We start from the raw sequence: 57,671 nt of genomic DNA on the forward strand, positions 1-57,671 counted from the left end.
GAGCAGGTCAACCGCCTCAATTCCCTCAAGGACGGCGACGGTTGGGAGAGCGAGTCGGGTACCAAGTTCCGCGACTCGGCCGGTGATCTCGCTGGCGCCATCGAGAAGGCGAAGGGGCGCTACACCCAGCTCGCCGCGGCGCTAGACGACTGGGCGAACGGGCTCGAGGGCATCCAGCAGGAAGCCGATGCTGCCCTCGCCCGTGCGCAAGAGGCTCAGGACGCGCACCGAGCCGCCGCCGGCCAGACCCTGACCGCCGCGCCGGACACGCCGGAGCACCAGGACCAGGTCGACGCGCAGGACCGCGCGCTGAGTGCGGCGCAGGGCGACATCGACGCGGCGAAGGCGATCATCCACCGGATCGCTGGCCCGTCCGGGCTGGCAGGCGAGTACGGGGACCTCTCCGACCGTGTTGCGAGCCGTATCCGGGACGGTGCGGACGACGGGATGAAGGACGGCTGGTTCGACCACGTGAAGCAGGCGATCCACGATGCCAAGGGGGTGCTCGAGGCGATCAAGAGCATCCTGAACGTGGTCGCCCTCGTCCTCGTGGTGGCCGCGGTCATCGTCGCCTTCGCGATCCCGGGCGTCAACCTCATCGCGTTCGCCGTCGCTGGTCTCGTCGTGGCGAGTCTGACGTTCGGTATCACTGCAGCGCAGGCCGCCGCCGGAGACGCCACAGCATCGGATGTGGCGTGGGCGGCCGTCGGCGTCGCGGCGTCCGCTGTAGGCCTCGGAGCCGCGAAGACTGCTGCGTCCGCGCTACCGGCCTTGACACGGTCGACCCTGCAGTCCGGCGCACGCGGAGCTGCGAACAGCGCGCGAGCGGCCGGCATCCCGGAGGGACCCGTCTTCTCTGCCAAGTACACCGAACTGCGAGCGAGCGCGGCAGCGGTCGGCGACAAGGCCTGGGTCAAGTTCTTCGACAACACGCTGACCAACGGTGCGATCGCGCCGGTGCTCATCAGCCGGCTTGCGAGCGGAGGGCCGATCGCTCAGGAGATGCTGCCGAAGATCCTGCTCCCAGCCGTGACCGCCTCGGTACTCGGGGCGAAGGGCATCTACGACGGCGTCGTCGACGCTGCTGACGACCTCGGCGACCTCCTCTCCGGCAACTACTGGAAGAACGCGACGTCGGTGCAGGTCGGCTCTCTGTGACCGGCTACCGCCTGCAACTCCCGGAAGGGTGGATCCGGACCCGTCTCTCCGGCGACCTCGACCACGTCGTCGACCAGATGGTTGAGCGGACGATCCCGCGCGGGCGCTTCGGAGACTCGGACGGTGCCATCGCCAGACGTCGGCTCAGAGACGACCTTCGCCAGTCCTTCGGCGCCGCCGCCGACGCAGGAGCGGTCGACATGTACTCCTTCGAGGGCGAGGTCAGCGGTGTCCGGCTGCCGATGAGCTTCTCGGTCTCCGTGGCGCACTTCGGCGCGACCGTCGGCGCCCTGCCGCTCGAGGTCTTCGCAGAGGCGCTCAGCGACTCGGGTGACGCGCGGGTCGTCGACTTCCCCGCGGGCAAGATGATCCGTGCTCGGAAGGAAGTCAGCGAGACTGCCGGAGCAGCACTCCGCGCCGCAGGGCCCCCTGCCACCGGGATCGGTCTCCTCTCCGCGCCGTCCCAGCGCTCGCTGGAGGCGTTGAACCGATTCGTCGCAGACAACGCCGACGTCGAGGTGTCAACGACAACGGTCGATTACCTCGCTCCCATCCCGGGTGAGCAGGGGACCTTCGTCCTCGTTTCGCTGACGGCTCCCGGCCCTACGGACGTCGAAGCACGTGTCGGGCACTTCGACGTGCTCATGGCAGGGTTCGGGTGGACACGATGACGACGCAGCTGGAGGTCCCTGTCACCACCGTGATGGCCCCGCTCGGGATCGTGTCGAACCGCGTCCAGACCAGCGAGGGCTTCGCCACGACGGATCGCGAGGACCTTTCCGAGCTCGGCCAGCTGCTGGCTGCGCGGGGAGCAGATGCCGCATGGGCTCTCCTCGACGAAGTCGACGATTCGATCGCGTCCTGGATCGCGCTCACGCTCCGACCCCTCGGAGGTGCTGCGCCGGGTGTCGTCCGTCGAGCCGCGCGCTACGACGATCCGATCGAGAGCGACGAGGCGATGCGCGACACGACGCTCGGCCGAGCGCTTCGACTTCGACAACGAGCCGCCATCACAGCGCCGAGCCGCGACGAACCGAATGCCACCATCGTGAGCGAGAGTCTCAATTGGTCGTGGGTCCTCCCCGCGGACATGATGTTGTGCGTGCACTCGAACACAACACAACTGGTCTATGCCGATTGGGTCGCCCGTCACGTCGATCTGGTGGCGAACGGCATCGACGTTGTCCACTGATCTCCCTGAACTCGTCGTCCGCAGCGCGGTCGTCAGTGATCGGGCAGCGGCGCGTGACCAGTTCATCGGTCTGACCGTCGTCGATGGCACGGTCTTCTCGGTCCGATCGGACGGCCGCATCGAGACGCTCTGCTCCGGCATCCGCCGCGCGGCATGGGCTCCCGCCACGGCATTGCCACGGGAGATCGGCGTCGTCACCGCCGTCGGGGCGGTTGTCCTGATCAGCGACGACAGCACCAACGTGTTCCCACTGGACGTGTGGTGGATCGAGCCTGCCGCTCCGGCGACGCCTCGCCAAGCAGTGTCATCAAGCGGGTTCGACGACCTCGCCGACCGACTCGGTCTCGAGATCGCGTTCGATCCGGACGCGATGACGGGCTTCCAGACAGCGAGCGCCGTCGTCCACGTCCCGCTTCCGGACACCGCAGCACGCCGCGCCCGACGGCGCACCTTCGTGGTCGCGCTCCTGCAGGCGATCGCGCTCGTTCCCGTCCCCATCGCGTTCGCGCTGCTCGGCCGAGGGTGGGGCGGCAGCGTCGCGGTGCTGGGTTGGCTGAGTGCGGCCGTCTCAGCAGCCGCTCTGGTGAACGTCGTGCTCAGTGTCCGAGGACGACGTCGAACGCGACTGCGGATCGGGACCACGGTGGTTCGTCCGAGATCCGGGCCCGGGTGGTTCCGAGAGCGAGCCGGCATCTCAGTCGCGAGCGGAATGGTCGTCATCGACGACGGACGCGGCCGATCCGTCCTGCTGTCCACACCGCAAGCGACCTCATCCGCGTCGGCTGTCGTTCGTGCGCGCACGGTCCGCGGGAAGCAGGCTCGCGCGGTACTGATCGACGGGACGGACGTCGTCCGCGCCGAGCTGCCGTTCGCGTTCTGGCCCGAGTCCGACATCGACGAACTGCTCCGAGAGCTCTCGGTGATCCGAGATGCAGGCAGCGACCGACGCAGTTCTGCGGACGTGCGCTTCGACCCGCACCGCGGTGCCGCCGTTCCTGGCACATCACTCATCGTGTGGACCTCGCTCGGGGTCGTCCCGCTCATCGCCGTGGGCGGTGCGACGATCCTGCAACTGATGGTCTCGGTCTTCGCGAAGATCGGAGGGCCGCTGACATGGGGGATCGCCCTCTCGTTCGGTTCCGCGTCCGTCGTGATCCTGCTCGCGGTCATCGGCACCGAGCTCGGCGGACGACTGCCCCCTGTCGAACCGCCACCTCGAGGTTTCCGGCCTTCTCGGACCTTCGGGTCTGTTGTCGGCTGGTTCGTCCTCCTCTCCGCCGTGGCAGTCGGTCTTCTCGCGGTCGGAGACCCGGGGACCGCCTGCTACGCGGAAGCGCTCGCCTTCGCGAGTGTGGCGTTGCACTGGTCGCTGTACCGTCGCCGTGCCATCCAGTCCCGTCGTGGAGTGACGAGCATCGGGCGCTGGCTCGCAACGGGGTGCAGGAATTGACCGGACAGCCGAGAAGGGAGACCTCCTGATGGGACTCGAATTCGATTACTTCAACGCCTGGACGAGGTTCATCGAGGGCGACCCGGCCACCGCCGGGCGCGCCGCAACAGCGAACGTGATCAGCCACATCCACCGGCCTGTGCCGAAGCGTGTCGCAGGATCGCTCGAGTCGGCGATGACCGAACTGGCACGATTGCGGAACGACGTCGATGCCCACGACTTCTTCGTCCTGACGACCGACGCCCCGACCATCGAGATACTCGCCTACACGGTCATCCAGTACTTCCCAGGACTCGATGCTGCAGCCCAGGCGGTCGACGACGCACTCCTCCCGCTCGCCGAACGGACAGCCGATGCCGATGTGTCCACCGTCACGACGGCACTCGGTCCCGCCACGAGGATCCTCGACCGGACGGAGACACCGGCTCGCTCACTCCTGCGCCGCGCGGTTCCGTCGACGACGATCCGATGGGTGCAGCCCATCGGACAGCTGCCCGATCCGCTGACCGCCGTCCTGACCACGTTCATCCCGAAGCGGGCTGACGAGTCGTTCGCTGCGCCCTTGGTCGACCAGTTCGCCCTCGGGCTGGTGCTCACTCCAGATGCCGAGTGAGAACGACCACGACAACTACCACGACCACGACCACGACCCGCGAAGGAAGCGATGACACGACGACTCCCCCGCACACCCGGACGCCGCTGGGCCGCATTCGCCCGCGACACGGTGATCGTGCTGGCCATCGGTGTCGGCGTCTCCCTCCTCCCAGGCGGCAAGTACGACACGGGTCCCTGGGACGGACCGACCGCGTGGCTCATCCGGTACGTCGTGTGGGCATTCGCGTTGGTCGTCGGCGTCGTCATCGGGAGTCGTCACCTGAAGGCATCCCGTCCATCGAGGGGCGGACGATGACGACGCCCGCTGGCGGCGGCGCACCGCCCGCGCACGTGCAGCGCATGACCTGGCCGTTCGTGTCCGACGCATTTACGGCGCGACGTGACCGATGGGGGCTGCACTGAGCCCGCGTCGAGGTGAACCGACCCGCTCCCCCACACCGCACCTCCAGGCCGAGCGCCCATCCACAAGCCGGACGCAACACGACCTGCCGGACCGGGGAACCTGCGAGAATCAGGCCATGAGCGGCAGCACGACGCTGCGGGGGGCCTCGTCCGACCACCGCGTTGCGACCACGACGACCACGAACTCCGGTGCGGGGCGCCTCCCGTGCGCCTGACGTTCACCGCGAGCCACCTTCCGTCGAGCGCCTCCGCCGACTTCGTGGTGGAGTGCGACGAGGACACCCTGCTCGGCGAGATCGTCGAGGTCGTCGCCAAGCGGCTCGGGCAAGGGGCTGCGTCGATCGTCGACGTCTCGGTCGACTCCGTCCCGACCACCCCGCACGCACGCATCGGTGACGGTGTGCTGCTCGAGGGCGCTCGGCTGACGTTCGGGGCACCGGCACCGGTGCTGCCCCTGCCGGGCGACCTGCCGAGCGTGCGGATCGTCGGCGGACCGGGTGCCGGCACCGTGGTGGTGCTCGATGCGGGCATCGCCCACGTCGGTTCGGCGCCCGACGCGACGGTGCCCCTGCCGGACCGGAGTGCACCGGAGTACGCCGCGATCCTGCGGCTCGACCTCAACCGTCGGTTCACGATCACGCCGACCGAAGGCTCCACGGTGCTGGTGGACCGCACCGAGGTCGACGACGAGACCCCGGTCGAGCCGGGCAGCATCGTCACGATCGGCGACACCCTGCTGTCGGTCGCCGTGCCGGACGCCGACCGAGCGGCGATCACCCTGACCGCCGGTGGCGGCTCGCTCGACTACACCCGGCCGCCGCGGCTCCTGCCCGAGGACCACCCGTCCGTGTTCAAGCTGCCGGCCGTGCCGGCGCAGCAGTCACGTCGGTCCATCCCGATCATCGCGGCGCTCGCGCCGCTCGGCATGGCCGCCGTGATGATCTCGATCTTCCACAACGTCGCGTACCTCGCGTTCGGTCTGATGTCACCGATCATCATGTTCGGCAACGCCTGGTGGGACCGCCGGAACGGCAAGAAGACCCACAAGCAGCGCGTTGCCGAGTACGAAGAGACCAGGAAGGCGGTCGAGGCGGACGCCCTGGAGGCGGTGGTCCGGTACCAGCGCGAGCTGCGGACGAGCGCACCAGACCCCGCAACCGTGCTCGACGTCGCGTTGCGGCGTCGCGCTCGCCTGTGGGAGCGCCGCCGGACCGATCCTGACTACCTGACGCTCCGCGTCGGGACCGCTGACGTCCCGTCCGGCGTCGTGCTCGAGGACCCGTCGGCGCTCGAGCACCGTCGCGCGGTCGACAAGCTGGCCGAGGACGTGCCGGTGATCGTCGACCTCGGCGTGCAGGGCGTCGTGGGCGTCGCGGGCCGAGACGAGCACACGCGGCACCTGACGTCGTGGTTCGTGGCGCAGCTCGCGGTGCTCCAGAGTCCGCGTGACACGCAGTTCGTCGTGCTGACGGACGCCCGGTCGGCCGATGAGTGGGCGTGGTTGCGGTGGATCCCGCAGGCCCGGCCGGGCTTCGGGCAGGACGCCGTGATCGCGATCGGCAACGACGCCGAGACGCTCGGTGCCCGGGTGGCCGAGGTCGGTCAGCTGATCGATGCGCGACAGCGGGCCATGCGTGAGTCCAACATGCGCGGGATCCCCGGTCCGGACATCGTCGTCGTGCTCGACGGTGCCCGGCGGCTCCGAGCACTGCCCGGTCTGATCCGCATCCTCAAGGAAGGGCCGGCGGTCGGCGTCCGGGCGATCTGCATCGAGGAAGAGGCACGGCTGCTGCCCGAGGAGTGCTCCGTCGTCGTCACCGTCGGGCCGGAACGCATCCGGGTCGCCGCGCAGCGCCAGGCGACGGTCACCGACGTGCGGCCCGACCGGATCCCGGACGGCTGGTTCGAGACGGTCGCCCGAGCGGTGGCGCCGATGGTCGACGCCGACGACGAGAGCGACGCCGGCGGACTGCCCACGTCGTCGCGGTTGCTGGACGTCATGCTGCTCGAACCGCCGACGGCCCGTGCGATCACCGGGAAGTGGTCGGTGCGGCCCCGCACGACCGAGGTCGTCGTGGGCGAGAGCCTGGACGGTCCGTTCGCGTTCGACCTGCGGAAGGACGGCCCCCACGGCCTGGTCGCCGGCACGACGGGTTCGGGCAAGTCCGAGCTCCTGCAGACGATCGTCGCGTCGCTCGCGGCGACCAACACTCCAGAGGGCATGAACTTCGTCCTCATCGACTACAAGGGTGGGGCTGCATTCCGCGACTTCGCGCCGCTGCCGCACACCGTCGGCATGGTGACCGACCTCGACACGCACCTGGTGGAGCGAGCGCTCGAGTCCCTGGGTGCCGAACTCCGTCGTCGCGAGCACCTGTTGGCCGATGCGGCAGCGAAGGACATCGAGGACTACCTCGACCGCCTCGGTCGTGGTGAACCGCTGCCGCCGATGCCACGGCTGCTCATCGTCATCGACGAGTTCGCGAGCCTGGTGCGGGAGCTGCCCGACTTCGTCACCGGCCTGGTGAACATCGCCCAGCGCGGTCGATCCCTCGGCATCCACCTGATCCTCGCCACGCAGCGTCCGACCGGTGTCGTCTCGAACGACATCCGCGCGAACACGAACCTGCGGATCGCGCTCCGGGTCACCGACTCGAGCGAGAGCACCGACGTGATCGACGCCGGCGATGCGGCCCAGATCCAGAAGAGCACCCCCGGCCGCGGTTACATCCGTCTGGGTGCCGGGGCCCTGCTGCCGTTCCAGTCGGGCCGCGTCGGTGGCCGTCGCCCCGGACAGTCGACCCAGCGCAAGCAGGTCTGGGCCGCTGCCGTCTCGTGGTCGGCGCTCGGCACTGCACCGCCCGCACCGCCGAAGTCCGAGGTGCAGCACACCGACGAGCGAACCGACCTGCAGGAGCTCGTCGGTGCTGTCACCGAGGCCGCAGCGGAACTCGACGGTCCGGCTCCCTACCGCCCCTGGCTCGATGCCCTGCCGGAGACGCTGCTCTTCACCGACCTGAACGACCGCGCGTGGGAACTCGACGACAGCACCGCCACGGATGCCCGGGTGGGGCCGCTGCCGTTCGCGCTCCAGGACTTCCCCGGCGAGCAGGCGCAGCGGGTACGCAGCCTCGACCTCGATTCCGACGGGCACCTCTACGTCGTCGGAGCCCCGCGGAGCGGCCGGTCCCAGGTGCTCCGGACCCTCGCGGCAGCCATCGCCCGGAACACCTCGGCGGCCGACGTCCACGTGTACGCGCTCGACTGCGGCAACGGCGCGCTGCTGCCGATCCAGGCGCTCCCGCACGCCGGTGCCGTCGTCCAGCGCGTCCAGACCGAACGAGCCCAGCGGCTGCTGACCAAGCTGACCCAGGAACTCGCCCGGCGCCAGCAGGTGCTGGCTGACGGCGGTTTCGCCAGCATCGTCGAGCAGCGAGCCGCGGCCGTCGTGCCGGCGGAACGTCTGCCGCACATCGTCTTCATGCTCGACCGCTGGGAGGGCTTCGTCGGCTCACTCGGCGAGCTCGACCACGGCGCTCCGACCGACCAGGTGATGACACTGCTGCGCGAAGGTGCCAGCGTCGGGATCCACCTGGTCGTCACCGGAGACCGACAGCTGCTCTCGAGTCGGATGGCCACCCTGGTGGAGGACAAGCTCGTCCTCCGGCTGTCGGACCGGGGCGACTACGGGCTGGCGTCACTCAACCCGCGGAAGCTCCCGGAGCAGGTCCCCGACGGACGCGCGTTCGCCTCCGAGTCCGCGACGGAGACACAGATCGCGCTGCTCGCCGCAGCCGGCACCGGGCAGTCGCAGGCCGCCGCCATCACGGCCCTCGCTACCTTCGCGACGGAACGCGACCGGGCCGTCGAACGCAGCCGACGTCCCTTCCGCGTCGACCAGCTGTCCGGCCCGGTGCCGTTCGAGCGTGCATGGGAGATGCGCGATGACGACGCCGGCCTGTTCGGTCTGGTCGGCATCGGCGGTGACGACCTCACCGCGATTGGGCCTGACCTGGCCGCGGCCGGTTCGTTCGTCGTCGGTGGACCCGCGAAGTCCGGACGCAGCGCCGTCCTGCTCTCGATGACCCGTTCGGTCCTGCGCGAGGGTGGCGAGGTCGTGCTCGTGACCCCGCGGCAGTCCCCGCTCCGTGCGCTGGCCGCGGAACCGGGCGTCCTGGCGGTGCACGAGGGTGTCGATCTGACCGAGGACGACCTCGCATCCCTGTTCGACGGGCAGCCCGGTCGACGCGTCCTGGTGATCGACGACGCCGAGCTCGTCAAGGACGCCCCGGCGAAGAGCTGGCTGCAGGGGTTCGTCAAGCGTGCGGCCGACAACGGTCAGGCGATCGTCGCAGCCGGATTGACCGCCGAGTTCGGTGTGGGGTTCACCGGCTGGCAGGTCGACATGAAGCGCAACCGCTCGGGAGCGCTGTTGAGCCCCCAGGCGATCACCGAGGGTGACCTGCTCGGCATGCGCCTGCCGCGGAGCAGCATCGTCGAGCGCGTGCAGGTCGGTTCCGCGATCGTGCACCTCGGAAACGGTGAGCTCGTGTCGGTGCAGGTCCCGACACCGTGACACGTGGTCACGGGACGCGCTCATGACGACGTACGACCGGATCGCGTACCGGAACGGCACCAGCACCCCGGCGAGCGTGACGGTGGAGATGGACCTGACGAGCCCCGACCATCAGGTGCGCTACACCGTGACCGTGTTGCTGCTGGGCACAGAGCACACGGCCACGGCGTACGACGCCTTCGAGGCGCTGAGCCTGGTGCGCACGGCACTCGACCGCGAGGGGTGGCTCCTGGGTGTGCAGGGGGCCCGCATCGATGTCTGGGCGAGCAATATGGCGCGACAGCAGGGTGGTGGCATGCGTGCGTATCGACTCCGCCGCGGTCGTCGTCCCCGGTTCAAGGACCTCGTCGATGTGTTCGCCCCGGCCGACGAATGCCTCAGCACCGTGCAGGCGCAACGCGCGTTCGTCAAAGCGAAGTTCCCTGACGCCTGACCGGGTGCCGGCGACGACCGTCCTTGACTCCCTGAACACCGAGCCCCCGCGCACGGTTGGGTGGGTACATGTCCTCTGCCCCGCTCTCCGGTGACGACTCCCTCCACCTGCCCGAGTTCGACAACCCGCCAGCGTCTCCGCTCGACCTCGCTCGCGAGTGGCTGTCCGCGGCGAAGGACCGGGAGGTCTCCGAGCCGTTGTCGATGACCCTCGCCACGGCCGGCACCGACGGCCGCGTGTCCGCTCGCACCGTCGACGTGAAGCGCATCGAGGCGCGCGGACTGGTCTTCGGCACGTCGGAGGACAGCCCGAAGGGCCGGCAGCTCGCCGAGAACCCGCACGCAGCCCTGCAGTCCTACTGGCGCGAGACGATGCAGCAGCTCCGGTTCGAAGGCCACGTCGTGCGACTGTCGGACGCCGAGTCCGACGCCCTGTTCGCGGACCGCTCCCCCAAGTCACGCGCCGCGACGGCAATCGCCGATCAGTCCGCTGTGCTCGAACCCCGCACCCTGCAGGACCTGATCGACGACGCGAACGACCTGCTCGACGACTCCGGCGACGACGTCCCCCGACCTGCTCGGTGGGTTGCCTGGCGTCTCGAGCCCGACATCGTGGAGTTCTGGCACGGCAGCCGTGACCGGATGCACCGACGACTGCAGTACGCACTCGCCGAAGGCGCCTGGACGGCCACACGCCTCCAGCCCTGAGCCCGACGGTCCGCGTTCAGTCCCTGGACCATCACACCGGCGGAGCGGGTTCGACTCGGACCGTGAACGATCGAGCATCGTCCGATCGTTTCGCGATGACGAAGCGGCTCTCCGCTGGGTCGACGGTTCCGATCCGCCACACCGGCCACGAGTGCGGCCCGAGTTCGGGATCGAACCACGGTGCGGGCCCGTTGTCGTCCTCGCGCAACGCGCGCCGGACGCTCTTCGGATCGAGCTCGGGGAACACTTCGGCGCGCGCCGCCGCGATCATGCGCTCTGCGGCGGCATCGACGGTGGCGGACCGTTCCGCCCGTGGGTTCCGGGTGATCCAGTAGGCAGCGAGGTACCCGATCACCACGAGGCCGATCGCCGCAACGGTCACGACCCACAGTCCAGCATCGGGATCGACCGTGGGGATGCGATCGATGCCGGAGACCCCGACGACGAACGCCGGCGCCCGCACCGAGCGCCCACGCCCCTACCGCCCGATCGGGTTCGCCATCGCCCCCGCCCAGATGAGCGACGCCGACTGGTCCGCCAGGTCCACCATCGACAGGGTGTTCCGCAGCTGCAACCGGTTCAGGCACGAGTGCTCGAACGTCGGCACCCGCAGGTCCAGCGGACGACGGCGGCCCGGGTGCGCGGCGGCGTGGGCGTCGATGCACTCCCCCACGACCTGCCAGAAGCGGACCTCTGGCAGCACCCCGTCGTCGTCGAGGATCGCGGCGACGAACCGCAGCACCCCGTCGAACACGTCGGTGAACACGGCGAGCGCGGCTTCGTCGTCGGACACCGGGTGCACGATCCGGTCGATGTCAGCGGGCACCGGGCGGTCGTCGTGCCGACCGAGCACCGCGGCCTCCTCGCCGATGTCCTTCATCACCGCACGGACCACGACGCCGTCGCGCACGACGAGCACCAGGTTCTCGCCGTGCGGCATGAACACCAGGTCGTGCACGGTCAGGCAGTGCACGACGGGCAGCAGGTACGCGTCGAGCCAGCGCCGCACCCACTCGTCGGCGGGGAGTCCGGACGCCTCGATCAGCGCCGAGACGACGGCGTTCCCCGAGGCGTCCCGGTGCAGCAGCGCCGCCATCGTCAGCAGTCGCTCGCCGTCCGCCACCCGCGGCAGCGGGCTCTCCCGCCACAGGGCCGCGAGCATCTTGCGCTGCGGCGACGACACGTCGACCCGGTGGTAGGCGTCCCCGGTGTAGCCGATCGCGGCGTGCTCCCGGAGCACCGAGAACCCGGCAGCGGCGAGCGTGGGGTCGGCGGCGACGATCGACTCGACCCAGTCGTTCACGGCCGGGGTGTTCCGCATGTAGGCGGGCGACATCCCCCGCAGGAACCCCATGTTCTGCACGGCGAGCGCCGTCTTCACGTACGAGCGTGCCGGCTCGGTCCGGTTGAACGCGGTGCGGATGGACTGCTGCGGCTGGTACTCGTCGGGCCCCTCGCCCAGGTCGACCAGGTCCTGCCGGCCCAGGTCGGGTGCGAAGGTCACGGCGATCCGGTGCTGCCACTGCCAGGGGTGCACGGGCAGCCACACGTAGTCGTCGGGGTCGAGTCCGCGACGCTCCAGGGTGGCGCGGAACCCGGCCACGACCGCCGCCGACAGCTCCGACTCCCAGTGCGCCTGCTCGGTCCGGTCCGCGGCGAGCGCCAGGTGCGTGTGCTCGCGTCGCGCGGCGAGCCACCGGTACCGGAACCGGCCGCCGGACTCGGGCGCGAACGCCCGGTACTCGTCGAGCCCGAACCCGATCCGTCCGTTGGCGGCGACGAACGCCGGGTGCCCCTCGGTCATCGCGGACTCGACGTCCTGGAACGATGCGACGGCAGCCCCGACGGAATCCCCCGCTCGCCCCCGCGCCAGCTGCGCCGCCGACGGCCCACCCCGCCGGTGCTTCGCCGCCGCACTCGCCAGCGTCGACGCGATCTCCTCCAGGTACGTGCCGAGCAACTCGTCGGGGATCCCGAGCACCGCGCGCAGCTCGAGCACGAGTTCCTGCGCGCTGAGCGGCGCCGACACCCCCGCACGGGTCCGCGTCAGCGAGGCCTCGTCCATCGACCAGTGCTCGAGCACGTGCTGCCGCGCCCGGAACCGGTAGGTCGACTCCCCCGCCTCGAGCCGCCACCCGTCCCCGTCGGGCACGGGTGCGATCAGCCGTTCGTGGGTGAACTCCGCGATCGCCTTCGCGACGAGGTGCCGTTCGGCGGGCTCCAGGTGCTCGGGCCGCAGGTGCGCGGCCGGCCCGTCGTCATCGGGGACGCCGATGCGATCGGTGTCGAGCACCGACAACAGGGCCCGCTTGCCGTCGACGTCCACCTGTCGCAGGGCGCGGAACCCGACCTCGGCGTTCTTCGCCTGCACGGCGGTGTTCCGCACGTCCGGTTCGACGACGACCCGGCGCGCGCCGAGGGCGTCCCGGCAGTGCTCGACGACGGCACGCATCACCGCGCTGGTCAGGCCGTGCACACGACGGTCCGCGGGCACCGGCGCGACGAGCAGGTGCATGCCGACGTCGCCGGGTTCGGCCGCCCACACGTCGGCGAGCAGGACGGCGGAGGGGTCGTAGGTCTCCGCCAGGAAGCACGGTTCACCGTTCCGGCGGCCGAGCCACGCTGCCTGCGCGGGGTCCGCCTGCACGCCGGCCAGGTAGGCACGCACGGCGTCCACGTCGAGGTCGCCCATCTCCCACCACGACGACGCCGGGTGGGCGAGCCACGACTGCACGACGGCGGCGTCGCGTTCCGGGTCCACGGGTTCGACGGTCAGGAGGCCCGGCTCGGCTCCCCCAGGCGCGGTCGCGTCCGGCGCCGTGGTGGTCACGGTCGTGCTCATGCGGAGACCTCCGCGGGCTCGGTCGCGGGGCGGGCCGGCGCGCGCTCCGCGGCGCCGGGGCGGGCGGTGGACGGCGCTGCTGCTGACTGCTCCGAGGCGGGCAGGCCGAACTCCTGGAAGGCGATCCGGGCCTCCAGGCCGTACACGGGGCGACCCGTGACGGACCGGATGATCGACGCGTTCCGCCACGCACCCATGCCGAGGTCGGGCGCGGTCAGGCCGTGCGTGTGCTCCTCGGCGTTCTGCACCCAGATGCGTCCGCCCAGGGTGTCGACGTGGTGGTCGCGCGCGACCGCCAGGCGACCGCGGGAGTCGCGGGCGACGAGGTGCTCGACCGGGTCGAGGAACCGCGGGACCCTCGGGGTGTACCCGGTGGCCAGCACCAGCTGCTCGACCTCGTGCTCGTACGTCTGGTCGAGCTGCTCGTGCCGGAGCGTCAGCCGGTACGTGCCGCGGTCGGCGAGCCAGGCGGCGTCGACGACGCTCGTCTCGGTCCGGAGCGTCGTCGGGACCGGACCGCGCGCACTGATCCGGTAGAGCTGGTCGTACAGGTCGTCGACCAGGTCGGCGCTGATGCCCTTGTACAGGCCGCGCTGTTCCCGCCCCAGGCGGTCGCGGACGGCCTCGGGCAGCCCGTGGAAGTGGTCCGTGTACTCCGGGCTCGTCATCTCGAGGGTGAGCTTGGTGTCCTCCATCGGGAAGAACCGGGGCGAGCGTGTGATCCAGTCGAGGCGGTAGCCGTCCTGCCGGATGTCCTCGAGCAGTTCGCGGTAGACCTCGGCGGCGGACTGCCCGCTGCCGACGACGGCGATCGACCCGGCGTCGCGCAGGGCATCGCGGTTCGGCAGGAACTCGGCGGAGTGGAGCGCCGGTCCGCCGATCCCGCGCAGCGGGGCGGGGACGGACGGCTCGGTGCCGATGCCCACGACGACGTGGTGTGCGCGGTACGTCTCGGGACCCTGATCGGTCTCGGCGTGGACCGTGAACGTGTCGGTGACCGGGTCGTGCTCGACGGCGGTCACCCGGCGGCCCCACCGCAGGGTGTCGAGCCGGTCGGCGGCCCAGCGGCAGTAGGCGTCGTACTCGCTGCGCAGGGGGTGGAAGTCCTCGCGGATGTAGAACGGGTACAGGCGCCCGGTCTCCTTGAGCCAGGCGAGGAACGAGAACGGCGAGGTCGGGTCGGCCATCGTCACCAGGTCGGCGAGGAACGGCACCTGGATCGTGGCGTCGTCGAGCATCATGCCGTGGTGCCAGGCGAAGCCGTCGGCGGCGTCGAGGAACACCGCGTCGACGTCGGCGATCGGGTCGGTCAGGCAGGCGAGGCCGAGGTTGAACGGGCCGATGCCGATGCCGATGACGTCGTGCACGGGCTGCTCATCGCGGTTCATCGGTTCGCTCCCTCGGTCTTGGTGGTGGCGGCGCGCACCCGGGCGGCCGTCGCGACGACGTGCTCCAGCGACGCGCGCATCTGCTCCGGCGTCGTCTCCGGGTTGAGCAGTGTGAGCTTGTTGCACGGCCGGCCGTCGATGACCGTCTTGGCGATGAGCACCCGGCCCTCGGCGAGCAGGGCTGAGCGGATCGGGGCGACCAGCGCGTCGGCGGCCTCGTCGGTCATGCCGGCGGGCTGCCAGCGGAACAGCACCGTGCTGAGCTGCGTCGGCGCGACGAGCACCAGGTCCGGGTGCTCCTCGACGATCCGGTGGGTGGCCGCGGCGAGGTCGATGACGGCGTCGAACGCGGCACCGATCGCGTCGGCACCGGTCGCCCGCAGGGTGGCCCAGAGCTTCAGGGCGTCGAACCGGCGGGTGGTCTGCAGCGACTTGTCGACCTGGTTCGGCTCGGCGGCGTCCTCCGGGTTCAGGTAGTCGGCGTACCAGGCGGTGCGGCGCAGGTCCTCCGGGCGCTGCACGAGCAGGGCGCTCGACGACACCGGCTGGAAGAACGACTTGTGCAGGTCGGCGGTCACGCTCCGGGCCCGTTCGACGCCGTCGAGCAGGTGCCGGCGGGTCGGGGACACGAGCAGCCCGCAGCCGTACGCGGCGTCGACGTGCAGCCACACTCCCTCCAGATCACAGACGTCCGCGATCGGCTCGAGCGGGTCGATGACCCCGCGGTCGGTGGTGCCGGCGGTGGCGACGACGGCCATCGGCGTCTGCCCGGCTGCGCGGGCGGCGGCGATCGCCTCGGCGAGGGCAGCGGGCACCATCCGGCCGGCGTGGTCGGTGGCGACGGCGACCACGGCCTCGAGCCCGAGCAGCCGCGCCGACTTCGCGATGCTGAAGTGGGTCTCCGCGGTCGTGAACACGGTGCCGCTGGTGCCCAGGGCCTCGCGCGCCAGCAGCAGGGCCTGCAGGTTCGACTGCGAGCCGCCCGAGGTGAAGATGCCGTCCCCCGCGGCGAAGCCGATCCGGCCGGCGAGCCAGGCGACGACGTGCCGCTCGATCTCGGTGCCGATGCGGGACTGGTCCCAGGTGTCGACCGACGGGTTCACGGCGGCCAGGACCGACTCGGCGGCGACCGCGGGCAGCGCGACCGGGCAGTTCAGGTGCGCGAGGTACGCCGGGTCGTGGAACCAGACGGCTTCGCGGACGAACAGCTCGTCGAGTTCGGCGAGCGCGCGGTCCGTCCCGAGGGGTTCGGCGTCGAGGTCGACGTCCTGCACCCGGGCCCGGAGGACCTCGGGAGCGGTGTCGGTCGTCGGACGGTCGGCGGCGGCGAAGCGGTCGGCCAGACGGTCCACCGTGGACGTCACGGCGGAGCGGTAGCGCTCGGCGGTGGCGGTGGTCAGGAGTTCGATGGGAGGTGTCACGTTAGGTAAGGCTAACCTCACTAACCGTCATCGTGCCACCCGAACGAGGGGCGCGTCGAACGGCCGGGCGTGTCAGACGCACGTCTGCCGGGCAGCCCGGGCGCCCACCCACCGCGCGGGTCAGGCGTCCGCCTGTCGAGTCGTCAGGCGTTCATGAACTCGCTCGGCTGCAGTGCCCGGCCGACGATGCGCACGTCGCCGATCGACCCGACGAACACGTTGTCGAGCTTGTCGCCGTAGCGGTACCCACCGAGCAGCCACGGCTTGCCGATCGTGCTGAGACCGCGGTTCGGTGTGGACGGGTTGCGCACGACCGGGCACCCGTCGACGTAGAGCACGGTGTGCGTCCCGTCGTTCACCACGGCCACGTGCCACCAGGCGCCGAGCGGCAACTCGTGCCCCCAGTTCGTCAGTGATCCGTCCTGGCTCGCCGGGTACACGCACCACTGCAGTTCGCGGTCCCCCGACAGGCTCAGCGTCATCGCGGGTTCGTCCGGGTCACCGTCGGCTCCGGTCGCCTTCCCCACCTGGCCGGCGCTCGAGTACTGCGACAGCAGGGCGCTGAACCCGTTCGTGCTCGGGTCGAACGTGGTCGGCAGCGCGAAGAACGCCTCGACCGTGTAGCCGCGGGGGAAGTGGGTCCGGTTGAGCGGTGCCGTGTCGACGGTCTGCAGGTGGTCGCCGCCGGTCTTGCCGCCCTGCAGCGCGAGGCTGCCGGCGCCCGGCTGGTCGGGGTGGTGCGCCGCCGTCCAGCGCAGCGCCCCTGCGACGGCACCGGTCCGCCGGGCGACCACCAGGTCGTTGCCCTTGCCGCTCTGGTCGCGCACCCGCGTCGTCGGCGCGAGCGCCGCCCCGTCCGGGTTGCCGTCGAACCGCCAGTACGCCAGCGTCCCCGGCACCAGCATGCGTGCCGCCGGCCGGGAGGCCCGTGGTGCGACCGGCGCGAACCCCGCGAAGCGCGCGTCGAAGTCCACCGCCATGGTGAAGCGGTCGACGTCGCCACTGAGGTTGACCTCCTGGGCTGCGAGCTCGTTCGCGTCGCCGAGACCGCCGGCGAGCAGGAAGGGCGACAGCGTCTCGACGTCGATGACGTTCCGCTCGAGGTCGACGTGGTACAGCCGGATCATGGCCGCGCCGCCGTAGTAGCGGTTCTGGTAGTTGGTCAGGTGGAGTGCGACGTCGTGCCCCACGGCGTTCTTCGCCGTCGTGCGGCCCGGACCCCAGTAGTGCCCGTTGAGCGTCAGGAACACCTGGTCGTGCTTCGAGATGAAGGAGTCCCAGAGCTGCTGGCCGTAGGGGTCGAACGCCGCCCCACCGCTGGCGTCCGAGTCGACGAGGGCGTGCGTCGTGAGGATGACCGGAGCGTGCGGCCGGGCCGCGAGCACGGAGCTGGCCCAGGCGAGCCCGCTCGCGCTCGTCCGCCAGTCGAGTGCCAGGACGACCCACTCTCGGCCGGCCGCGGTGAACCGGTGGGCGGTGTTGTAGCCGTCGGGACTCGAACCGATCCAGCCCGGGGCCTTCCGGAACCGCTGCGGACCGAACAAGTCGAGGTACGGGGTGCGGCCGCGCTGGTCGTCGGTCGAGGAGTCGACGTCGTGGTTGCCGGCGAGCACGCTGTAGGGCGCCCCGGCTCGGTCGAGCACGTCGAAGACCGCACCGGACGCGCGCATCTCGGACGCCGCACCGTTCTGGGTCAGGTCGCCGAGGTGCACGAGGAACACCGTGTTGTGCCGGGCCTGCTCGCGGACGACGTACTCGAGCGAGGCGCGCATCGGTGCCTGGTCGACCGCGGCGCCGTCGAACATGTACTGCGTGTCCGGCATCACCGCGACGGTGAAGCGCGGCGAGGTCGTGTCCGGGTGCCACCGTCCGGTGTGTCCGCGCGCCACCGCTGCCTGCGCGGCCACGGCCGATCCGCCGAGCGCTGCCGGAGCCACGGCGGGTGCCGCGGTCAGCGCATCGGCGACGGCCGGGGCGCTGCCGAAGCCGTTCGACGCCCCGAGACCGGCGGCACCGGCGAGTCCGGACCCGACCAGGAAGCCCCGGCGGGAGACCGGGATGCGCTTGCTGCGGTCTCCGGCGTGGTCGTGGGCGTCGTCGCGGTCGTCAGGGCTGTTCTGCACAGCACCGCACCGTACGGATCGCGGGGGAACACCCCGGGTCCGTTCCGTGAACTCCAGACCGGCCGCGGCTGCCGGTTCGGTGTGGACCGGTGAGGGCTCCTACAGCTTCTCGATCGGGGCGATCTTGATGAGGAGCTTCTTGCGGCCCGCGGAGTCGAACGCGATCTCAGCGATGCGCTTGGCGCCCTGCCCCGTCACCGCGGACACCGTGCCCTCGCCGAAGTCGACGTGCTTGATGCGGTCGCCGGCGACGAGTTCCATGTCGCCGTTGTCGCGCACCTGCCCGGACACCCGGTTCGCCCACTCGGTCTTCGGACGGGTCTTCGAGGCAGCCGCTGCGCGGTCGTACGAGCCGCCGCCCCAGCCACCACCACCGCGGTAGCCACCGCCGCCACCGCCGCCGAAGCCGCCGTCACGCTTGGCGTTCAGGGCACGGGGCTGCGTGCCACCGCGGCTGTTCGCCATGCCCGGGGACTGCTTCCACTCGATGAGCCCCTCGGGGATCTCCTGCAGGAAGCGCGAGGGCATCGCCACGTTGACGTCACCGAACTGGGCACGGGTCATCGCGAGGGACAGGAACAGGACCTTCTTGGCGCGGGTGATGCCCACGTAGAACAGCCGGCGCTCTTCCGACGGACCGCCGGGCTCGTTGGCGGACATCCGGTGCGGGAGCAGGTCTTCCTCGACGCCGGTCAGGAACACCGCGTCGTACTCCAGGCCCTTCGCGGTGTGCAGGGTCATCAGCGACACCGTGCCCGAGGAGTCGTCGAGCTCGTCCGCCGCGGCGACCAGCGAGACCTCGGTCAGGAAGTCCGACAGCGTGCCCTCGGGGTTGTTCTTCTGGAACTCACGCGTCACGGCCACGAGCTCGTCGATGTTGTCGGCGCGTGCGGCGTCCTGCGCGTCGGGCGACTTCCGCAGGTTGTCGAGCAGCCCGGAACCGTCGAGCAGCTGCGTCAGGGTGTCGACCACCGGCTGTGTCGGTGCCTTCTCGGACACGGCGTCGAGCAGCGCCGCGAACTCCGTGATGGCGTTCCGCACCTTCGGCCCGAACCCGAGCTCGCCCGCGTGTCGCAGGGCGTCACGCATGGTGGTCTCGTGCTCGTCGGCGTAGCGCTGCAGCGTGGTCTCGGTGACCGAGCCGATGCCGCGCTTGGGCACGTTGAGGATGCGGCGCAGGGCCATCGGGTCGGCCGGGTTGGCGACCGTGATCAGGTACGCCATGGCGTCCTTGATCTCGGCACGCTCGTAGAACTTCGTGCCGCCGAGCACCCGGTACGGGATCGCCGCACGGATGAAGATCTCCTCCAGTGCACGGGTCTGCGAGTTGGTCCGGTAGAACACCGCCATGTCGCGGTAGTCCATGCCGTCTTCACGCAGGCGCTGGATCTCGTCGGCGACGAACTGCGCCTCGTCGTGGCCGGTGTACCCGGTGAAGCCGACGATCTTCTCGCCGGCGCCGACGTCGGTGAACAGGCTCTTCGCCTGGCGGTCGAAGTTGTTCGCGATGACGGCGTTCGCCGCGTCGAGGATGTTCTGCGTCGAGCGGTAGTTCTGCTCGAGCAGGATCGTCTTGGAGTTCGGGAAGTCCCGCTCGAACTCGACGATGTTGCGGATGTCCGCCCCGCGGAAGGCGTAGATGGACTGGTCGGAGTCACCGACCACCGTCAGGGACGCGGGGGCGATCGAGCCGTCGGTCTCGCGCATCCGGGCGACGTGCTGGCCGGAGTCCTCGAGCTTGTCGACCTGTTCGACCGGCACCGGGCGGGTGAGCTCGCGGATCAGGGCGTACTGGGCGTGGTTCGTGTCCTGGTACTCGTCGACCAGGATGTACCGGAAGCGGCGCTGGTACAGGGCGGCGACGTCCGGGAATGCCCGGAACAGGAACACCGTCTGGCCGATGAGGTCGTCGAAGTCGAACGCGTTCGCCCGGCGGAGTTCGTTCGTGTAGCGCCGGAACACCTCGGTGAACATGACTTCTTGCGGGTCGTTCACGTTGATGTTGCGCGCGTAGGTGTCGATGTCCTGCAGCTCGTTCTTGAGCTTCGAGATCTTCGACGCCGCGGCACCGACGGTCAGCCCGAGGGAGTCGGCCTCGAGCTCCTTGATGATCCGCTTCAGCAGCGCCTTGGAGTCGGCGGAGTCGTAGATCGTGAACGACTGCGGGAACCCGAACCGCTCGGCTTCGCGCCGCAGGATGCGCACGCACGCCGAGTGGAACGTGGAGATCCACATCCCCTCGGCCTCGCCACCGACCAGGGCCCGGACGCGCTCGCGCATCTCGGCGGCGGCCTTGTTCGTGAACGTGATCGCCAGGATCTGCGACGGCCACGCTTCGCGGTTGGCGAGCAGCAGCGCGATGCGGCGGGTGAGCACGCTCGTCTTGCCGGAACCGGCGCCGGCAACGATCAGCAGGGACTCGCCGCGGTACTCGACGGCTTCCTTCTGCTGGGGGTTCAGACCCGCGGTGAACGGGTCTTCGTACGCGCGGGCACCGGCGCCCGGCTCGGGCGTCGATTCGAAGGGGTCGAGCACGATCGTCATGTTCGGGACATTCTAGGCGAGACCCCCGACAGCGACCTCGTGCGGCAGGATGGCGCCGTGGCGATCACACCGGACCGACCTGACGTCTTCGTGCTCCCTGCGATGTCGGCCGCGGTCCCCACCACCCAGGACGTCCTCTGCATCCTGCCTCCGGACGGGCGCGACGACCCCGCCGCGATCGTCGAGAGCCACCGTCGGGCCCGTGCTCAGCGGTCTCGACAGGACACGGCGGGGTGCCTGGTCCCGCTGTCGGTCGGCCTGGTCACCGCTGGGCTGTGCCTGGCCGTACTCGGGGCCCTCGCTGCGTCGACGTTCCCGAGGAGTGCCCGGCTCCTCGTCGCCGTCGTGGTGTTCCTCGTCGTCTCGTCCGCCGTGGCGGTCCTCGTCGATCGCCGGCGGCGCCGACAGCCACCGGTGCAGGCCCTCCCGGTGACACCGATCGACCCTCGGGTCGCCCGTCTCGCGCCCGGGGACCTGCCCGCGGCCGAGGTCATCCGTGCCTCGGCAGTCCTGCAGGCGCTCGACCGTGCGCGTGCCGACCTCCGGAAGGGCGAACACGACGCCGACCTGACGGACGCGCAACGGACGGTCTCGCCCGGCGACCGGAGCTCGTGGTTCTACCGGCCCGAGGACCTGGCCGGGCTCCGCGCCGCTGCCACGTCCGCACGCGAGGAGGCCCTCGAGGCCCTCCGGTCAGCCGGCATCCCGCTCGAGGCGCTCGAGGACTGACCGGGCACGCACCGCCAGGTCGGGGTGGTCGGCGAACACCCCGTCGAGTCCGGTGCGGATCACGGACGTGAACCACCGCTCCCAGTCGCCGAAGGCCGCGACGTCGCCGCCACGACGCAACGGCGACGGCAGGAACCGGTTCTCCGGCCGGAGAGTCCACGTGTACACCGCGAGCCCGGCGGCATGGGCGCGGTCGACGATCGCGCTGCGCACCGGCGTCGGGTCGTCGAGCGCGACGCTGTCGACGCCGGCCATCAGGGTGCCGAGGTCGACGCTGATGCCGTGGAACTCGGTCGCGAACGACGCGAGCGCGTCCTCGGAGCGCTCGGCGGCGTAGGTGGGGGCGAGCGATCCGTGGGACGCGACCTCGTCCGCGGCGCTGCCACGGGCCTCCTGGAGGTACACGAGCCGACCACCGGTCCCCCGTTCGCGCAGGTCGCGCAGCACGCCCTTCTCGAAGCTCTCCACCGTGAGCCGCTCGTCCTGCCGCCACCCGGCCTCGCCGAGCGCGGCGTCGACGAGTGCACCCATCGGGAACCCGGCGCGGTCGAAGGACGCGGCGTGCTTCACCTCGGCGACGAGCCCGACCGGGCGGGGCGCCGCGTCGAGGATCGCGAGCAGGTCGACGAGCCGCAGGATCGGTTGCGCACCGTCGTGCTCGGCGGATCCCGGACGCAGCACCGGCAGGCGCTCGCGGGTGCGGAGCGTCTGCAGCTCGGCCCACGTGAAGTCCTCGGTGAACCAGCCGGTCAGGGGCTGGCCGTCGACGGTCTTCGTCGTGCGCAGGTGCCGGAACTCGGGGTGGTCGGCGACGTCCGTGGTGCCCGAGACCTCGTTCTCGTGCCGGAGCACCAGCACGCCGTCCCTCGTGGGCACCAGGTCCGGTTCGATCGCGTCGGCGCCGAGTTCGATCGCGAGCTCGTACGCGCTCCGCGAGTGCTCGGGGCGGTAGCCGGACGCACCGCGGTGGGCGATCACGAGGGTCATGGCGCGACCCTACTTGCCGTGGGTGACCAGCGGGCACCTGTGTCGCGGGACACACGCGTCGCTCCGAGGCCCGTCGTTCCCAGCGACGACGCCGACCATCACCGCATGACCGTCCGTTCGCTCTCCACCGCCGTCGAGGCCCGGATCGACCGCGCCGCTCGCCGCCTGCTCGACGCCGGGCATCAACCGCACCGGCCCGTCCGGGTGTTCGTCACCGAGTTCCTGGTGTTCGGCGCGAAGCAGGCCTGGGCGTGCGCGTTCGGGGCGCTGCTGCTCGCGACCATGGCGGTGGTGCACCTGACCGTGCCCGCGGCGATGCGGAACGACGTCCTGACGATCGCGGCCGTGCTGCTGCAGGTCGGGATGCTCGTGTTCGGGCTCGAGACCGTGCGGGAGCTCCGGGTCGTCCTGCTGTTCCACGTCGTCGGGACCGCGATGGAGGTGTTCAAGACCCACATGGGCTCGTGGACCTACGAGTCGAGTGGGCTGTTCGTCGTCGCCGGGGTGCCGCTGTTCTCGGGGTTCATGTACGGCGCCGTCGGGTCGTACATGGTGCGGGTCTACCGGCTGTTCGACCTGCGGTTCGACCGGTACCCGCGGCAGTGGCTGCTGGCGGTCGTGGCGGGCGGGATCTACCTGAACTTCTTCGGCCACCACTTCGTCGCCGACGCCCGGTACGTGCTGCTCGCGCTCGTGCTGCTGCTCTTCGCCCGCACGACCATGCACGTCCGGATCCACCGGGCGACGCTGCGGATGCCCGTCCTCGTGGCGATGGCCCTCGTCGCGGTGTTCATCTGGGCGGCGGAGAACGTCGCGACCTGGGCCGGGGCGTGGAGCTACCCGGCGCAGCTCGCGGTGTGGCAGCCGGTGGCACCGACGAAGATCGTGGCGTGGTTCCTGCTCATGACGATCTCGGTCGCGCTCGTCACCTGGCTCTACCCGGCGCTGCCGTCGGGACGGGCGCGCTCGACGGGCTCGGCTGGCTCGACGGCGGACTCTCGACGTCCTCGGGGCGCGCGTGCAGCGGGCGACCCTAGGCTTCCCTCGACGGAGCCCGCTGGGCCCGCGTCCGCTCGCCGCGAATCCTCAGCCTTCCGCGACCGAGCGCCCCTAGGCTGAGAGGACTCGAATCTCCTAGGAAGAGGACACCATGGCCTTCAAGCCCGGTTTCGACCAGTCCCCCGCCTTCAACGCACAGGGGGCAAACACCTGGGGCGGGCGCGGTGCTGGTCAGCAGCAGGCCGGCTGGGGACAGACCCCGCAGCAGGCCCAGGGCGGCATGACCCCCGAGCAGCTGCAGTACATGTACGACCGCCCGACTGCGTCCCCGGTGGACACCGACCGCATGTCGTACGAAGACACCATCGTCAAGACGCTGCTCGCGTTCGGCGTGCTCGTCGTCGGCGCGGTGGCCGGTTGGAACCTGCCGCCGGTCGTCTGGATCGTCGCGGCGGTCGTCGGCCTCGTGCTCGGCCTCGTGAACACCTTCAAGAAGAAGCCGTCACCGGGTCTGATCCTGACGTACTCGTTCGTCCAGGGTCTGTTCGTCGGTGGCATCTCCGGCGCGTACAACTCGATGTGGGGTGGCATCGTCACCCAGGCGGTGTTCGGGACGCTCGGTGTCTTCGCCGTGACGCTCGCGCTGTTCGCATCGGGCAAGGTCCGCGCCACACCGAAGGCCACGCGCTTCTTCCTCGTCGCGATGGTCGGGTACATGGTGTTCTCGCTCATCAACCTGGTCCTGATGTGGACCGGAGTGACGGACACGGCGTTCGGCGCACTCGGGATCACGATCTTCGGCATCCCGCTCGGTGTGATCATCGGCATCCTCGTCGTGGTGATGGCGGCCTACTCGCTGATCCTCGACTTCGACCAGATCCAGACCGGTGTCCGTCGTGGCGCTCCCCGGATCTACGCCTGGACCGCGGCGTTCGGCCTGATCGTGACGATCGTCTGGCTGTACCTCGAGATCCTGCGCATCCTCGCCATCGTCGCGAGCAGCTCGCGCAACTAGTACCACCGCACACACGAAGGGCCCCGGCGCCGCCGGGGCCCTTCGTCGTTCCCGGGCCGGTGGACGCGCGAGCGGCGGCGGTCCCGGCGGTCACAACACCCCGCCGAACGACCGCCGAGTGGTCACGAAGTGTCGTCCGGGCCGGGGCCAGCCGACAGTTCGTGACCCCTCGGCACCGGGCCCGCGGGGTGTCGTGACCACTCGACGGCCCCGGCAGCGCCCACGCCCACAACTCCAGCCGCCCGAGGTCGCACAACACGCCGCACGCGCAGCGCCCGGGTCGCGCGGACTGCCGTCACACGTCCCGGCAGACGGCAGTTCGTGCGACTCCGGCACCGACCCCGGCGCCGCCCACGGACGCACGAAAGCCCGGCACGCGTGACGCGTACCGGGCCTTCCGTTGCTCAGGGGAGCCCTACTCCCACTCGATCGTCCCCGGCGGCTTCGACGTGACGTCGAGCACGACCCGGTTGACGTCGGGCACCTCGTTCGTGATGCGGTTCGAGATCTTCGCGAGGGTGTCGTACGGCAGACGCGTCCAGTCGGCGGTCATGGCGTCCTCGGACGAGACCGGACGGAGCACGATCGGGTGTCCGTAGGTCCGGCCGTCGCCCTGCACGCCCACGGAGCGGACGTCGGCGAGCAGCACGACCGGGCACTGCCAGATCTCCTGGTCGAGACCGGCCGCGGTGAGCTCTTCGCGGGCGATCTTGTCGGCCGCGCGGAGCAGTTCGAGCCGCTCCTTCGTGACCTCGCCGACGATGCGGATGCCCAGGCCCGGGCCGGGGAACGGCTGACGACCGACGATGACCTCGGGCAGCCCGAGCTCGCGGCCGACCGCGCGGACCTCGTCCTTGAACAGGGTGCGCAGCGGTTCGACGAGCTCGAACGTCATGTCCTCGGGCAGGCCGCCGACGTTGTGGTGCGACTTGATGTTCGCGGTGCCTGCTCCGCCGCCGGACTCGACGACGTCGGGGTAGAGCGTGCCCTGCACGAGGAACTTGACCTCGGCATCGGAGTCGGAAGCCTGGGCCTCGAGCACGAGTGCCTCGGCTGCGCCCTCGAACGTGCGGATGAACTCCCGCCCGATGATCTTGCGCTTCTGCTCGGGGTCGCTCACGCCGGCGAGGGCGTCGAGGAACTGCTGCTCGGCGTCGATCGTGATGAGCCGGACACCGGTGGAGGCGACGTAGTCCTCTTCCACCTGCTTCCGCTCGTCGGCACGCAGGAGCCCGTGGTCGACGAAGACGCAGGTCAGCTGGTCGCCGACGGCCTTGTGCACCAGGGCTGCGGCGACGGCTGAGTCGACACCACCGGAGAGCCCGGCGATGACCCGCGCGGAGCCGACCTGCTCGCGGATGCGGGCGACCTGCTCCTCGATGACGTTGCTGGAGTTCCAGTCGCCGGGCAGACCCGCGGCTCGGTGCAGGAAGTTCTCGAGCACGGCCTGGCCGTACACGGAGTGCTTCACCTCGGGGTGCCACTGCACGCCGTAGAGCTTGCGCTCGTCGGACGCGAACGCCGCGACGGGCGTCGATGCGCTCGAGGCGAGCACCTCGAAGCCGGCCGGTGCCTTGGCCACGGAGTCGCCGTGCGACATCCACGTCACCTGGTCCGCCGGCTGGTCGCCGAGCAGGGTGCTGGTGCCGGGGGCGAGCGTCACGTCGGTGGCGCCGTACTCGCGCAGACCGGTGTTCGCGACCTCGCCACCGAGGGCGGTCGCCATGGCCTGGAAGCCGTAGCAGATGCCGAGCACGGGGACGCCGAGGTCGAGGATGTCACCGTCGAGGGACGGCGCGCCTTCTTCGTACACGGACGACGGACCACCGGACAGCACGATGGCCGCCGGGTCCTTGGCGCGGACCTCGTCCGCGGTGATGGAGTGCGGCACGATCTCGCTGTAGACGTTCGCTTCACGGACCCGACGCGCGATGAGCTGCGCGTACTGGGCCCCGAAGTCGACGACGAGGACGGGACGCTGTTCGGTCTCGCTCACCGAGCGGCCTCCTTCTCACGCTGCTGGGCAGCGATCAGCTCGTGGTAGGTGTCCATGGCCCGCTGCTGCATGCGGTGTTCGACCACGAAGGACATGAACGGGATGATGCCCCCGAGGGCGATGAGCAGGAAGCGCGACGGCCTCCAGCGCATGATGCTCCACAGACGGAAGTCCGTGAAGAGGTAGAGCACGTACAGCCAGCCGTGGGCGATGAGGATCGCGATCGACAGGTTGAACGTGCCCGGGGTCTCGCCCGCCGTGCCGTTGGGCACGAAGAACGGACCGTTGCCGAGCTGCATCTCGAGCTGCAGCGGCGTGTACTTGATGATGACCTCGACCACCAGGGCGAGCAGCAGCACACCGGTGATGTACGCCGAGACGCGGTACCACTTCACCGCCCCCGGGATCTTGGAGATGTCACGGGTTCGGACGGTCAGGGCCATGCCGGCAATCCTACCGTCGGAGCGAGTCGGCTTCGGTGGCGAGGGCTGCCTCGCGCTCCTCTTCCTGCTCGCGCTCCCAGGCGTCCTTCACGAAGCGGTACCAGAGGAACACGGCGAAGCCGGCGAAGACGACCCACTCGATCGCGTAGAACAGGTTGAGCCAGTCGAACTGGACCTCGCGCGACGGTGCGCGGTCGGCGATGGTGCCGAGGTCGGCGGCCTTCGCGGTGGTGCCGTCGGCGACGACGTACCCGAGGTACATGCGGTCGTCGAAGGCCTGCCAGGTGTTCACGAACCGGGCGGGGGCGACGGCGGAGTACTCGCCCTTCTTGTAGGCGTCCTGGTCGGGCGACTCCGCCGGGTAGTAGCGGCCCTGGATCGTGAGCGTCTGGCCGTCCGCCAGGCGCTCGCCCCCGGCGACGGCGGCCGACCGCTGGTCGGACCACCCGATGACGACCGGGAGGCTCGCCCCACCGTCCGAGTCCACCAGGTGTCCGACGGTCTGGTACTTCCCACCCCCGGTGCGGCCAGTCAGGACGGTGGTGTCGTCGGCGACGAAGGTCCCGGTGACGGTGACCTTCTGCCCGGCGAGACTCTCGCTGACGGGACGCTCGGGGGTGGTGACCGCCTCGAGCGTCCGGCGGGTCTCGGTGGTCGCCGGCAGGGGCTTGCCGTTGGCGATCGACCGCTCCAGCTGCCACTTGCCCAGCCCGGCGAACACCGCCGCCAACACGAGCGCCAGCAACAGCAGCGCGATCCACCTCGGTCGTCGGGCAACGGCCCACATCTGTATCAGTACTCCGGATCGCGCTGTCGGACCGGGCGCTCGGGGCGCTCGGCGGGGATCTCGACCGGCGACGTCACGGGGGCGGACGTCGGCTCGGACCCTTCATTGTCTCGCTCGTCCCTGCCAGCAGCCTCGACGAGCGCGAACTCCTCGGCGAACTGGCGGTCCCGCTCGGCCTTCCGCGCCGCGGCGGTGGCGTCCGCCTCGGCCTCGGCCGCTTCGGCGCTCTCGGCAGCGGCTGCCGCGGCGACGGCACGTCGGCCGCCCAGGCGTCCGCGCAGGCGGATGAGCCGACCCGGGCGCACCACGAGGCGGCCGATCCGGTCCGAGTTCACCGCGAGCAGCGGCCCGAGGACGGCCATGCAGAGGACGTAGAGGCCCGCGAAGGCGGTGATCCGCGCCTCCAGCCCGGCGGCAGCCGACAGCGTCGCGAGGATCAGCGCGAACTCGCCACGGTTCACCAGGATGACGGCGGTGTTGATGCCCTGCTGGACGTTGAAGCCGTTCATCCGCGCGACGATCTGGCCGGCGACCGCGTTGAGCACGACCGTCATGCCGATGGCGCCGAGGACGGGCCAGAGCACCTCGCCGAAGGTCGACAGGTCGAGGCCGAGCCCGAAGTTGACGAAGAAGAACGCGGCGAAGACGTCGCGCATCGGCAGGGCGAGCTGTTCGATGCGGTCGCGGTACCGGGTCGCTCCGCAGAGCAGGCCGATGACGAAGGCACCGATGGCGTCGGTCACGCCGAGCAGGTCGCCGATGCCACCGAACATGACCGCGAGTCCGAAGAACAGCACCGTGAACAGCTCGTCGTCACGGGTGGCGAAGATCTTCGAGACCCACTTGCCCGCGAAGCGCGCGAGCGTGAACATCACGATGAGGAACCCGAACGCGAGAGCCAGCTTGCCGACCACGGCCCAGAGGTTGGTGTCACCGGACAGCACGACGGAGACGATCGCCAGGTACACGGCGATGAAGACGTCCTCGATCACGGTGACGCCGAGGATCATCGGGGTCTCGTCGTTCGCCAGGCGCCGGAGCTCGATGAGGAGCTTCGTCACGATGGCGCTCGAGGAAGTCGCCGTCATGCCCGCGATGATCAGGGCTTCACGGGTGCCCCAGCCGAGCGAGAACCCGAAGGCGAACCCGACGCCCATGTTGATGACGACGTAGGTACCGCCCGACACCAGGAGCTTGCCGGCGTTGCCGTAGAACTCCTCTTGGTCGAACTCGAGCCCGAGGTTGAACAGCAGCAGGATGAGCCCGAACGTCGCGATGAGCTCGATCGTGTGGGACTCGACGCTCAGCCCGAACCACGGCGTGTTCGGACTCGCGACGAGTCCGACCACCATGTAGATCGGGATGGCGGGCAGACCGATGGTCTTGCCGAGCCGGCCCAGGACGTAGGCGATGACGAAGAGCACACCGATGGTGAGCAGCTCACCACCCAGGTGCATGCGCTAGCTCTTCCGCGGGGCCTCGGCCGAGGCGGCCGCAAGCTCTCCGCTGCGGTAGAAGGAGAACGCCTTGGCGACCTTCTCGGGGGATCCGGCGACGACGATCGTGTCGCCCGGGAAGACGACGAAGTCCGACGAGGGCGCCGGGTTGGCGCTGTCGCCACGGACCACGGCGACGACGGTCAGGCCGATGAAGCCCGAGTCGTGCAGGTCGCCGAGGGGCTTGCCCGCGATGGCGTCGTCGTAGTCGACGGAGAACCAGTCGATCGACAATCCAGGGATCTCGTCGAGCTTGTCGAGGCCCTCGGTGATCCGGGTGCCGCCGAGGAGTTCGGCGAGCGTGTGCGCTTCGTCCTCGCTGAGACGCAGCGAGACCTTCTCGGACTTGTCCGCGCCGTCGGAGACGTCGGCGAACGAGATGAGGTCGGAGTGCCCCGACCGGTGCGTGATGACACCGCACTTGCCACCGTCGTCGGTGTAGAAGCTGTGCAGCACGCCGACTCCGGGGAGTTTGACGCGATGGACGTCGACCATGATGGCTCCCTCTTCGAGTACCCCCATGCTAACCACCCGGTGACCCCGCGCATTCCTCCCGCTACTGTTCTGTGGATGGGGAGAACACGGATCGTCGTGGCCGTCGTCGGGGTGCTGGTCGTCGCGCTGTACGCAGCACTGCTGGCGGTGGACGCACTGGTGCTGGACCCGCTCGCCGCGGTCCCCGGAGCGAGCCTCGCCGAGATCCACGGGCGCCTCGACGCACAGGGGTTCCACGTGCAGACCGACATCGTGGTCGTGATCGCGCTGGCCTCGGTCGGTGTCGTGCTCGCCGCCGGGCTGTCGGTGCTGTTGCTCGTCACCCGGGCACCGACCCACGTCATCGCCGCAGTGCTGCTGGCCGTGGTCGTGCTGGGTGGTCCGGCGTCGTTCTGGGGTGGGTTCGCCCTCGGTATGGACGTCGCGGACGGCTTCGGCACCGACGGTGGTGACCACACGGTCTGGGCCGGCGTGCTGTACGTGACGAGCCTCGTCGCGCTGATCGCGATCCCCGTGGTGCTCGTGGCCGGCGAGCGGCGCCGTGGCCGCGCCGCCCTGCGGCCGCACGCCGCCTGACGGACGCACCACGGGCCTCCAGTCCGGTCTTCCGTCCTTCCGGTCTGGAGGCGCGGGTGGCCTCCGCAAGACGCCGTCGTCTTGTCGAGACGCCTCGTCGACACCGAGACGCCGCCGGATCCGGCGGCGTCTCGACGACCAGACGGCGTCAACGCGACACGACGGCGTCCTGTTCAACCCGCAGACGCCGGCGTCTCGGCGACACGACGGCGTCTGCTGGCCTCGCTACTCCGGCTCGCTACTCCGGCTCGCTCGTCTTCTCGCCGACGACCTGCTCGTCGGACGCCTTCGCGCCCTCGGCGCCGTCCGAACGGCCGCCGCCCACGACCACGTCGTCCTCGTCGAAGCCGAACGCGATGTCCGGGGCCTCGAGCCGCACGCGGTCCGCGCTCTCGTCGTCGGGCTGCAGCTGCGACTCCCGTTCGGCGGCGACGCGCTTCAGGTAGTTCGCGACCTCGTGCTCGGTCGTCTCCTGGTCCCAGCCGAGCACGTCCGCCATGAGCTTCGCGGCGACGGGCGCCGCTGACTCGCCGCGGTCCCACGCCTCGATGGAGATGCGGGTGCGACGGGCGAGGACGTCCTCCAGGTGCAGGGCGCCCTCGTGCGAGGCGGCGTAGACGACCTCGGCGCCGATGTAGTCATCGGCCCCCGGCAGCGGCTCGGCGAGTGCCGGGTCCTGCTCGACGAGCTGCAGCACCTCGGTCGCGAGGGTCCCGTAGCGGTTGAGCAGGTGCTCGATGCGGACCTTGTGCACGTTGAAGCTCCGTGCGGTGCGGGCGCGTCGGTTCCACGCGGCGGGGTAGCCCTCGGCGCCGAGGAGCGGGATGTCCTCGGTCGTCGACTCCGGGATCCTGCCGTCCATGGCCGCGACGGCCTCGTCGATGGCGTCCTTGCCCATCACGCGGTACGTCGTCCACTTGCCGCCGGCGACCACGACGAGCCCGGGCACGGTGTGCGCGACGACGTGCTCGCGGCTGAGCTGCGAGGTCTGGTCGGACTCCCCCGCCAGCAGCGGGCGGAGTCCGGCGTAGACGCCCTCGACGTCCTCGCGGGTGAGCGGGACGGCGAGCACCTTGTTGACGTGCTCGAGGATGTAGTCGATGTCCGCCGCGGTCGCTGCGGGGTGCGCCTTGTCGAGGTACCAGTCGGTGTCGGTCGTGCCGACGAGCCAGTGCCGACCCCACGGGATGACGAAGAGCACGCTCTTCTCGGTGCGCAGGATCATGCCCGTGTTCGACTGGAACCGGTCACGGGGGATGACGAGGTGGACGCCCTTCGACGCCCGCACCTTGAACTGGCCGCGGGTGCCGATCATCGCCTGGGTGTCGTCGGTCCAGACACCGGTGGCGTTGACGACCTGCTTCGCGCGGATCTCGAACCGCTCGCCGGTCTGGATGTCGTGGGCCTGCGCGCCGACCACGCGCTCCCCGACCTTGATGAACCCCTCGATGCGGACGCGACTCGCTGCCTCAGCGCCGTACGAGGCGGCGGTGCGCACGAGGGACGCGACGTAGCGCGCGTCGTCGACCTGGGCGTCGTAGTACGTCATGCCGCCGACGAAGGCGTCCTTCTTGAGGCCGGGCATGTTCCTGAGCACCTGCTTCCGGCTGAGGTGCCGGTGGTGCGGGACGCCGGGCGGACGGCCGCCGGACCAGCTGAACACGTCGTACATCGCCATGCCGATGCCGATGTAGAAGCGCTCCCAGACCCGGTGGTTGAGCGGGTAGAGGAAGCGCACGGGCTTCACCAGGTGCGGGGCGATGCGCTGGAGCAGCAGGCCTCGTTCGATGAGCGCCTCGCGGACGAGTGCGAAGTTGAGCTGCTCGAGGTAGCGGATGCCGCCGTGCACGAGCTTGGACGAGCGGCTCGACGTCCCCGAGCCCCAGTCACGGGCCTCGACGATGCCGACGCTCAGGCCGCGGGTCACGGCGTCGAGCGCACTGCCGGCACCGACGATCCCGCCGCCGACGACCAGGACGTCGAGCTCCTTGGTCTTCAGCGTCTCGATCGCGGCCGCACGTTCGTCCGGCCCGAGCTTCGCCGCGGGGTCAAACCCCACGCCGGGCGTGACGTCACGCGGACGTCCGGCCGTGCTGGTCTGCTTCGTCGTGCTGGACTTGGCCATCGTCGCCTCCGGGTCACGGTCGGCGCCGTGGCGTCACCCGGGTTCGTGCCCGGGTGCCACCGTCACTGGTGGTACGGCGCCACGACCACTTCTACTCGCTGGAACTCCTTGGCGTCGGAGTATCCGGTCGTCGCCATCGAGCGGCGGAGGGCACCGACCAGGTTCGCGCGGCCGTCGTGGGTCGGCGTCGGACCGTTCAGGACGTTCTCGAGCGGGGCGATCGTGCCCACCTCGACCCGGCGGCCGCGCGGCAGCTCGGGGTGGTGCGCCTCGGCACCCCAGTGGTAGCCGCCACCCGGGGCCTCGGTCGCACGGGCGAGCGCGGTGCCGAGCATGACGGCGTCGGCACCCACGGCGATGGCCTTGACGATGTCGCCCGCGGTGTCGAGCCCGCCGTCGGCGATGACGTGCACGTACCGGCCGCCCGACTCGTCGAGGTAGTCGCGACGGGCACCGGCGACGTCCGCGACGGCGGTGGCCATCGGGGCGTGGATGCCGAGCGCGGCGCGGGTGGTCGACGCTGCGCCGCCACCGAAGCCGACGAGCACACCGGCGGCACCGGTGCGCATGAGGTGCAGCGCCGACGTGTAGGTCGAGGCACCGCCCACGATCACCGGGACGTCGAGCTCGTAGATGAACTTCTTGAGGTTGAGGGGTTCCTCGGTCTGGGAGACGTGCTCGGCCGAGACCGTGGTGCCGCGGATGACGAACAGGTCGACACCGGCGTCGACGACCGTCTTCGAGAACTCCTGGGTGCGCTGCGGGCTGAGCGAACCGGCGACCGGCACCCCGGCTGCGCGGATCTCGGCCAGGCGTGCGGTGATCAGCTCGGCCTTGATCGGCTCGGAGTAGATCTCCTGCATGCGCTTCGTGACGTTGCCGTCGGTGAGCGACTTGATCTCGTCGTAGTACGGGGTCGGGTCCTCGTAGCGGGTCCACAGACCTTCGAGGTCGAGCACACCGAGGATGCCGAGCTTGCCCATCTGGATGACCGTCGCCGGCGAGGACACGGAGTCCATCGGCGCCGACAGGATCGGCGACGCGAACGTGAACGCGTCGATCGACCACTGCACGCTGACGTCGCGCGGGTCACGCGTCCGCCTGGAGGGGACCACCGCGATGTCGTCGAACGCGTACGCCCGACGTCCGCGCTTGCCTGCACCGATCTCGACTTCGCTCACTCGGACAGCCTACCGGGCGGGCTCTGCGGCGTGCACGGGCCGGACGGTGCGGGCGGCGGCGCGGCGGGCAACCTCGCACCGTGCGATGCCTGCCGCGTACGGTGCGAGGTTCCGTGTTCGGTGCGAGGTCTCGAGGGTCGCACGACGTGCGGAACCTCGCACGACGGAGCCGTCACCGCGGGGCCGTCACGACGGAGCCGTCACGGCGGAGCCGTCAGCGCGGACGCCGCGGGGCCCGTCGGCGCTTCCGGAGCGCCCGCAGCACGAAGCCGAGCAGGAGCGCGAGCACCACGAGGACGACGAGCAGCACGGCCGCGACCTTGACGAGCAACGCCGCCCCGACGAAGAGCGCGATGAACACGAGCCAGACGAGGGCGTCGAGCACGAGGGGTCCGGAGGTGCGCACCCGCGGAACGATACCGACCCGCGCGGGGCGAGCCGCGCCTCCTGGCCGGGTGCGGCGGACGACGCCGTCGTCAACGGAAGACGCCGTCGTCAGCGGAAGACGCCGTCGTCAGCGCAGGACACCGCCACGCCGACGAGACGCCGCCGAATCCCGAGGCGTCTCGACGGGACCGCGGCGTCAACGGAACACGACGGCGTCATGCGACCACAACCACGCGACCAGAGTCATGCGACGCGGGGCGAGCCGCGCCTCCGGGCCGGGTACAGGAGCGGGGCCGTGCGGCGCGAAGCGACCACGCACGGCCCCACCCGTCACGGATACCACCCCCACAGCGGTACCCGTAGCCGACGACAGCGCTAGCGCTGTGCGTCGACGTCCTTGGCGAGCGTCCCCAGGTAGAGCTCGATGACCTTGGGGTCGTCAGCGAGTTCCTTCCCGGTGCCCGAGTACGCGTTCTTCCCCTGGTCGAGCACGTACCCACGATCGCAGATCTGCAGACAGCGTCGCGCGTTCTGCTCCACCATGATGATCGACACACCGGCCTTGTTGATCCGGCGGGTCCGCAGGAAGGTCTCGTCCTGGCGCACGGGGGACAGTCCGGCGCTCGGCTCGTCGAGCAGCAGCACCTTCGGGTCCATCATCAGCGCACGGGCCATCGCGACGGACTGCCGCTCACCACCCGAGAGCGATCCGGCCCGCTGGTTCCGCCGCTGCGCGAGGACCGGGAACAGGTCGTAGATGACCTCGAGCCGCTCGGCGAACTTCCGGGGCCGCAGGTACAGCCCCATCTGCAGGTTCTCCTCGATGGACAGCGAGGGGAACACGTTGTTCGTCTGCGGCACGAAGCCGACACCGGCCTGCACGAGCTTGTTCGCCTTGAGGTTCGTGATGTCGTCGCCCTGCAGGGTCACCGATCCCTCGCGGATGGACACGAGCCCGAACAGCGCCTTGAGGAGCGTCGACTTGCCCGCGCCGTTCGGCCCGATGATGCCGATGAGCTCACCCGGGTAGCAGTCCAGGTCGCAGCCGTTCAGGATGTTCACGCCCGGCAGGTAGCCGGCGACGAGGTTCTTCGCGCTGAGCACCGGCTCGCGTTCCAGCGTGGCCGCCGGGGACGGACTGGAGGCACTGCTCGCGTTCGTGGGGTCCGTTGCGTCCGTCATCGGGTCGTCTCCTCTGCTGCGTCCTCTTCGGCGACTTCCTCCGCCAGTTCCTCGAAGGTCTCCTCGGTGAGGAGCGAGTCGTCACCCAGGTCGGTGTCGTGGTGCGCACCGAGGTAGGCGTCGATCACGGCCTGGTCGTCCATCACCGTGTCCGCCGGGCCCTCGGCCACGACCTTGCCCTCGGCCATCACGACCACCCAATCCGAGATGTGCCGGACCATGTGCATGTCGTGCTCGACGAAGAGCACGGTCATGCCGTCGTCGCGCAGGGACTGGATGTGCCCGAGGAGCGACTGGGTGAGCGCGGGGTTCACACCGGCCATCGGCTCGTCGAGCATGATCATCGTCGGGTCGGACATCAGCGCCCGGGCCATCTCGAGCAGCTTGCGCTGTCCGCCGGACAGCGAACCTGCGTAGTCGTCCGCCTTCGTGTCGAGCTTGAACCGGGCGAGGAGGTCCTCGGCCTTGGCCGTGATCTCGCGCTCCCGCTTCGCCCACACCGGCTTGACCAGGGCGGCGAAGAAGTTCTCGCCGGGCTGGTCGCGGGCACCGAGGAGCATGTTCTGCATCACGGTGAGCCGCGACAGCGCCTTGGTCAGCTGGAAGGTGCGGACCATGCCCTTGTTCGCGATGTGCGTCGCGCTCGTCTTCTGCAGCGTGGCGCCGTTGAACTGCGTCTTCGCACCCGGGCTCGGCTTGTCGAACCCGGTGAGCAGGTTGAAGAACGTGGTCTTGCCGGCGCCGTTCGGGCCGATGAGGGCCGTGATGGAGCCGCGCTGGACCTCGAGGTGGTCGACGTCCACGGCGGTCATGCCCCCGAAGCGGCGGGTGACGTCGTCGACGGTGAGGATCGGGTCGGCCTTGGGGTGGCCGTAGGTCTCAGACACTGAACGTCAGCTCCTTCTTGTTGCCGAGCAACCCCTGTGGACGGAACACGATGAGCAGCATGAGCGCGACGCCGACGAGCACGTACGAGAACTGCTCGGCCTGCTGCGCGTTCATGATCGAGTCGGGGATGAAGTCGCCGGCCAGCGTGCGGATGAAGAGCCGGACGACGAAGAAGAGCACGGCTCCGAGCACCGGTCCGAACACCGTCGCCGCACCACCGAGGATGAGCGCCGTCCAGATGAAGAACGTCATCGAGCGGCCCATGGCGTCCGGTTGCACCGAACTCGGCAGCACGTAGATGATGCCCGCGATCGCACCGAGCGCCCCACCGAACACGAGCGCCTGCATCTTGTACGAGTAGACGTTCTTGCCGAGCGAGCGGACGGCGTCCTCGTCCTCGCGGATGGCCTTCACCACGCGGCCCCACGGGCTGCGCATGAGCAGGAAGAGCACCAGGGTGAACAGGGCGACCATTGCCCACGCCGCGATGCGGATCCACCAGCCGTTGACGCCGTTGTTCGCGTACGTGAACCACAGGATCGTGGTGGTGCCGTCGGGCAGCGGGCTGAGGGCGGTGAACGGGTCGCGGTAGCTCGACCCGGTGATGCCGTTCGAGCCACCCGTGGTCGAGGTGAGCAGGCTCGAGCGGCCCACCATGCGGATGATCTCGGCGCCGGAGATCGTGACGATCGCCAGGTAGTCGCCGCGCAACCGCAGGGTCGGGATGCCGAGGATGATCGCGAACACGATCGCGACGAGCAGGGCGATGAGCACCGCCATCACGAACGGCAGTCCGTTCGTGATCGAGATCGCGAAGCCGTAGGCGCCGAGCAGCAGGAACGCCGCCTGGCCCATGTTCACGAGGCCGGTGAGCCCGAAGTGCACGTTCAGGCCGATCGCGGCCAGCGCGAACGCCGCCGTGGTCGGGGCGAGTGCCTCCTGGGTGAGCGAGGACAGCAGGTTGAGGATGTAGTCCATGCGCGTGCTCCCTTAGCCGATCCGCTCGGCGCGGCCGAAGATGCCCTGCGGCCGGAACAGCAGGATGAGGATGAGGATGACGAGGGCGGTGGCGTACTTGAAGTCACCGGGGAGCACCAGGTTCGTGAGCTCCACGACGACGCCGATGATCATCGAGCCGACCAGGGCGCCGTACGCGGTGCCGAGGCCGCCGAGCGTGACCGAGGCGAACATGAGCAGGAGCAGCTGGAGCCCGGTCTGCCAGTTCACGCCGTTCAGGACGAGTCCGAGCATCACGCCGGAGAGCCCCGCGAGGCCGGCGGCGAGCGTCCACACGAAGCGGATCACCCGGTCGACGTCGATGCCGGAGGCCGCGGCGAGCGCCGGGTTGTCCGACACGGCGCGGGTCGCCCGGCCGAAGCGCGTCTTCGCCAGGAAGAGCCCGGTCGCGATCAGGACCACGAGCGCGATCCCCATGGCGACGTAGGACTGCACCGTCAGGGTGACGCCGGCGAACCGCACGGTCTCCGGGTTGCCCTGCTGGATGCGGACCGTCGAGGCTCCGAAGAAGTACTGGAACGCGTACTGGGCGGCGATCGACAGACCGATCGTCACGATCATGAGCTGCGTCAGGCTGATGCGCCGTCGCCGGAGTGGGCGCCAGATCGCGGCGTCCTGCAGGTACCCGGTCGCGGCGCACAACAGCGTGACGACGATCCCGGTGACCCAGATGTTCCAGCCGAGCTGGTTGGCGAACACGTACGCCAGCAGACCGCCGAGGGTGACCTGCTCACCGTGCGAGAAGCTCGACAGCCCGGTCGTGCCGTAGATGAGCGAGAGCCCGATCGACGCCAGGGCGATGAGCAGCCCGAGCCGGAGCCCGGAGGCGAACTGCTGCCAGGCCCGCTGGATGCTCACGCCCGACGAGTCCGTCGAGGTCGTGGCGCCCTTCTGGTCGGACAGCTGGAAGATCTGCCCGACGTTGGCGTTCAGGGTGGCCTGCACCTTGCGCTCGGCGTCGGCGGCGTTCGTCAGGTACTGGCCCTTCGGCAGGGTGCCCTGGTCGACGCTCACGGTGTACTCGCCGGCCGTGTCGACGCTGACGGACCAGCGGCCGTCGTCGTTCGTCGTGGCCGTCTGGTCGAAGCCGCTCGGGCCGGTCACGTCGACGTCGACGCCCTCGGCCGGTTCACGCTCGGAGTCGGTGATCGTGCCCTGGATGCACCCGTTGTCGGGGCTGACGGTGCACGCCTGGCTGGTGGCCGGTGCCGAGGTGGCACTGAAGGCCGGCAGGGTGACGGCCCAGTCGATCAGGAAGGTCGCCAGGAACGCGGCGACGAGCACGGCCGCGAGGACCGGTCGTCGTCGTGCGTGGCGGAGGCGGAACAGGCGCGGCTGCGCCCGTCCCGGAGGAGTGATGGATCCCACGGAAGAGCCTCTCGTTCGGATGACGAGGAACCTATGGGGATTTTGTGACACCCGTGTTTCCAACACGTTCCCTGTGTGATTCGTACCCGAACTGTGACGTTGTGGAGGAACGCTGCGAGGCGGGCGCGATCCGTGCCTCCAGGCGGAATGCGGCGACAGCCGCTCGCGTTACCATGTCCTATCCGGAACCCGTCGTCGTGTTCCCGGTGTCTCGACACTTCACTCGCCCACGAAGGGGACCCATGGACCAGCCGGATCCGTTCGGATTCATCGGACTCACGTACGACGACGTCATGCTGCTGCCCGGGCACACCGACGTCATCCCGAGCGAGGCGTCCACGGCGTCCCGGCTCACCAAGCGGATCTCCGTCAACGTCCCGCTGCTCTCCGCCGCGATGGACACCGTCACCGAAGCCCGCATGGCCATCGCCATGGCGCGTCAGGGCGGCATCGGGATCCTGCACCGCAACCTGTCCATCGAGGACCAGGCTGCCTACGTCGACAAGGTCAAGCGCTCCGAGTCGGGCATGATCACCAACCCGGTGACCACCACCCCGGACGCCACCGTGGCCGAGGTGGACGCGCTCTGCGGCCAGTTCCGCGTCTCCGGCCTGCCGGTCGTCGAGCAGGACGGCACCCTCGTCGGCATCATCACGAACCGCGACATGCGCTTCGTGGCCACGTTCGAGCAGGCCACCACGTACGTGCGCGACGTGATGACGAAGGCCCCGCTGATCACCGCGATGGAGGGCATCGACCCCGAAGAGGCGATCGCCATCTTCGCGCAGCACAAGATCGAGAAGCTGCCGCTGGTCGACGCCGACGGCAAGCTCCGCGGCCTCATCACCGTCAAGGACTTCGACAAGAGCGAGCAGTACCCCGACGCCACGAAGGACGACGAGGGCCGGCTCCGCGTCGGTGCCGCGATCGGCTTCTTCGGCGACGCGTGGCAGCGTGCCGAGGCCCTGCGCGACGCCGGCGTCGACGTGCTCGTCGTCGACACCGCCAACGGCGAGAGCGAGGGCGTGCTCGACATGGTCCGTCGGCTCAAGGCCGACCCGACGTTCGACGCGATCGACGTCATCGGCGGCAACGTCGCCACCCGCGCGGGCGCCCAGGCGCTCATCGACGCCGGCGTGGACGCCGTCAAGGTCGGCGTCGGTCCGGGCTCCATCTGCACCACGCGCGTCGTCGCCGGTGTGGGTGTGCCCCAGGTGACCGCCGTGTACGAGGCCTCCCTCGCCGCACGCGAGGCCGGTGTGCCGATCATCGCCGACGGTGGCCTGCAGTACTCGGGCGACATCGCGAAGGCCCTGGTGGCCGGTGCCGACACCGTCATGCTCGGCTCGCTGCTGGCCGGCACCGACGAGTCCCCCGGTGACCTGGTGTTCGTGGGCGGCAAGCAGTTCAAGGCCTACCGCGGCATGGGGTCCCTCGGGGCCCTGCAGACCCGCGGCAAGAAGACCTCGTACTCGAAGGACCGCTACTTCCAGGCGGACGTGCCGAACGACGACAAGCTCATCCCCGAGGGCATCGAGGGCCAGGTGCCCTACCGCGGCTCGGTCGGCAACGTCGTCTACCAGCTCACCGGTGGGCTGCGGCAGTCGATGTTCTACGTCGGCGGTCGCACGATCCCCGAGCTGAAGGCCCGTGGCAAGTTCGTCCGCATCACGGCGGCGGGGCTCAAGGAGTCCCACCCGCACGACGTCCAGATGGTCGTCGAGGCCCCGAACTACCGCAGCTAGACAGCGTTCGACAGCACGCCCCCGTTCCCCTGTGGAGCGGGGGCGTGCTGCGTTCCGCCGCGGTAGTGTCACGGCATGGTCAGCGCCGTCTCACACACCACGATCGACTCCCGCGACGCCTACGCCCAGTCCGAGTGGTGGAAGCAGGTGCTCGGGTACGTCGACCTGCCCGACGACCCGAACGCCCCCGGGCACGAGGAGTGCGAGATCACCGCACCGGACCGGTCGCACACGGTGCTCTTCATCCAGGTGCCCGAGGCGAAGACCGTGAAGAACCGGATCCACTTCGACCTGCGCCCCACCGACCGCACCCGCGACGAAGAGGTCGAGCGGCTCCGCGGCATCGGTGCCGTGGAGCTCGCCGACCTGCGCCACCCGGACGGCGGATGGGTGGTCTTCGCCGACCCGGAGGGCAACGAGTTCTGCGTCCTGCGGTCCCAGGCCGAACTCGACGAAGAAGCCGTCCAGCAGAGCTGACGAGCAGGCCGGCCGCCAGAGCTGACCAGCGCGCCGACCGGCAGAGCTGACCGGCCCGGCGTCCGGCCTGCAAGCCGGACCGCCGGCCGAGCTCCTACGCCGAACGCCAGTCGTTCGACGTGATGTGCGAGCCGCCGTGCGGGCCCATCTGCAGCATCCCGCCGTCCACCGGCAGGGAGACCCCGGTGATGTAGGACGACGCTCGCGAAGCCAGGAACGCCACGGCTGCCGCGATCTCCCACGCGTTGCCCGGGCGGCCGAGCGGCACACCGGGGCGGTCGATGGTGTGCGGGTCCTCGTCCTCGGCGCCGGTCATCCGGGTGGCGATCTCGCCGGGGGCGACGGCGTTCACGGTGATGCCGTGCTCGGCGAGCTCGATCGCCATGGTCTTCAGCAGGCCGCCGAGCCCGTGCTTCGCGGCGTCGTACGCGCTGGACCCGTAGCGGGGCTGGTGCTCGTGCACGCTCGTGATGCCGATGATCCGGCCGCCGGTGCCGGCCTGCACCATGTGCTTCGCGGCGGCCTGCATCGTGACGAAGGCGCCGTCGAGGTCGGTCGACACCGTGTGGCGCCACTGGTCGAGGGTCATCTCGAGGAACGGGGCGTTGTCGCCGGTGCCGGCGTCGGCAACGAAGACGTCGACGCCGCCCAGCTGCGAGACGAGGCGGTCGACGACGGCGGCCGCGCCGGCGAGGTCGGAGACGTCGATCTGCTCGACGAAGGCCCGACGGCCGGTCTTCCGGACCTCCTCCGCGGTCTCCTCTGCACGGTCGGGTTCGGACAGGTAGGTGATGCCGACGTCCATGCCGGCTTCGGCGAGCGCGACGGCGGTCGCGCGGCCGATCCCGGATTCGGAACCGGTGACGATGGCTGTGGTGGGCTGGAAGTCGCTCATGCGGCGGAACGTACGCCGGGCCTCCCGGGCGCCCTGCCGGACCATCCGCCTGACGCAGGTCGGGTCGCCACGCCGGCACCGTCGCTGCTGCACCGATCCCTGTCCCTGCGCACAGGAACGTCACGGCTCGGTAACGAAACACCTTTGCGTACCGCCCCGTCACACGGGCGAAACACATGGACCCTACGTTTCTCGACATCCAGTGGAGGCGTCGCATTCACCCGAAGCGGCACAGCCTCCGCGCAGAGAAAGGGCTCCACGGATGATCAGAACCACCCGTGCCACCGCGGCACTGGCGTTGGCGGGCGCAGCAGCCGTCCTCCTCGCCGCGTGTTCCACCACCGGCAGTGCTTCCCCCTCGAGCTCGGCGTCGAGCGATGCGAAGAAGGATCCCGCCGCCAGCTGCAAGGCCCCGGACACCCCCGGTACGGACGCGCTGAAGATCGGCACGATCCTGCCCCTGACCGGCTCGCTGGCCTACCTCAACCCGCCGGCCGAGTCCGGTGTCGGCCTGGCCGTCAAGGACATCAACGCCGCGGGCGGCGTCCTCGACAAGGACGTCACGATCGACCCGGCGACCGACTCCGGTGACAGCAACGACATGACTGTGTCGAGCTCTGCGGCGACGAAGCTCGTCAACGCGAAGGTGCCGGTCGCGATCGGCGCCGAGTCCTCGTCGGTCACGCTGAACGTCATCGACCAGCTGACGAGCAACTGCATCGTCGAGATCTCGCCCGCGAACACCGCGACCGACCTCTCCGGCTACTCGTCGTACTACTACCGGACCGCACCGCCGGACTCGGTGCAGGGTTCCGCGCTCGGTCAGCTCGTGACCGGTGACGGCAACGCGAAGGTCGCCTTCCTGGTCTTCAACGACACGTACGGCACCGGCCTCCGCAACTCGGTGCAGGCTGCGGTCGAGGCATCGGGCGGCCAGGTCGTCTACGGCGGCAAGGGTGAGGGCCAGGAGTTCCCGCCCGGCCAGACCACGTTCTCGTCCGAGGTGACCGCGGCCTTGGCCGCAAAGCCCGACGCGATCGTCGTCCTCGCCTTCGACGAGACGAAGTCGATCATCCCGGAGCTCGTCTCGCAGGGCAACGAGGCGAAGATCTACATGTCCGACGGCAACACGGCGGACTACTCGAAGGACTTCGACAAGGGCACCCTGACCGGCGCCCAGGGCACCATCCCCGGTGCCTCGCCGAAGGACGACTTCAAGAAGCAGCTCGCTGCGTTCTACAAGGACTCGTCGGGCAAGACGCTCGCCGACTACTCGTACGCGGCGGAGTCCTACGACGCCACGATCCTCGCCGCCCTCGCCGCGGTGAAGGGCAAGGGCACCGACTCCGGCACCATCCAGGCCAACATGGCTGCGGTGTCGGGTGCTGACGGCGGCACCGAGTGCGCGACGTTCAAGGAGTGCAAGACGCTCTTGGACGACGGCAAGGACATCCACTACACCGGCCCGTCCGGCATCGGTCCGTTCGACGAGAACAACGACCCGTCGGCCGCCTACATCGGCATCTACAAGTTCGACGGCGACAACAAGCCCGTCTACCAGAGCGCCATCCAGGGTGCGGTGAAGAAGTAGGGCTCAGCCCAGCACCGCTCGCGAAAGCGACAGTCCCCCACGGAACTTCCGTGGGGGACTGTCGCTTTCGCGTCGGTGGCCGGGAGGCCCGTCAGGGTCCGTCGCCGCAGCAGGACGGATCGACGGGCGGCCTGGAGGCCCGTGGTGCGTCCGTCAGACCGGCTCGGCCGGGGTGGGTGCGAGCGCCCGGCGACGGGACGCCCGCGCGGCGGCGAACGAGTCCGCCGTCAGCACCACGAGCGCGAGCCACACGATGCCGAAGCCGAACCAGCGTCCGGCCGACATCTCCTCGTGCTGCACGAGCACCCCGACGAGCAGCTGCATCACCGGCGCCAGGTACTGCGTCAGCCCGAGCGTCGACAGGCTCACCCGGCGTGCCGACGACGCGAAGAGCAGCAGCGGCACCGCGGTCGCCGGCCCGGTCAGCACCGTGATCACCGCGTGTCCCCAGCCCTCGCTCGTGAACGTCACGCCGCCACCGAGCCCGGTCACACCGAGCACCACCAGCGCCACGACCGCGATCGGCAGCAGCCACACGGTCTCGATCGTCAGGCCGCTCAGGGCATCCACGGTGCCGCCGACCCGCTTCTTCACCAGGCCGTACAGTCCGAACGAGAACGCCAGGGCCAGCGAGATCCACGGCATCTGCCCGTAGCCGATCGCGATGACGACGACCGCCACGACGCTCAGCCCGACGGCCGCCCACTGCGCCGGACGCAGGCGTTCGCGCAGGACCACGACGCCGAGCGCGATGGTGACGAGCGGGTTGATGAAGTAGCCGAGCGCGGCCTCGACGGTGTGGCCGGTGGTCGTCGCGAGGACGTAGACGGTCCAGTTGACCAGGATCAGGACGGCGGCGAGCCCCATCACGAGCATCACACGGCGCTGGGCCATCAGGGTGCGGGTGCGGAGCCACGGCCGGGTCACGGCGATCGCCACCGCGCAGAACACCAGGCCGAAGACGATCCGCCACGACACGATCTCGAACGCCGCCGCGGGGGCCATGGCTGCGAAGAGCAGCGGCATCAGCCCCCAGAGCCCGTAGGCCACGATGGCCTGCACCACGCCGACGGATGCCTCGCTGCGGACGGGTCGCGCCGGACTCGGTTCACTCACGGAACCATCCTAGGAACGACCACCGACCCGTGGGACGCGCACCGGGCCTCCAGGCGGGCTGATGGCGGGCTGGTCAGGACCGGAGCACCGGGGTGACCGCCCCCGGACGCACGAACGCCCCGTCGGCCCGAAGGCCGGACGGGGCGTCCGTGGTGAGTACTCGACTCAGTGAACGATGACCGCGAGGACATCGCGGGCCGACAGGACCAGCAGGTCCTCGCCCGAGTACTTGACCTCGGTTCCGCCGTACTTGGAGTAGATGACCTTGTCACCCACGGCGACGTCGAGCGGGACGCGGTTGCCGTTGTCGTCGATGCGACCCGGACCCACGGCGACGACCTCGCCCTCCTGGGGCTTCTCCTTCGCGGTGTCGGGGATGACCAGACCGGAAGCGGTGGTCTGCTCCGCCTCGACCTGGCGGATGACGATGCGATCCTCGAGCGGCTTGATGCTGACGGCCACGGTGACCTCTTCTTTCTCGGTACGGACTCGGTACAGATGAAAACCGGGTTGGCACTTCGCACAGGAGAGTGCCAACGCCAACTCTAGGGGGCCTCTGGCACTCGGTCAATCCGAGTGCCAGCACATCCGGAGAACACGCAGCACCTGCGAGGATCGACGCATGGACGCCGCCGAACTCACCGCACTGCTGACCCCCGACGGGATGGCCCTGCTCGACCGTACCCCGGGCGTCTCCGACGGCGGCGAGATCGTCCGTGTGGTGTCCCGGCTGCGCGCCGAGGGCCACGATCCCCGGTTGGTCGCCGCGGTGCTGACCCAGGCGAAGCTGCGGCTGAAGGCCCGCGGCAAGTTCGGCGACTTCGCCTCCCGCATGCTCTTCACCGAGGCCGGGCTCGAGCAGGCCACCCGGCTGCAGGTCGCGGCCCAGCACGCCGGACGCTTCGCGGCGGCCGGCCTGACCCGGGTCGCCGACCTCGGCTGCGGCATCGGCGGGGACGCCATGGCGATGGCGGCGCTCGACCTCGACGTCACCGCCGTCGACCGTGACGAGGTGACGGCGGCCGTCGCGACCCACAACCTCGCGGTGTGGCCGAATGCGCGGGTGGAGCTCGGCGATGCCGCGTCCTTCGACCTGTCCGCGGTGGACGGCGTGTGGATGGACCCCGCACGCCGCACCTCCGGGCACTCGGACACCCGCCGCCTCGCCGACCCCGACGACTGGTCCCCCTCGCTCGACACCGTGTTCGCCGCGGCGACGACGACGCCGACCGGTGTGAAGCTCGGACCGGGCATCGACCGCGACCTGATCCCGGACACCGCCGAGGCGCAGTGGACCTCCGTCGACCGCGAGGTCGTGGAGCTCGCCCTGTGGTTCGGCCCCCTCGCCCGCCCCGGGATCCGCCGCGCTGCCACCGTCATCGGCGCGCACGGAATCGCCGAGATGACCGGAGCGGCCGACGCCGACGACGCCGAGGTCGGACCGCTCGCTGCCTACCTGTACGAGCCCGACGGCGCCGTGATCCGCGCACGGCTGATCGGCGACCTGGCACGGGGCCTCGACGGGCACATGCTGTCCGAGGGCATCGCCTACGTCACGTCCGACCGCGCCGTCACGACCCCCTTCGCGCAGGGCTTCCGGGTGCTCGACACGATGCCGCTCGACGTCAAGCGACTGGCCGCACGGCTCGCCGCCGATGGCATCGGCACCGTCGAGATCAAGAAGCGCGGCGTCGACGTCGACCCGGCGCAGTTCCGCAAGCGGCTGCGGTTGCGCGGTTCGGGTCGCGTCACGCTCGTGCTCACCCGCCTGGAGGGACGCCACACGGCGATCCTGTGCGAGCGGCTCACCGACACGGTCGGCTGACGGCCGGGGGCCGCGTGCGGTGCTGCGTGCGCGTCGGCGGCAGCGTCCGCGTCAGCGGCTGCGTCAGCTGACGAAGGCGCCGGAGTTCGAGCTGTAGTCGGAGTAGTCCGAGTAGTCCGACGCGTTCGCGATCGAGATCCACACCAGGGCGACGATCAGGATGAACAGGCCCGTCAGGATCCAGCCGCCGATGATGCCGGCGAGCGCCAGGCCGCGGCCACCCTCGCCGGTCTGCTTGATCTTGCCGAGGGCGATGTGGCCCATGATCGCGCCGGCCGGGCTCGTCAGGATGATGATCGGCCAGATGATGATGCCGCCGAACGCGAAGACGATCGACAGGATCGACAGGACGTTCGTCTTCGGGCGCTGCGCGTAGGGCTGGTACGTGTACGGGTTCGACGCGTAGGGCTGCTGCTGCTGCGCATACGGGTTCTGCTGCTGCGCGTACGGGTTCTGCTGCTGGCCGTACGGGTTCTGCGGGGCGCCGTACGCGTTCTGCTGCTGCTGCTGCTGCTGCTGCGGAGCCGCGTACGGGTTCTGCTGCTGCGGCTGCCCGTACGGGTTCGACGAGGCCTGCGGTGCCGCGTAGGGGTTCTGCTGCTGCCCGTACGGGTTCGACTGCTGCTGCTGCTGCCCGTACGGGTTCTGCGGCTGCTGCGGAGCGCCGTACGGGTTCTGCTGCTGTGGGGCCGCGTACGGGTCCTGCTGCTGGCCGTACGGGTTCTGGGGCGCTTCCGGGGCCGACGGCGCCTGCGGTGCGTCAGGAGCCTGCGGGGCGTCCGGGGCGGGCGTGCCGTCGGGCTGTCCGTTCGCCGGGCCGTTCGGCGTCTCGCCCGGCTTCGGCCACTCGTTCTGATCGGACACCGTCCACCCCTCTCGGGCGTCCGGTCTCTCCGACGCCCGTGTGAATCCTCCCACAGGCTCCCGAAGAAGGACCGGGGCCGAACTGGTCAGACCTGGACGGTCGTCACCGGCAGGGTCGAGTCCGCCGCGATGCCGAGGTCGCTCGGCGCGTGCCCCTCGGCCACGAGTCGGGCGCCGACGGCGGCGATCATCGCGCCGTTGTCCGTGCACAGGTCGAACGGTGGGATCCGGAGCCGCACGCCCGCGGCCGCGCAGCGCTCCTCGGCGACCTGTCGCAGTCGGGCGTTCGCGACGACCCCGCCACCGAGCAGCAGCCGGTCGACGCCGGTGTCGCGGCACGCGTTCAGGGCCTTGGTCAGCAGGACGTCGACGACGGCCTCGCGGAAGCTCGCGGCGACGTCGGCCACCGGCACCTCGCGGCCCTCGTCGCGGCAGCGCTCGACCCACCGTGCGACGGCGGTCTTGAGCCCTGAGAACGAGAAGTCGTACCGGTGCGCGGCCATGTCCTTCGGCAGCGTCAGTCCCCGGGGGAACCGGATCGCCGTCGGGTCGCCCTCGGCCGCGGCACGGTCGATCTGCGGGCCGCCGGGGTAGGGCAGTCCGAGCAGCCGCGCGACCTTGTCGAACGCCTCGCCCGCCGCGTCGTCGATCGTCTCGCCGAGCAGTTCGACGTCGCCGACCAGGTCCCGCACCAGCAGCAGCGACGTGTGGCCGCCGGAGACCAGCAGCGCGATCGTCGGCAGCTCGATCTCGCTGCCGTCCTCGCGCAGCACGTCGGCGCCGACGTGCCCGACCAGGTGGTTCACGCCGTACAGGGGCTTGCCGGTGGCCACGGCGAGCGCCTTCGCGGCTCCCACCCCGACCATGAGCGCCCCCGCCAGGCCCGGCCCGGCGGTCACCGCGACGGCGTCGAGTTCGTCGAGGGTGACGCCGGCACGCTCGAGCGCCTCGTGCAGCGTCGGGGTCATCGCCTCCAGGTGGGCCCGTGCCGCGACCTCGGGCACGACCCCGCCGTAGCGCGCGTGCTCGTCCATGCTCGAGGCGATCACGTTCGCCAGCAGGGTGCTCCCCCGCACGATGCCGACGCCCGTCTCGTCGCAGCTCGTCTCGATGCCGAGCACCAGTGGTTCAGTCGCGCTCACCGAGGGCCTCCTGTCCGATGGGTCCGACGACGGACGACCGCTCGGCGTCCGGGCCGGGCAGTTCCGCCCGCATCACCCACGCGTCGACGCCGTCCGGTTGGTAGTAGCGCGGCCGGGTCGCGATGTGCTCGAACCCGAACGCCGTGTACATCGCCTGCGCGACGGGGTTGTCGGCGCGCACCTCGAGGAACACCTCGCGCACCCCACGGCGCCGGGCCTCGTCGAGCAGTTCCGTGAACAGGACCCGCCCGAGCCCCTTGCCGCGCTGGTCCGCGGCGACGGCGATGGTCTGCACGTCGGCGACCGGGTTGCCCGCGAGCGACGAGAGCCCGGCGTACCCGACGACCAGCGGCGCGGACGTGTCGTCGACCGTCTCGATCACGACGTAGTACCCGTGCGGTGAGTACAGCTCGCCGGACATCTGCGACGCCGACCAGGCGTCCGTCGGGAACGAGCCGTGCTCGAGCCACATGATGTCGTCGAGGTCCTGCGGGTGTGCCCGCCGCAGGCGGAGCCCGTCCGGCAGGGTCACTGCTTCACCCGCTTCGGCGCACCCGGCACCGTGACGTCGGGGTCGCGCAGGTACAGGGGCGTGTCCTGGTCGAACGCCGCACCGGACGCGAGCCGGTCCGCGGCGAGCGAGCCGAGCCTCCAGGCCGGGATGGACGCGACCGTCACGCGGTCCCAGCCCACCGCTGCGGGCCGGGAGGCGCGGATCGCGTCGTCGAGATCGGCGGGCTTGGCGAGTCCGGGGCCGGCCACGCGGACGCCGTCGGCGTCGTAGGCGCTCCAGTAGACCTCGCGGCGGCGGGCGTCCGTGAGGACGACGAACGGACCGGCGGCGCCCGAATCGCGCTGGTCGAGGGCGACGGCGTCGTGGCTGACGAGGGGCAGGACGGGGACGCCGCGGGCTGCGGCGAAGGTGCGGGCGGCAGCGATGCCGACGCGCAGGCCGGTGAAGGGGCCCGGGCCCATGCCGGCGACGATGCCGGTGACGTCGGCGCCGGTGATGCCGGCCTCGGCGAGGGCCTCGGCGAGGAACGGGCCGATCACCTCGGCATGCCGGCGGCTGTCCTCGGTGTCGCGGGTCGCGAGGGCCTGGCCGGTGGCCGGGTCGACGACGGCGACGGAGGTCCCGGCGGAGGTGTCGATCGCGAGCAGCACCCGTCCATCGTAGGCGCGGTCAGCGCACCGGCAGCCCGCGGGACCACGCGACCTCGTGGTCCAACTGCCCGGTACGACGGAACAGGCGGACCTGGTGGGTGTCCGGCAGCGCGGCGGCCAGTGCCTGTCGGTCGGCGGGCGTGAAGCCGAGCGACTGCCAGAACGGACCGGAGCGACGCGAGAACAGCCACGCGCGCTCGGCACCGGCCTCGGTCGCCCGCTCGATCGCGAACCGCGCGAGGCGCGTGCCGGCCCCGGAGCCGCGGTGCTGCGGGCCGACGGCCACGCTCCGGATCAGCACGTGCAGGCCGTCTGCGCTCGCCTCGAACCCGGTGCTGCCGACCACCCTGCCGGCGTCGTCGCGGTCGATCCAGAGCCGCACCGCCGGCTCGTCGAGGCCCGCGAGGGTCAGGTCGGCACCGACGAGGAACGCGCGGAGCGCCTCGACGTCGTCCGCGTCGACGGGCTGCAGGGTCAGAGGGCCACGCCTTCCCAGCGCGGGCCGGTGGCGGTGACGACGACGCGGCGGGGTTCGTCGGGGACGTCGTCCGGGTCCGTGTCGTCGGCAGGTGCGGTTCCCGCGTCGGCACCGGTGGCACGGGTGATCTCGACGTCGAGCACGCTGTCGCTGATGCCGTCGACCATGCCGCGACCCCACTCGACGACCACGATGGCGGCGTCCCAGTCGAGGTCGAGGTCGTCGAGCTCGACCGGGTCGGACAGACGGTAGGCGTCGACGTGCACCAGGTCGGGGCCGGCGGTCGTCGGGTGCGTCCGGGCGAGGACGAAGGTCGGGCTGGACACCTGGCCGCGTGCGCCGAGTGCGGCGCCGAGCCCGCGCGTCAGGGTCGTCTTGCCGGCACCGAGCGGTCCGGTCAGCACGACGAGGTCCCCCGCGCGCAGCACCGCGGCCAACCGGGCGCCGAGCTCCCCCATCGCCTCGGTGCCGTCGACGGTGGTGTCGAGCAGGACGTCCGACTCGGTCACGGCCGCTCGCCCCGCAGGTACTCCCCGACCCGTCCCTCGATGTCGTGGCCCTCGTAGGACCGGGGCACGCGGCTGCCGATGCGGCAGACGATCTCTTCACCGATGGTCTCGAGCGCCGCGCCCCACTCGAGCACGGTCATCTCGTCGTGCTCGCCGGTGCCGAACAGCACGACGGTGTCGCCGGTCTGCACGTCGTCCTCGCCGACGTCCACCAGGAACTGGTCCATCGCGACGCGGCCGGCGATCGGGTAGCGCTTGCCGCGGATCGCGACCTCGATGCGGCCCTGCGCCAGACGCGGGACCCCGTCGGCGTACCCGACGGGCACGAGGGCCAGGGTCGTCTCGGTCGCCGTGCGGTACGTGTAGTCGTAGGAGACGCCCGTGTCGACGGGGACGCGCTTCGTCTTCGCGACCGACGCGGTCAGGGTCATCACCGGCTCGAGTCCGAGGTCGGCCGCCGAGACGCCGTCGGCTCCGGGGATGCCGAACAGGTTCGCGCCCATCCGGACCATGTCCTTGCGGAACTCCTTGCGCTCCAACCCCGCGAGCGACGCGGCGACGTGCTCCATCGGGACGTCGAGCCCCAGGTCCTCGGCGATCTCGATCGCGGCGTCGAACACGGCGACCGCGGCGCTGTCCTCGTGGTCGGACGCCTCGGCCAGGTGCGTGTACGCGGCGACGACCTCGATACGGCCGTTCCGCTGGGCGTCCCGGGCGAGCTCGACGAGCGCCGGCCAGTCCGCCGGGGTCGCGCCGTCGCGGTGCAGGCCCGAGTCGACGCCGAGGTGCACCCGGGCCGGTCGCTGGTCGACGGCGTCGATGATGCGCTGCAGCTCGGCGACGTTCGAGACGCCGAGGTCGACGGCCGAGTCGATGGCGTCACGGAAGTCCAGGTCGGGGTCGTGCTGCCAGGTGAACAGGTGGACGTCCTCGCCGACGCCGATCGAGCGCAGCCGCAGGGCCGCGGGCACCGTCAGCACGCCGATCCAGCGGATGCCGGCGTCGACGGCGGCGAGCGCGATCGGCTCGAGGCCGTGCCCGTACGCGTCGGCCTTCATGATCGCCATCACGGCGACCGGGTCCATCCACTCACGGACACGGTCGAGGTTGGCACGGTAGGCGTCGAGGTCGATGCGCGCCTGACGCAGCGGTGCGGAGCTCACGTCGTCCTCCGTTCCACGCTGCGGCCGATCCGGGCGACCACCTCGTAGTTGATCGTGCCGATGGCGTCGGCCCAGTCCTCGACGGCGGGGTCGCCGTTCGCGGGGTCGCCCCACAGCACCGCCTCGTCACCGACCTGCACGTCGGCGTCACCGATGTCGACGTGCATGGCGTTCATCGCGACGCGTCCGACCACCGGGAACGTCCGGTCGCCGATCCGCACCGAGACCCGGTTGCCGAAGTCGCGGTCGAAGCCGTCCGCGTAGCCGAGGCCGATCACGGCGAGACGGGTGTCCGTCTCGGCGCGCCAGGTGTAGCCGTAGGAGACGCCGTCGCCCGCGGCGACCGGCACGGTGCGGAGCACGGCGGCGGTGACCCGCATCGCCGGGCGCAGCCCCAGGTCGGCCGAGGTGCGACCGTCGAAGGGGCTCAGCCCGTACAGGGCGAGTCCGACGCGGGACAGGTCGTGGCGGGTCTCCGGCACGGCGATGCTCGCGGCACTCGCGGCGAGGTGCACCACGTCCGGCACGATGCCGTTCGCGGCGAGGCCGTCCAGCGCCCGCTGCAGTGCGGCGTCCTGGTCGAGGTCGTCGGTGCGCGACGCGTTCGACAGGTGGGACATGAGCCCCTCGACCCGGGTGCGGTTGCCGCCGCGGGCCAGGGCGCCGGCGGTCGCGAAGAGCTCGGCCCACTCGGACTCGACCGCACCGTTGCGGCTGAGGCCGGTGTCGACGCACAGGTGCACGGCGCGGACGTCGGAGTCGGCTGCTGCGGAGAGCTGCTCGACGCTCGACACCGCGGGGGTGACGTCGAACTGCGCGGCGCGACGGAAGTCCTCGTCGGGGGCGTGCAGCCACGCGAGGATCCGGACCCCCTCGTCGATGCCGCCCTGACGGAGCGCGACGGCCTCGTCGATGTCGGCGACCCCGAGCCACTCGGCACCGGCATCCACGAAGGCCTGCGCGGCGTCGAGTGCCCCGTGGCCGTAGGCGTTCGCCTTGACCACCGCGATGACCCCGGCCGGTGCGACCCGGTCGGCGATCGTCGCGTAGTTCTCGATCAGGGCCCCACGGTCGACCGTGATCCCGGTGAACGCACTCACTGAACCGTCCCCTCCAGGACCACGAACGCGGTCGCGATCCCTCCATCATGCGAGAGCGACAGGTGCACGCTCGTCACGCCACGCGCGTCCGCCACCTGCCGGGCCCCCTGGTGCAGGGTGAGCGACGGGTTCCGCTGGTCGTCGGACACGACCTCGAGGTCCTGCCAGCTGAGGCCGGCACTCGAGCCAAAGGCCTTGATCAGGGCTTCCTTGGCAGCGAACCGTGCGGCGAGGGACGCGATCGGCCGGGGTTCGCCGTCACGGACCTGCTCAGACGGCGTGAACAGGCGCGCCCGCATCGCCGGTGTGCGCTCCAGCACCCGTTCGAACCGCTCCAGGTCGACCACGTCGACCCCGATCCCGATGATCACCGTCGCGACTACTCGACGGTGACCGACTTCGCGAGGTTGCGTGGCTGGTCGACGTCGAGGCCCTTGGCCGCGGCGAGCTCCATGCCGAACATGTGCAGCGGTGCCACGGCGAGCAGCGGCTCGAACAGCGGGGTCGCCAGCGGGATCCGCAGGACCTCGTCGGCGAACGGCAGCACCGCGGCGTCGCCCTCTTCGGCGATCGCGATCACCCGGGCACCGCGTGCGCGGATCTCCTGGATGTTCGAGACGACCTTCGGGTGCAGCGATCGGGGGTCGCGCGGCGAGGGCACGATGACGAAGACGATCTGGCCCGGCTCGATCAGGGCGATCGGGCCGTGCTTGAGCTCACCGGCGGCGAAGCCCTCGGCGTGGATGTACGCGAGCTCCTTGAGCTTGAGGGCTCCCTCGAGCGCGATCGGGTAGCCGACGTGGCGACCGAGGAACAGCACGCTCCGGGTGTCCGCCATCCAGCGCGCCAGGTCCTTGATGCCGGCGGCGTCCTCGATGGTCTGCTGCAGCTTCGGCGCGAGGCCCTCGAGCTCGGCGACCTGCTCGGCGATCTGCTCGGCGGTGAGCGTGCCGCGCAGCGTCGCCAGGTGCAGCCCGAGCAGGTAGAGCGCGACGCCCTGGGCGATGAAGGCCTTGGTCGACGCGACGGCGACCTCGGGCCCGGCGTGCGTGTAGATCACGGCGTCGGACTCACGCGGGATCGTGGCGCCCTGGGTGTTGCAGATCGACAGGACCTGCGCGCCCTGCTCGCGGGCGTACTTGACGGCCATGAGCGTGTCCATGGTCTCGCCGGACTGGCTGATCGAGACGACCAGGGTGCGCTCGTTCAGCACCGGGTCGCGGTAGCGGAACTCGTGCGCGAGCTCGACCTCGACCGGGATGCGGGCCCACTGCTCGATGGCGTACTTGCCGAGGATGCCAGCGTAGGCGGCTGTACCGCAGGCGATCACGATGACGCGGTCGACGGTCGCCAGGCGCTCGGCGATCGGGTCGAGGTCAGTCAGCGTGACCGCGCCGTCGTGGACGCGACCGAGGATCGTCTTCGCGACGGCCTCGGGCTCCTCGCTGATCTCCTTCGCCATGAACGAGCTCCAGCCGCCCTTGTCGGCGGCGGAGGCGTCCCAGTTGACCTCGAACTCGGTCGGCGTGGCCGGGGTGCCGTCGAAGTGGATGACGTCCACGCCGTCGGGGCGGATCGTGGCGATCTCGTCCTGCCCGATCGACAGCGCGCGCTGCGTGTAGGCGACGAAGGCGGCGACGTCCGAGCCCATGAAGTTCTCACCGTCGCCGAGCCCAACCACCAGGGGCGAGTTGCGACGGGCACCGACGACGACGCCGGGCTGGTCGGCGTGCACGACGAGGAGCGTGAAGGCCCCTTCGAGCCGCTGCACGGCCTGCTGCATGGCGGCGGTCAGGTCACCGGTGTCGCGGAAGGCGCGTCCGACCAGGTGCGCGGCGACCTCGGAGTCGGTCTCGCTGCGGAACTCGATGCCCTCGGCCTGCAGTTCGGCGCGGAGCTCGGAGAAGTTCTCGATGATGCCGTTGTGGATGAGGGCGAGCTTGTCGCCGTCGGCCAGGTGCGGGTGGGCGTTGCCGTCGGTCGGGCCACCGTGGGTCGCCCAGCGGGTGTGCCCGATGCCCGTCGTGCCGTCCGGGATCGGCGACGACTCGAGCTCGTCGACCAGGGCCTGGAGCTTGCCGGCCTTCTTGGCCGACACGAGGTCTCCGGCTGGGTCGACGACGGCGATGCCCGCCGAGTCGTAGCCGCGGTACTCGAGGCGACGGAGGCCACCGAGGAGGACGTCCTGGCTGCTGTTGCTGCCGACGTAGCCGACGATTCCACACATGGAAGCGATCCTACGGTCTGCCTGGACGCCGACCCTGCGAAGCGACCGATGGGAACGAGTCGAGCACAATCGGGAGCATTCTACGAGATGCGCTAGACAAGGGTAGAATCTGCTCGATGCACGCCGCCTTGAACCCGTACTCGCCCGGCGCCGGCCTGCGCCCCCCGGAGCTGGTCGGTCGTGACACCGAGATCGATGCGTTCGACCTCGTCGTGGCACGGTCACGGCGCGCGCTCGGAACGCGCAGCATGATCCTCCACGGGCTGCGTGGGGTCGGGAAGACCGTCCTCCTGAACCAGTTCCGCATGCAGGCTGACGCCGCGGAGTGGTTGGTCGTTGATGTCGAAGGACAGACGAGCGTGTCCGGCCGCGAGGGTGCTCGACGGAGGCTCGCGCGAGAGATCGCGCTGGCAGCACGTCGCCTCGCCCGCGGCCGCTCGGTCAGCGCAGCCGTGCAGCGCGCGCTCGGCACCGTCACGTCGTTCGGTGTGCACTTCGGGAACATCGGCTTCGACCTGGGGTTCTCCGCCGTTGAGGGTCGCGCGGACTCCGGCGTCATAGAGATCGACCTCGAGGAACTCGTCGAGGACCTCGCCCCCGCGCTACGGGAGCAGAACCGGGCGCTCGCACTCTTCATCGACGAGGTCCAGGACCTCGACCTCGAGTTGCTCTCCGCGCTGTTGTCCGTCCAGCACCGGGCCGGACAACGGGGCTGGCCGTTCGTGATGGTCGGGGCCGGTCTGCCGAACGTACCGGGCAAGCTCACGGCGGCCCGGTCCTACGCCGAGCGCCTCTTCGACTACCGAGAGATCGGGTCGCTCCCGTCGGGAGCAGCCGCTGACGCGCTCACGGTTCCGGCCGCCCGCTCCGGGGTGGCTTTCGACGCCGCCGCGCTCGATCTCCTCATCGATGCCTCGGGCGGGTACCCGTACTACCTCCAGACCTACGGGGCGGCGGCGTGGGACCTCGCGGCCGACCGACGGATCACCCGCGATGACGCAGCAGCTGCCGTCGACCGCGGCAACGCAGAACTCGACAGCGGTTTCTTCCCGGCCCGCTGGGACCGTGCCACACCCGCGGAGCGGCAGTACCTCGTGGCGATGTCGGACGACCCGGCCGGCGTCTCCGGGACCGCCGTCGTGGCATCGCGCCTCGGTGCGGAACCGAAGGGGACCAGCCCGGCACGACAGGGACTGATCGAGAAGGGCATCATCTACGCGCCCGAGCGCGGCAAGGTGGCGTTCACGGTGCCGAACATGGGCGAGTTCGTCCGCCGTCAGGCCGATCTCGACATCGTGGACTAGCGTCCGGGCCATGGGACGCTTCGACGACATCGCCATCACCACGCTGCACGGCGAGGACACCACGTTCGGCGCCTACGCCGACAAGGCCGTACTGGTCGTGAACGTCGCCTCCCGGTGCGGCCTCGCCCCGCAGTACGAGCAGCTCGAGGCCCTGCAGAAGCAGTACGGCCCCCGCGGGTTCACGGTGCTGGGCTTCCCGAGCAACCAGTTCCTGCAGGAGCTCGGCTCGTCCGAGGCGATCGACGAGTACTGCTCCACCACCTGGGGCGTCACGTTCCCGATGTCCGAGAAGGTCAAGGTCAACGGCAAGAGCGCCCACCCGCTCTACCAGGCCCTCAAGGAGACCCCGGACGCCGACGGCAAGGCCGGCCGGGTCGCCTGGAACTTCGAGAAGTTCCTCGTCGCCCCCGACGGCACCGTCACGCGCTTCCGTCCCACCACGAAGCCGGACGCCCCCGAGGTCGTCGCCGCCATCGAGGCGGCCCTCCCCGCCTGACGCGTCGCGTCCTGCGGACGCGCACCGGGCACTGGACGGGAGGCCCGGGGCACGTGAGCCGGTCGGCTCACGTGCCCCGGGCCTCCCGTCTGTACGCTCGATCCCATGCCGTTCTCGGAGACCGCCGTCGCGCACCCGACCCCGTTCGTGGAGATCCCGCGTGACGAGTGGTCCCAGCTCGCCCCGAAGGAGCACCTGTCGCTCACCGAGACCGAGATCGTGCAGCTGCGCGGTCTCGGCGACCGGTTGGACATGCAGGAGGTGCAGGAGGTCTACCTGCCCCTGTCCCGCCTGCTCACGCTCTACGCCGCCGGCGCGCGGAACCTGCACGCCGAGACGAGCCGGTTCCTCGGTGAGCGCGCCGGACGCACGCCGTTCGTCATCGGCGTCGCGGGCTCCGTCGCGGTCGGCAAGTCCACCGTCGCCCGTCTGCTGCGCGAGCTGACGAAGCGCTGGCCGGACACCCCTCGGGTCGAGCTCGTGACGACCGACGGCTTCCTGTACCCGAACGCCGAGCTGGAGCGCCGCGGGATCATGGACCGGAAGGGCTTCCCGGAGTCGTACGACCGCCGCTCCCTGCTGCGCTTCGTGAGCCAGGTGAAGAGCGGGGCGACCGAGGTCCGCGCGCCGTACTACTCGCACCTGGTCTACGACATCGTGCCCGATGCCGAGATCGTCGTCCGGCAGCCCGACGTGCTCATCGTCGAGGGCCTCAACGTGCTGGCACCCCCGGTGCACGGGCGGCTCGCGCTGTCCGACCTGTTCGACTTCACGATCTACGTGGACGCGAAGACGAAGGACATCGAGTCCTGGTACGTCGACCGGTTCCTCGCCCTGCAGGAAGAGGCGTTCTCGAGCCCCGACTCGTTCTTCCACCGGTTCGCCTCGCTCTCGCGTGAGGACGCGGTGCGAACGGCGACCGACGTCTGGCGGGCGATCAACGAGCCGAACCTGATCGAGAACGTGCTGCCCACGCGCTCGCGCGCCACGCTGGTGCTGAAGAAGGGCGCGAACCACAAGGTGAACTCGGTCCTGCTCCGCAAGATCTGAGCT

Annotated in this window: 52 protein-coding genes (1 of these 52 only partly in view); 20 read left to right on the forward strand and 32 right to left on the reverse strand. The window is 70.5% G+C overall.

Annotation, left to right across the window (positions count from 1 at the left end):
- The 9 genes from DEJ19_RS16560 to DEJ19_RS16600 form a co-directional block, all read left to right on the forward strand.
- Window positions 1-1,158: the 3' portion of a hypothetical protein gene (locus tag DEJ19_RS16560; RefSeq protein WP_111099533.1), read on the forward strand. 117 nt of this gene lie to the left of the window's left edge; 1,158 of the gene's 1,275 nt are visible here — the last part of the coding sequence; its start codon lies beyond the left edge, outside the window; it ends in the stop codon at window positions 1,156-1,158.
- Complete coding sequence (locus DEJ19_RS16565) at window positions 1,155-1,829, forward strand: hypothetical protein (protein WP_111099534.1); 675 nt, start codon at window positions 1,155-1,157, stop codon at window positions 1,827-1,829. Before DEJ19_RS16560 ends, DEJ19_RS16565 begins: the two co-directional genes overlap by 4 nt.
- Window positions 1,826-2,350 carry a hypothetical protein gene (locus DEJ19_RS16570; protein ID WP_111232672.1) on the forward strand — a complete coding sequence of 175 codons (525 nt, stop codon included), beginning with the start codon at window positions 1,826-1,828 and terminating at the stop codon, window positions 2,348-2,350. Before DEJ19_RS16565 ends, DEJ19_RS16570 begins: the two co-directional genes overlap by 4 nt.
- The gene (locus DEJ19_RS16575) at window positions 2,340-3,800 is read left to right on the forward strand and encodes a hypothetical protein (RefSeq protein WP_111099536.1); all 1,461 of its coding nucleotides are present in this window, start codon (window positions 2,340-2,342) and stop codon (window positions 3,798-3,800) included. The genes DEJ19_RS16570 and DEJ19_RS16575 overlap by 11 nt, the downstream gene beginning before the upstream one ends.
- A 28-nt stretch (window positions 3,801-3,828) precedes the next feature.
- Window positions 3,829-4,413, forward strand: coding sequence for a hypothetical protein (locus DEJ19_RS16580; RefSeq protein WP_111099537.1), 585 nt, complete (start codon window positions 3,829-3,831; stop codon window positions 4,411-4,413).
- Between the two features lie 51 nt (window positions 4,414-4,464).
- Window positions 4,465-4,710, forward strand: coding sequence for a hypothetical protein (locus DEJ19_RS16585; protein WP_181441471.1), 246 nt, complete (start codon window positions 4,465-4,467; stop codon window positions 4,708-4,710).
- Between the two features lie 312 nt (window positions 4,711-5,022).
- Window positions 5,023-9,393 (forward strand): type VII secretion EssC family protein, encoded by a 4,371-nt coding sequence (locus DEJ19_RS16590; RefSeq protein WP_111232671.1) that lies wholly within the window; start codon window positions 5,023-5,025, stop codon window positions 9,391-9,393.
- A gap of 22 nt (window positions 9,394-9,415) precedes the next feature.
- Window positions 9,416-9,826, forward strand: a complete 411-nt coding sequence (locus DEJ19_RS16595) for a hypothetical protein (RefSeq protein WP_111232670.1) — start codon at window positions 9,416-9,418, stop codon at window positions 9,824-9,826.
- 68 nt (window positions 9,827-9,894) lie between these two features.
- Window positions 9,895-10,533, forward strand: a complete 639-nt coding sequence (locus DEJ19_RS16600) for a pyridoxal 5'-phosphate synthase (protein WP_111099541.1) — start codon at window positions 9,895-9,897, stop codon at window positions 10,531-10,533.
- A gap of 31 nt (window positions 10,534-10,564) precedes the next feature.
- On the opposite strand, the gene DEJ19_RS16605 is transcribed toward DEJ19_RS16600, so the two are convergent.
- The 6 genes from DEJ19_RS16605 to DEJ19_RS16630 all read right to left on the reverse strand — a co-directional run bounded on the left by DEJ19_RS16605 (window position 10,565) and on the right by DEJ19_RS16630 (window position 20,851).
- Window positions 10,565-10,915, reverse strand: coding sequence for a hypothetical protein (locus DEJ19_RS16605; protein WP_146250617.1), 351 nt, complete (start codon window positions 10,913-10,915; stop codon window positions 10,565-10,567).
- 96 nt (window positions 10,916-11,011) lie between these two features.
- On the reverse strand, window positions 11,012-13,375 hold the full coding sequence (locus DEJ19_RS16610) for a GNAT family N-acetyltransferase (RefSeq protein WP_111232668.1): 2,364 nt from the start codon (window positions 13,373-13,375) through the stop codon (window positions 11,012-11,014).
- The gene (locus DEJ19_RS16615; protein ID WP_111232667.1) at window positions 13,372-14,763 is read right to left on the reverse strand and encodes a lysine N(6)-hydroxylase/L-ornithine N(5)-oxygenase family protein; all 1,392 of its coding nucleotides are present in this window, start codon (window positions 14,761-14,763) and stop codon (window positions 13,372-13,374) included. The genes DEJ19_RS16610 and DEJ19_RS16615 overlap by 4 nt, the downstream gene beginning before the upstream one ends.
- The gene (locus DEJ19_RS16620) at window positions 14,760-16,184 is read right to left on the reverse strand and encodes a pyridoxal phosphate-dependent decarboxylase family protein (protein ID WP_111232666.1); all 1,425 of its coding nucleotides are present in this window, start codon (window positions 16,182-16,184) and stop codon (window positions 14,760-14,762) included. The genes DEJ19_RS16615 and DEJ19_RS16620 overlap by 4 nt, the downstream gene beginning before the upstream one ends.
- Before the next feature lie 143 nt (window positions 16,185-16,327).
- Window positions 16,328-18,307 carry a LamG-like jellyroll fold domain-containing protein gene (locus DEJ19_RS16625; protein WP_111232665.1) on the reverse strand — a complete coding sequence of 660 codons (1,980 nt, stop codon included), beginning with the start codon at window positions 18,305-18,307 and terminating at the stop codon, window positions 16,328-16,330.
- A 99-nt stretch (window positions 18,308-18,406) separates the two neighbouring features.
- Window positions 18,407-20,851, reverse strand: a complete 2,445-nt coding sequence (locus DEJ19_RS16630) for an ATP-dependent helicase (RefSeq protein WP_111232664.1) — start codon at window positions 20,849-20,851, stop codon at window positions 18,407-18,409.
- A gap of 57 nt (window positions 20,852-20,908) precedes the next feature.
- Between DEJ19_RS16630 and DEJ19_RS16635 the strand changes: the two genes are divergently transcribed.
- A complete protein-coding gene (locus DEJ19_RS16635) occupies window positions 20,909-21,580 on the forward strand; it encodes a hypothetical protein (RefSeq protein ID WP_111046490.1) in 672 nt (223 codons plus the stop codon).
- On the opposite strand, the gene DEJ19_RS16640 is transcribed toward DEJ19_RS16635, so the two are convergent.
- Window positions 21,545-22,567: a glycerophosphodiester phosphodiesterase family protein gene (locus tag DEJ19_RS16640; RefSeq protein WP_111232663.1), complete on the reverse strand. Its 1,023-nt coding sequence runs from the start codon at window positions 22,565-22,567 to the stop codon at window positions 21,545-21,547. The genes DEJ19_RS16635 and DEJ19_RS16640 overlap by 36 nt on opposite strands.
- A 105-nt stretch (window positions 22,568-22,672) precedes the next feature.
- On the opposite strand from DEJ19_RS16640, the gene DEJ19_RS16645 reads away from it, so the two are divergent.
- On the forward strand, window positions 22,673-23,686 hold the full coding sequence (locus tag DEJ19_RS16645) for a DUF817 domain-containing protein (RefSeq protein WP_111232662.1): 1,014 nt from the start codon (window positions 22,673-22,675) through the stop codon (window positions 23,684-23,686).
- A gap of 31 nt (window positions 23,687-23,717) precedes the next feature.
- Window positions 23,718-24,581 carry a Bax inhibitor-1/YccA family protein gene (locus tag DEJ19_RS16650; RefSeq protein WP_071404645.1) on the forward strand — a complete coding sequence of 288 codons (864 nt, stop codon included), beginning with the start codon at window positions 23,718-23,720 and terminating at the stop codon, window positions 24,579-24,581.
- A gap of 415 nt (window positions 24,582-24,996) precedes the next feature.
- Here the strand turns inward: DEJ19_RS16650 and guaA are convergent, their stop codons facing one another.
- The 5 genes from guaA to DEJ19_RS16675 are packed head-to-tail and all read right to left on the reverse strand — an operon-like array spanning window position 24,997 to window position 29,798.
- A complete protein-coding gene (gene guaA / locus DEJ19_RS16655; RefSeq protein WP_110863189.1) occupies window positions 24,997-26,577 on the reverse strand; it encodes a glutamine-hydrolyzing GMP synthase in 1,581 nt (526 codons plus the stop codon).
- Window positions 26,574-27,020, reverse strand: coding sequence for a DUF3817 domain-containing protein (locus DEJ19_RS16660; protein WP_111232661.1), 447 nt, complete (start codon window positions 27,018-27,020; stop codon window positions 26,574-26,576). The genes guaA and DEJ19_RS16660 overlap by 4 nt, the downstream gene beginning before the upstream one ends.
- A 10-nt stretch (window positions 27,021-27,030) precedes the next feature.
- On the reverse strand, window positions 27,031-27,807 hold the full coding sequence (locus tag DEJ19_RS16665; RefSeq protein WP_111232660.1) for an SURF1 family cytochrome oxidase biogenesis protein: 777 nt from the start codon (window positions 27,805-27,807) through the stop codon (window positions 27,031-27,033).
- Between the two features lie 5 nt (window positions 27,808-27,812).
- Window positions 27,813-29,264, reverse strand: coding sequence for a cation:proton antiporter (locus tag DEJ19_RS16670; RefSeq protein ID WP_111232659.1), 1,452 nt, complete (start codon window positions 29,262-29,264; stop codon window positions 27,813-27,815).
- Window positions 29,265-29,267: 3 nt separating this feature from the next.
- Complete coding sequence (locus DEJ19_RS16675; protein ID WP_017885470.1) at window positions 29,268-29,798, reverse strand: cation:proton antiporter regulatory subunit; 531 nt, start codon at window positions 29,796-29,798, stop codon at window positions 29,268-29,270.
- Window positions 29,799-29,873: 75 nt separating this feature from the next.
- Between DEJ19_RS16675 and DEJ19_RS16680 the strand changes: the two genes are divergently transcribed.
- A complete protein-coding gene (locus tag DEJ19_RS16680; protein ID WP_146250616.1) occupies window positions 29,874-30,374 on the forward strand; it encodes a hypothetical protein in 501 nt (166 codons plus the stop codon).
- A gap of 238 nt (window positions 30,375-30,612) precedes the next feature.
- Here DEJ19_RS16680 and DEJ19_RS16685 read toward each other — a convergent pair whose 3' ends face one another.
- From DEJ19_RS16685 to DEJ19_RS16715, 7 genes are all read right to left on the reverse strand, one after another.
- Window positions 30,613-32,499 (reverse strand): glycerol-3-phosphate dehydrogenase/oxidase, encoded by a 1,887-nt coding sequence (locus DEJ19_RS16685; RefSeq protein ID WP_071404640.1) that lies wholly within the window; start codon window positions 32,497-32,499, stop codon window positions 30,613-30,615.
- Window positions 32,500-32,561: 62 nt separating this feature from the next.
- The gene (locus tag DEJ19_RS16690; protein ID WP_027466694.1) at window positions 32,562-33,680 is read right to left on the reverse strand and encodes a GuaB3 family IMP dehydrogenase-related protein; all 1,119 of its coding nucleotides are present in this window, start codon (window positions 33,678-33,680) and stop codon (window positions 32,562-32,564) included.
- A 214-nt stretch (window positions 33,681-33,894) separates the two neighbouring features.
- A complete protein-coding gene (locus DEJ19_RS16695; RefSeq protein ID WP_027466695.1) occupies window positions 33,895-34,086 on the reverse strand; it encodes a hypothetical protein in 192 nt (63 codons plus the stop codon).
- A 356-nt stretch (window positions 34,087-34,442) separates the two neighbouring features.
- On the reverse strand, window positions 34,443-35,249 hold the full coding sequence (locus tag DEJ19_RS16700; RefSeq protein WP_027466696.1) for an ABC transporter ATP-binding protein: 807 nt from the start codon (window positions 35,247-35,249) through the stop codon (window positions 34,443-34,445).
- Window positions 35,246-36,136, reverse strand: coding sequence for an ABC transporter ATP-binding protein (locus tag DEJ19_RS16705; protein ID WP_027466697.1), 891 nt, complete (start codon window positions 36,134-36,136; stop codon window positions 35,246-35,248). The genes DEJ19_RS16700 and DEJ19_RS16705 overlap by 4 nt, the downstream gene beginning before the upstream one ends.
- Window positions 36,129-37,115 (reverse strand): branched-chain amino acid ABC transporter permease, encoded by a 987-nt coding sequence (locus tag DEJ19_RS16710; protein WP_027466698.1) that lies wholly within the window; start codon window positions 37,113-37,115, stop codon window positions 36,129-36,131. The genes DEJ19_RS16705 and DEJ19_RS16710 overlap by 8 nt, the downstream gene beginning before the upstream one ends.
- 12 nt (window positions 37,116-37,127) lie before the next feature.
- Window positions 37,128-38,438, reverse strand: coding sequence for a branched-chain amino acid ABC transporter permease (locus DEJ19_RS16715; protein ID WP_111224621.1), 1,311 nt, complete (start codon window positions 38,436-38,438; stop codon window positions 37,128-37,130).
- Between the two features lie 326 nt (window positions 38,439-38,764).
- Here DEJ19_RS16715 and guaB point away from each other — a divergent pair, with 326 nt between their 5' ends.
- Both guaB and DEJ19_RS16725 read left to right on the forward strand, forming a co-directional pair.
- Window positions 38,765-40,267: an IMP dehydrogenase gene (gene guaB, locus DEJ19_RS16720; protein ID WP_071404638.1), complete on the forward strand. Its 1,503-nt coding sequence runs from the start codon at window positions 38,765-38,767 to the stop codon at window positions 40,265-40,267.
- 75 nt (window positions 40,268-40,342) lie between these two features.
- Window positions 40,343-40,744, forward strand: a complete 402-nt coding sequence (locus tag DEJ19_RS16725; protein WP_111099554.1) for a VOC family protein — start codon at window positions 40,343-40,345, stop codon at window positions 40,742-40,744.
- A 94-nt stretch (window positions 40,745-40,838) separates the two neighbouring features.
- Here the strand turns inward: DEJ19_RS16725 and DEJ19_RS16730 are convergent, their stop codons facing one another.
- On the reverse strand, window positions 40,839-41,639 hold the full coding sequence (locus DEJ19_RS16730; RefSeq protein WP_071404637.1) for an SDR family oxidoreductase: 801 nt from the start codon (window positions 41,637-41,639) through the stop codon (window positions 40,839-40,841).
- A gap of 262 nt (window positions 41,640-41,901) precedes the next feature.
- Here DEJ19_RS16730 and DEJ19_RS16735 point away from each other — a divergent pair, with 262 nt between their 5' ends.
- Complete coding sequence (locus tag DEJ19_RS16735; protein WP_111053743.1) at window positions 41,902-43,230, forward strand: ABC transporter substrate-binding protein; 1,329 nt, start codon at window positions 41,902-41,904, stop codon at window positions 43,228-43,230.
- Between the two features lie 153 nt (window positions 43,231-43,383).
- Here DEJ19_RS16735 and rarD read toward each other — a convergent pair whose 3' ends face one another.
- Complete coding sequence (gene rarD, locus DEJ19_RS16740; protein WP_181441470.1) at window positions 43,384-44,346, reverse strand: EamA family transporter RarD; 963 nt, start codon at window positions 44,344-44,346, stop codon at window positions 43,384-43,386.
- Between the two features lie 165 nt (window positions 44,347-44,511).
- Window positions 44,512-44,808, reverse strand: coding sequence for a co-chaperone GroES (groES, locus tag DEJ19_RS16745; protein WP_017885484.1), 297 nt, complete (start codon window positions 44,806-44,808; stop codon window positions 44,512-44,514).
- Between the two features lie 160 nt (window positions 44,809-44,968).
- Here groES and DEJ19_RS16750 point away from each other — a divergent pair, with 160 nt between their 5' ends.
- On the forward strand, window positions 44,969-46,171 hold the full coding sequence (locus tag DEJ19_RS16750; protein ID WP_110863196.1) for a class I SAM-dependent methyltransferase: 1,203 nt from the start codon (window positions 44,969-44,971) through the stop codon (window positions 46,169-46,171).
- Window positions 46,172-46,234: 63 nt separating this feature from the next.
- Here the strand turns inward: DEJ19_RS16750 and DEJ19_RS16755 are convergent, their stop codons facing one another.
- The 10 genes from DEJ19_RS16755 to glmS form a co-directional block, all read right to left on the reverse strand.
- Window positions 46,235-47,035 (reverse strand): DUF4190 domain-containing protein, encoded by an 801-nt coding sequence (locus DEJ19_RS16755; RefSeq protein WP_111232657.1) that lies wholly within the window; start codon window positions 47,033-47,035, stop codon window positions 46,235-46,237.
- A gap of 86 nt (window positions 47,036-47,121) precedes the next feature.
- Window positions 47,122-48,177 carry a tRNA (adenosine(37)-N6)-threonylcarbamoyltransferase complex transferase subunit TsaD gene (gene tsaD, locus DEJ19_RS16760; protein WP_111023300.1) on the reverse strand — a complete coding sequence of 352 codons (1,056 nt, stop codon included), beginning with the start codon at window positions 48,175-48,177 and terminating at the stop codon, window positions 47,122-47,124.
- A complete protein-coding gene (rimI, locus tag DEJ19_RS16765; protein WP_111232656.1) occupies window positions 48,164-48,709 on the reverse strand; it encodes a ribosomal protein S18-alanine N-acetyltransferase in 546 nt (181 codons plus the stop codon). Before rimI ends, tsaD begins: the two co-directional genes overlap by 14 nt.
- Window positions 48,706-49,341 (reverse strand): tRNA (adenosine(37)-N6)-threonylcarbamoyltransferase complex dimerization subunit type 1 TsaB, encoded by a 636-nt coding sequence (gene tsaB, locus DEJ19_RS16770; protein WP_111102606.1) that lies wholly within the window; start codon window positions 49,339-49,341, stop codon window positions 48,706-48,708. The genes rimI and tsaB overlap by 4 nt, the downstream gene beginning before the upstream one ends.
- Window positions 49,342-49,360: 19 nt before the next feature.
- On the reverse strand, window positions 49,361-49,723 hold the full coding sequence (locus tag DEJ19_RS16775) for a GNAT family N-acetyltransferase (protein WP_308201352.1): 363 nt from the start codon (window positions 49,721-49,723) through the stop codon (window positions 49,361-49,363).
- Window positions 49,724-49,815: 92 nt separating this feature from the next.
- Window positions 49,816-50,328, reverse strand: coding sequence for a tRNA (adenosine(37)-N6)-threonylcarbamoyltransferase complex ATPase subunit type 1 TsaE (gene tsaE / locus DEJ19_RS16780; RefSeq protein ID WP_502869779.1), 513 nt, complete (start codon window positions 50,326-50,328; stop codon window positions 49,816-49,818).
- A complete protein-coding gene (gene alr / locus DEJ19_RS16785) occupies window positions 50,325-51,491 on the reverse strand; it encodes an alanine racemase (RefSeq protein WP_181437887.1) in 1,167 nt (388 codons plus the stop codon). Before alr (DEJ19_RS16785) ends, tsaE begins: the two co-directional genes overlap by 4 nt.
- Window positions 51,488-52,591, reverse strand: coding sequence for an alanine racemase (gene alr, locus DEJ19_RS16790; RefSeq protein WP_071406148.1), 1,104 nt, complete (start codon window positions 52,589-52,591; stop codon window positions 51,488-51,490). The genes alr (DEJ19_RS16785) and alr (DEJ19_RS16790) overlap by 4 nt, the downstream gene beginning before the upstream one ends.
- Complete coding sequence (locus DEJ19_RS16795) at window positions 52,588-52,962, reverse strand: holo-ACP synthase (RefSeq protein ID WP_111232655.1); 375 nt, start codon at window positions 52,960-52,962, stop codon at window positions 52,588-52,590. Before DEJ19_RS16795 ends, alr (DEJ19_RS16790) begins: the two co-directional genes overlap by 4 nt.
- A gap of 8 nt (window positions 52,963-52,970) precedes the next feature.
- Complete coding sequence (glmS, locus tag DEJ19_RS16800; protein ID WP_110863203.1) at window positions 52,971-54,818, reverse strand: glutamine--fructose-6-phosphate transaminase (isomerizing); 1,848 nt, start codon at window positions 54,816-54,818, stop codon at window positions 52,971-52,973.
- Between the two features lie 116 nt (window positions 54,819-54,934).
- Here glmS and DEJ19_RS16805 point away from each other — a divergent pair, with 116 nt between their 5' ends.
- The 3 genes from DEJ19_RS16805 to coaA all read left to right on the forward strand — a co-directional run bounded on the left by DEJ19_RS16805 (window position 54,935) and on the right by coaA (window position 57,668).
- Window positions 54,935-56,122 (forward strand): ATP-binding protein, encoded by a 1,188-nt coding sequence (locus DEJ19_RS16805; RefSeq protein ID WP_111232654.1) that lies wholly within the window; start codon window positions 54,935-54,937, stop codon window positions 56,120-56,122.
- A gap of 10 nt (window positions 56,123-56,132) precedes the next feature.
- Window positions 56,133-56,618, forward strand: coding sequence for a glutathione peroxidase (locus DEJ19_RS16810; protein WP_071245463.1), 486 nt, complete (start codon window positions 56,133-56,135; stop codon window positions 56,616-56,618).
- A gap of 105 nt (window positions 56,619-56,723) precedes the next feature.
- Window positions 56,724-57,668, forward strand: coding sequence for a type I pantothenate kinase (gene coaA, locus DEJ19_RS16815; protein ID WP_111099564.1), 945 nt, complete (start codon window positions 56,724-56,726; stop codon window positions 57,666-57,668).
- Window positions 57,669-57,671: the final 3 nt, after the last annotated feature.

The organism is Curtobacterium sp. MCSS17_016, from assembly GCF_003234255.2.
Taxonomy (GTDB): domain Bacteria; phylum Actinomycetota; class Actinomycetes; order Actinomycetales; family Microbacteriaceae; genus Curtobacterium; species Curtobacterium flaccumfaciens.

What these genes read in the sequence shown, in the direction of transcription:
- DEJ19_RS16580 (WP_111099537.1), top strand. Translation starts at nt 3,829, where the DNA reads ATGGGACTCGAATTCGATTACTTCAACGCCTGGACGAGGTTCATCGAG.
- guaB (WP_071404638.1), top strand. Translation starts at nt 38,765, where the DNA reads ATGGACCAGCCGGATCCGTTCGGATTCATCGGACTCACGTACGACGAC.
- DEJ19_RS16680 (WP_146250616.1), top strand. Translation starts at nt 29,874, where the DNA reads ATGGGGAGAACACGGATCGTCGTGGCCGTCGTCGGGGTGCTGGTCGTC.
- DEJ19_RS16665 (WP_111232660.1), bottom strand. Translation starts at nt 27,807, where the DNA reads ATGTGGGCCGTTGCCCGACGACCGAGGTGGATCGCGCTGCTGTTGCTG.
- DEJ19_RS16600 (WP_111099541.1), top strand. Translation starts at nt 9,895, where the DNA reads ATGTCCTCTGCCCCGCTCTCCGGTGACGACTCCCTCCACCTGCCCGAG.
- DEJ19_RS16700 (WP_027466696.1), bottom strand. Translation starts at nt 35,249, where the DNA reads ATGACGGACGCAACGGACCCCACGAACGCGAGCAGTGCCTCCAGTCCG.
- DEJ19_RS16710 (WP_027466698.1), bottom strand. Translation starts at nt 37,115, where the DNA reads ATGGACTACATCCTCAACCTGCTGTCCTCGCTCACCCAGGAGGCACTC.
- DEJ19_RS16750 (WP_110863196.1), top strand. Translation starts at nt 44,969, where the DNA reads ATGGACGCCGCCGAACTCACCGCACTGCTGACCCCCGACGGGATGGCC.
- glmS (WP_110863203.1), bottom strand. Translation starts at nt 54,818, where the DNA reads ATGTGTGGAATCGTCGGCTACGTCGGCAGCAACAGCAGCCAGGACGTC.
- DEJ19_RS16640 (WP_111232663.1), bottom strand. Translation starts at nt 22,567, where the DNA reads ATGACCCTCGTGATCGCCCACCGCGGTGCGTCCGGCTACCGCCCCGAG.
- DEJ19_RS16735 (WP_111053743.1), top strand. Translation starts at nt 41,902, where the DNA reads ATGATCAGAACCACCCGTGCCACCGCGGCACTGGCGTTGGCGGGCGCA.
- DEJ19_RS16675 (WP_017885470.1), bottom strand. Translation starts at nt 29,798, where the DNA reads ATGGTCGACGTCCATCGCGTCAAACTCCCCGGAGTCGGCGTGCTGCAC.
- DEJ19_RS16650 (WP_071404645.1), top strand. Translation starts at nt 23,718, where the DNA reads ATGGCCTTCAAGCCCGGTTTCGACCAGTCCCCCGCCTTCAACGCACAG.
- DEJ19_RS16725 (WP_111099554.1), top strand. Translation starts at nt 40,343, where the DNA reads ATGGTCAGCGCCGTCTCACACACCACGATCGACTCCCGCGACGCCTAC.
- DEJ19_RS16585 (WP_181441471.1), top strand. Translation starts at nt 4,465, where the DNA reads ATGACACGACGACTCCCCCGCACACCCGGACGCCGCTGGGCCGCATTC.
- coaA (WP_111099564.1), top strand. Translation starts at nt 56,724, where the DNA reads ATGCCGTTCTCGGAGACCGCCGTCGCGCACCCGACCCCGTTCGTGGAG.
- DEJ19_RS16645 (WP_111232662.1), top strand. Translation starts at nt 22,673, where the DNA reads ATGACCGTCCGTTCGCTCTCCACCGCCGTCGAGGCCCGGATCGACCGC.
- DEJ19_RS16610 (WP_111232668.1), bottom strand. Translation starts at nt 13,375, where the DNA reads ATGAGCACGACCGTGACCACCACGGCGCCGGACGCGACCGCGCCTGGG.
- DEJ19_RS16685 (WP_071404640.1), bottom strand. Translation starts at nt 32,499, where the DNA reads ATGGCCAAGTCCAGCACGACGAAGCAGACCAGCACGGCCGGACGTCCG.
- DEJ19_RS16615 (WP_111232667.1), bottom strand. Translation starts at nt 14,763, where the DNA reads ATGAACCGCGATGAGCAGCCCGTGCACGACGTCATCGGCATCGGCATC.
- DEJ19_RS16570 (WP_111232672.1), top strand. Translation starts at nt 1,826, where the DNA reads ATGACGACGCAGCTGGAGGTCCCTGTCACCACCGTGATGGCCCCGCTC.
- DEJ19_RS16670 (WP_111232659.1), bottom strand. Translation starts at nt 29,264, where the DNA reads ATGCACCTGGGTGGTGAGCTGCTCACCATCGGTGTGCTCTTCGTCATC.
- DEJ19_RS16805 (WP_111232654.1), top strand. Translation starts at nt 54,935, where the DNA reads ATGCACGCCGCCTTGAACCCGTACTCGCCCGGCGCCGGCCTGCGCCCC.
- DEJ19_RS16630 (WP_111232664.1), bottom strand. Translation starts at nt 20,851, where the DNA reads ATGACGATCGTGCTCGACCCCTTCGAATCGACGCCCGAGCCGGGCGCC.
- DEJ19_RS16810 (WP_071245463.1), top strand. Translation starts at nt 56,133, where the DNA reads ATGGGACGCTTCGACGACATCGCCATCACCACGCTGCACGGCGAGGAC.
- DEJ19_RS16595 (WP_111232670.1), top strand. Translation starts at nt 9,416, where the DNA reads ATGACGACGTACGACCGGATCGCGTACCGGAACGGCACCAGCACCCCG.
- DEJ19_RS16730 (WP_071404637.1), bottom strand. Translation starts at nt 41,639, where the DNA reads ATGAGCGACTTCCAGCCCACCACAGCCATCGTCACCGGTTCCGAATCC.
- DEJ19_RS16660 (WP_111232661.1), bottom strand. Translation starts at nt 27,020, where the DNA reads ATGGCCCTGACCGTCCGAACCCGTGACATCTCCAAGATCCCGGGGGCG.